Source organism: Phreatobacter sp. GW821-FHT04C01, from assembly GCF_059420385.1.
Window position 1 is genome coordinate 1 of record NZ_JBWKTP010000020.1, and the last position, 51,741, is coordinate 51,741.

A 51,741-nucleotide genomic window follows, 5' to 3' on the forward strand; every position below is an offset into this window, starting at 1 on the left:
ACCGACCCGCCCACATTCCGGCCTGAAGCCTTCGTCGCCAGCCGGACCACCAAAAAGAGACCTGTCATGAAGAAGTTTATCCTTGCCGCAGCCCTGCTCGCGCCGCTCGCCATTGCCGCTCCGGCTTTCGCCCAGGGCGCCGGCGATGCCGGCGGTTTCATCGAGACTCCCTCGGTCACCACCTACGCGCCGAACCAGCCGCGCGAGTTCAGCGCCCATCACGTCCGCGGCGGCCGGGCCGGCGGCATGACCGACCTCGAGCGCAGCCTGATCGAGCGCGAAGTGGTGACGTCATCGGGCATCGCCGCTCACTGAAGCATTGCGCATGCCGGCACGAGCCGGCTTCGTTCAAGACCAACGCCGGGGCGCCACCCCGGCGTTTTCTTTAGGATCGGTCCGCTTGATTTCGGTCTTGCATCGCCGCTCGGAGTAAGTTGCGCTGGTGCAAGGTGTGGGTCGCTATCGGTCAAATTGTCCCTTCACACGCACATAATTTTCCGATTTCCCGCGTTGGGGTCCTGGCCGCTTGTCGACATTTTGGCGTTCCTCTGTCGGCATATCGGTTGAAATGCCCGCACCGATGGCGTCTCTCCGTTTCAATGATCCATCTGGACAATACGGGCGCCGGTGAACGGTGTGAAATCCGATAAGATATTGTGATCATGATAAAAAACACGGAACGCATGATGTGGACGGGCTCTGCCGCGGCCACTCGGAGAGGCGGGCGTGGCACGCCTCGTTGCGATCGCGCCGTCGCTTTCAGGCCGTTCCAATGAGCGCTGGTTGCTATCGAGACGCTCGGGCGTCGCAATTGTAAGAATTGCGACAATGCACATTAAAAATAAGAAAACTGAACAAGTATGTGCGTTTTCTCAATTTCGTGATTGGCAATTTGCCGGGCGAGCACCTATGTTGAGGATGTCGGCGGCGGACACCTCCTGCCGACACCGAAGCAAACATCCCGGATCTGGCGTGTCCCTCCCACCACCGGGTTTTCCAATGGAGACTGTCATGAAGAAGCTGATCCTCGCCGCCGCCCTCCTGGCTCCGCTCGCCGTCGCCGCTCCGGCCCTTGCCGACGATGCCGCCGGTTTCATCGAGACCCCCTCGGTCACCACCTATGCACCGGCCCAGCCCCGTGAGTTCACGGCGCGTTATGGACGTGCATCGGCGGCCGACCAGAGCCTGATCAACCGCGAAGCCGTGCCGTCCTCGGCCTTCTCTTCCGCGAACTGAGCGCGGGCGCCTGTTTCACCCACACGCAAGCAAATGATCCGGCCTGAAGCGTTCATCGCCAGCCGGGCAACCCAATGGAGATCATCATGAAGAAGCTCATTCTCGCCGCGACCCTGCTCGCGCCCCTCGCCGTTGCCGCTCCCGCTTTCGCCCAGGGTGCCGGTGATGCTGCCGGTTTCATCGAAACCCCGTCGGTCACCACCTATGCCCCGGTGCAGCCCCGCGAATTCTCGGCCCGCCAGATGATGCGCGGCCAGTCGCTGTCCACGGCGCCAAGCCTGGTCGATCGCGAAGCGGTGCCGTCCTCGGCTTTCTCTTCGTCCAACTGAATGGGAATCGGCCGGCGTCAGCCGGTCCTGTCCAAGACCAACGCCGGGGTTCCCACCCCGGCGTTTTCTTTGTCTGGAAATACGCGGCTTTTGGCTTGCCCTGGGCGCCGCCGGGCGGAAGCCGGCCTGCTTGTCAGTCGGGCTTCCGGCCGAGTTTGCGCATCATCGTGGCGGTTTGCCGTGCCACGGGATCATTGCTGCCGTCGAGCTCGGCGATGACGCCCGCCCGGTCGGCCGGCGTCTTGTCCTGGTTCAGCTTGAGCTTGCCTTCCAGGCGGTCGATGTCGATCTCGACCGCGATGATCGCCTTCAGACGCGGCGCGATCGCAGCCTCCGGCATGTCCTCGAAACGCCATGGGCCACCGAGCGGCGTGTCGTAGCGGGAGATGACCCGTTTCAACAGGGCGCGCAGCACCTCCGGGTCGTCGTCGATCACCGGCCGGCCATAGGCCTGAACCGCCGTATAGTTCCAGGTGGGGAAGGTCTCGCGGTTTTCATACCAGCTCGGCGAGATGAACGCATGCGGGCCTTGAAACACCACCAGGGCCTCGCCGCCGCCGGCGAGCTGGTCGCATTGCGGATTGGCCCGGGCCAGATGCGTGATGAGCCGGCCCTTGGCGCCATTGCCGTCGATGAGAAAGGGCAATTGCGTCGCCAGGATTCCCGCGGGGCCCGACGTGATCAGGGTGGCGAAGCTCCATTGCCGCATCAGGTCGTGCAGCACGTCGAGCCGGTCCTCGCGATAGGCTGGTGGCGTATACATTGCGGCGCCTCAATGAGCCCGGGACGCGATCAGGCGCTTCAGCCACTCCGCGGCGTCGGTGATGGCTCTGACGCTGATATCGGCGATCGACATCGCCTCGAGGAAGGAGTGGACGGTGCCCTTGTAGATATGGGCCTCGACCGGCACGCCGGCGGCCTTCAGCGCCTGCTCCATGGCGAGGTTCTGGTCGTGCAGCACGTCCAGCTCGGTGATCGCCATGAAGGCCGGCGGCAAGCCGTCGAGCCGGGCGTGGAGCGGGCACATCAGCGGGTTCTTCGCATCCTCGGGCGTGCGCATATATTGGCGGAAGAACCACACCATCATGTGGGTGGTGAGGAGATAGTCGCCGCCGCCATAACGCACGACGGAGTCGGCGAGGAAGTCGACCTCGTAGCAGCCATAGTTCAGCACCATGCCCTTGATCAGAGGTTCACCCGCGTCGCGCAAGGCGAGGGCGGCCGCGACCGTCAGATTGCCGCCGGCGGAATCGCCGCCGACCATCAGGGTCGAAATATCGAGGCCGAGGGCGGCGCTTTCCCGGGCGAGCCAGCGGATGGTGTCGATGGTCTCCTCGAGCGGTTGCGGGAAACGGCCTTCGGGCGCGCGGGTATAGTCGATGCCGACCACCGCCACGCCGGCCCTTGCCGCATATTCACGCATCAGCCGGTCATGGGTGTCGATGCTGAACAGGGTCCAGCCGCCGCCGTGAATATAGAGGAACACCGGCAGCGGGCGTTTCGTCTCGGGATAATAGATCCGGATGCGCACCGGGCCATGGCGGGTCGGCACCTGATGCTCGACCGTTTCCGCCATGACCGGGCCACCCTCGGTCCAGGGCTTGCGGACGATTTCGGCCACTTCGCGGGCGCGTGAAACCGGCATGGATTCGCGCGGCGGATGCTTGGCCGAATCCGCCCGCATCCGGGTGACGAACTGGGCGATCTGCGGATCCAGCGGCGGCAACGGCACGACGATATCGGGCATCTTGGTTTCCTCGACCGGTTGTTTCTGGGGATCAGGCGGTGAGCGCCGCGACGGGCCTGGCGCTGCCGGGGCCGGCGAACAGGCGGCGGCCGGGGATCGCTTCGAGCAGCTCGCGCGTATAGGCGTGGCGCGGGTTGACGAAGACCGACTGCGTCTCGCCCTGTTCGACGATCTCGCCGCGGCGCATCACCACGATGCGGTCGGCGATCTCGGCCGCCACCCTGAGGTCATGGGTGATGAAGATCATCGCGAGGTCCATTTCTTCGCGAAGCTCGGCCAGCAGCGCCAGGATATGCGCCTGCACGGAGACATCGAGCGCCGAGACCGCTTCGTCGGCGACCAGCACGCGTGGCTTCAAGGCCAGCGCCCTGGCGATGCAGATGCGCTGCCGCTGGCCGCCGGAGAATTCGTGCGGATAGCGATCGGTGGCACTCTCGTGCAGGCCGACCCGGGCGAGCAGGCGCCGGGCGTCGGCCATGGCCTCCTGTGCCGGCGTGCCATAGGCCATCGGGCCGCGCGCCACCGCATCGCCGATCTTCTGGCGCGGATCGAGAGCGGCGAAGGGATCCTGGAAGACGATCTGGATCTTGCGCCTGACGGTGCGCAGGGCTGCGCCGCGCAGCTTCAGGAGATCGCCGCCGTCGAAGTCGATCGAGCCCCGGTCCGGTTCGATCAGGCGCATGATCATCCGTCCGAGCGTCGACTTGCCGGAGCCGGATTCGCCCACCACCGCCACCGTTTCCCGCGGCCTGAGCGCCAGCGTGACGTCGTTCACGGCCGCCACTCGCCGTGGCGGACGCAGCAGCCCCTGGCGCGTGACGAAGGTCTTGCCGAGCCCGGTCGCCGTCAGCAGCGGCTCAGCGCCGAGCTTGCGGTCGGAACGGGTCAGGGGCCGCGCGCCGGGCACGGCTGCGATCAGTGCCTTGGTGTAGCTGTCCTGGGGCCGGCTGAGCACGTCGTCGACGCGGCCTTCCTCCACGACGCGGCCGTGGCGCATGACCACGACGCGGTCGGCGATATCGGCGACCACGCCGAAATCATGGGTGATCAGCAACACGCCCATGCCGCGCTCGGTCTGCAATTGCCGGATCAGCGCCAGGATCTGCCGCTGCGTCGTCACGTCGAGCGCGGTCGTCGGCTCGTCGGCGAGCAGCAGCGCCGGGTTGTTGGCCATGGCCATGGCGATCATGACGCGCTGGCGCTGGCCGCCGGAGAGCTGGAACGGGAAGCTGCGCGCCAGCGTGACCGGTTCGGGCAGGCCGACGGCGGCGATCAGCGCGAGCACCCGGGCGTCCACCGCCGCGCGGGCCGGCAGCGGGCGGGTATGGGTGATGATCGCCTCGGCGATCTGGTCGCCCACCCGGGTCAGCGGATTGAGCGCGCTGAGCGGCTCCTGGAAGATCATCGAGATCTCGCCGCCGCGCAGCGTCCGCATCATCGCCTCGTCGGCGCGCGCGATGTCGGCGCCCTTGAAGCGGATGGCGCCCGAGGCGATGCCGACATTGTCGGGCAGCAGGCGCAGGGCGGCATGGGCCGTCATCGATTTGCCCGAGCCGGATTCGCCGACCAGGCAGACGATCTCGTTCCGCCGGACGGTCAGCGACACCTGTTCGATGGCGAAGGGCCGGTCGGCGCCGCGCGGCAGGGCGATCGACAGCTGGTCGAGGAAGAGCAGGGCATCATCGGCCATCAGTGCCGTCCTCCGCGGGAAATGCGCGGGTTCAAGGTGTCGTTCAGACCTTCGCCGAGGAGATTGATGGCGAGCACGGTCAGCAGGATCGCGACGCCGGGAAACACGCTCATCCACCAGGCCTGCCGGATGACGGTGCGCGAGGCGCCGACCATGAAACCCCAGGACATCAGGTTGGGGTCGCCGAGGCCCATGAAGCTCAGCGCGCTCTCGATCAGGATGGCGGTCGCGATGGTCAGCGATCCCGTGACGATGATCGGTGAAATCGCGTTGGGCAGGATGTGGCGCAGCACCACCGCCAGCGGCGATTGGCCCTGGCAGGCGGCGGCCTGGACGAATTCGCGATTGCGCAGCCTGAGGAATTCGGCGCGCGTCAGGCGCGCCAGCGGCGGCCAGCTGACGATGCCGATGGCGAAGATGACATGGCTGAGCGAGGGGCCGAGGGTCGCCACCAGCAGAATGGCCAGGATGAAACCCGGGATGGTCTGGAACAATTCGGTGACGCGCATCATCGCGTCGTCGATCAGCCCGCCGCAATAACCCGAGACCGCGCCGATCAGCACGCCGATGAAGACCGCCGCCAGCGTCGACGCCACGCCGATGGTCATCGACACGCGCGTGCCGTGGACGATGCCGGCGGCGACGTCGCGGCCGAGCGTGTCGGAACCGAGCAGGAAACCATCGGTGAGGGGCGGCGCGAAGGGCCGCCCGATCATGTCCCAGGGGTCGTCGGGATAGAGCAGGGGCGCCAACACGGCGAGGGTCACGATCACCAGCAGGATGACCAGGCCGACCATGCCGCTGGGATGGCGGAGGAAAGCTTTGAGCGTGTCCATGCCGCGGGATCTCCGTTCAGGACGCCGGGCGCGTGGTGACGCGCGGATCGATGAGGCGATAGATCGCATCGGTTGCGAGGTTCAGCACGATGACCAGCACCGACATGACCAGGAAGATGCCGAGCAGCACCGGATAGTCGCGCTGCAGCACCGCGTCATAGGTGAGCCGTCCGAGGCCGGGCCAGGCGAAGACGGTCTCGATCACCACCGCGCCGCCGACCAATGCGCCGGCCTGCATGCCGGCGACCGTGACCACCGGCAGGATGGCGTTGCGCAGGATGTGGCGGGCGATGATGCGGCCTTGGGCGAGGCCCTTGGCGCGCGCCGTCTTGATGAAGTCCTGATGCATGACCTCGATCACCGAGGACCGCATCAGCCGCGCATAGATGGCGAGATAGACCGCGGCGAGCGACAGAGCCGGCAAGGTGAGATGCGCGGCGATGTCGAGCATGCGCCTGAGCGGCGACATCTCGACGCCGATGGTGACGTAGCCGAACGCCGGCAGCCAATCGAGCTGCACCGAAAACAGCAGCACCAGCATCAGCCCGAGCCAGAACACCGGCATGGCGTAGAGCAGCAGCGAGACCACCGTCAGGAGCGTGTCGGACCATCGGCCGGCGCGGATGCCGGCAAGCGTGCCGAGCACGATGCCGGCGGCCAGCGCCACCAGAAAGGCCGTGCCGGTGAGCAGCAGCGTCGCCGGCATGCGTTCGGCAAGCAGGCTCAGCACCGGCCTTTGCTGGCGGTAGGAATAGCCGAGGTCGAGGGTCAGCACCCGTTTCAGGTGGCTGCCGAGCTGCACGACATAGGGCTTGTCCAGCCCATATTCCTGGCGAAGCTGGGCGAGCATCTGCTCGTCGGCCGCTCCTGTCTGGCCAGCCATGACCTGGGCTGGATCGCCCGGCGCCGACCGCACGATGATGAAGCTGAAGGTGGCGATGACCAGCACCACCGCCACGAATTTCACCGCCCAGGCCAGGACGGCTAGGGCGGTCGCGAAACCGCGCCCGCCACCCGCCTTGAGTGCCGCCATGCTCATCCGAGCGACACCGTGCCGAAGGTGTCGTGCACGCCGATGCCGGTCGTGATGACGTTTTTCAGGCGCTTGTCGATGAAGTTCGGGAAGTCCTGCTCGATCAGCCAAGCCAGCGGACAATCCTCGACGATGATCTTCTGGACCTGGGAATAGAGCTCCCGGCGCTTGGTCTCGTCGATCGCCACCGCCGCCTCCTCGAACAGCCGGTCGACCTCCGGATTGGCATAACCGGCCATGTTGGAGAACAGCACGCCCTTGCGGATATTGGTCGAGGTATAGCTGCGCGACACGCCGAGCGCCGGATCGCCCAGCTGGTAGAGCAGGTTGACGGTCATCTCATATTCCCAGTTCGACACCCGCTCGGCCCAGCCGGCGAGATCGAGGCCCTGGAGCACGATGTCGATGCCGACCCGGCCGAGCGACTGGCGGATGAATTCGCCGATGCGCTGCCAGATCTCGCCATAGGGCGGCACCAGGAAGGTGATGGTGACGCGTTTTCCGCCGGCGCCGGGTTTCAGGCCCATGTCGTCGAGCAGGGCCTTGGCCTTGTCGAGCGAGTAGTCGTATTGCTTGACGTTCTTCTCGTGGAACGGGGTCTTCGACGAGACCGGCCCGGTGGCTTCCTTGCCGAGGCCGAAGAACACCCGGTTCTTCATCGCGGTGCGGTCTATGGCGTGGGAACAGGCCTGGCGGAAACGCTTGTCGTTCATCGGCGCGACACGGTTGTTCATGTCGAGCCACAGATGCGGGGCGAAGAACTCGTAGCCCTTGGTGGTCATTTCCAGGTTGGGCAGCTTCTGCAGGCGCGCAACGTCGAAGAACTCGACATCGGTCCATTGGGTGAGCTGGACCACGCCTTTCTCGAGCGCGACCGAACGGGAGGCGCCGTCCGGGATGACGCGATAATAGATCTCGTCGAGATAAGGCTCGCCCGGGCGATAATAGCCTTCGTGCCGGACGAGATGGATATGCGAGCCGCGCACCCATTCCTTCAGCTTGAACGGGCCGGTGCCGATGGCCTGGGCATTGGCCGGGTTCTTGCGGATGTCGGTGCCTTCGTAGATGTGCTTCGGCACGATCGGCGCCGTGGTGCAGTCGAACGAGCTGAGGAACGGCGCGAAGGGCTGTTTCAGCGTGAACACCACGGTCAGCGGATCCGGCGCCTCGGCCTTTTCGATGCGCTGGAAGGTACCGCGGGCGCGCGGATGGGTCTCGATCAGCACGGTCATCACCGAGAACACCACGTCGGCCGAGGTCATCGGCTTGCCGTCGTGGAAGGTGATGTTGGGGAACAGCTTGAAAGTATATTTCAGGCCGTCCGGCGAGACCTCCCAGGACTGGGCGAGGCCCGGCATCGGCTTCAGGTCGAAGCTGTAGCGCAGCAGGCTCTCATAGATCTTGCCGCCGAGGGTGAGGGTCGGCTGCTGCTGGTTGATGGCCGTGACCAGGATCGGCGGTTCAGGCTGGATGATGGTGTTGAGCGTGCCGCCGCGGGTCTGGCCGACGGCGCGGCTGAGTCCCCAGGAGATTTCGGTGCCGCCGGCCACGCCGGCCGCGGCCATGAGCTTGGCGAATTCGCGTCTGTTCATCACGGGTTCCCCTGGTTCGTCCGCCGGGTCGGCCCCGGCCTTGTTGGTGTTGGATGTTCTCGCCCGCGCGCGGCTCATGCCGCCGCCAACGGGCCGAGTACTGTCGCGATCGGGCCGCATGACGTGGCCGGACGGCAAGGCCGGCCTAGTAGCCGCGCGCCGGATCGACCCGATTGAGCAGCGGCTCGCCCGCCTTCAGGCGTCGGATGTTTTCGGCGATCTGCTCGGCGATGACCCGCGGCTTGGCGAGGCCCGCCATATGCGGCGTCACCAGCACGCCCGGCTCGCGCCAAAGCGGATGCTCCGGGGCCAGCGGCTCATGATCGAAGACGTCGAGAATGGCGCCGCGCAGATGGCCCGAACGGATCAAGCCGACGAGATCGTCCACCACCAGGTGTTCGCCGCGGCTGACCAGGATCAGGCCCGCGCCCTTGGGCAGGCGGGCCAGCCGTTCGGCATTCAGGATCTGCGAGGTGGCCGGCGTCAGCGGCAGCAGGCAGACCAGGATATCCGCCTCGGCGAGGAACGCGTCGAGCGCCGCCTCGCCGGCATGCACCGTCACGCCGTCGACCTGCCTCGGCGCGCGTGACCAGCCTGACACGCGGTAGCCGACCTGGCTCAGCAGGCGCGCCGCCCGTTCGCCCATGGCGCCGAGGCCGAGAATGCCGACCCGCTTGTCGCCGGCGGCCGTCTGCTCCAGGCGATGCCAGCGCCCGATGCGCGCATTGGCCGTCACCTCGTCGAAGCGACGGTGGAAATAAAGCGTGCCCCACAGGATGAACTCGGCCATGGCGGCGGCGAGCTTGGGATCGACCACCCGACAGATCGGCAGGTCCGGCAGGGCAGGATCGGACAGGATGTTGTCGACGCCGGCGCCGATCGAATGCACCAGCCGGAGGTTCGGCATGCTCGCGAGCGCGCCCTTGGGCGGAGCCCAGCAGATGGCGATTTCGGCGTCGATCGCGCCCGGCTCGAGCCAGTTCCTGAAGGTCGCGCCGGGCAGGGCGCTTTCGAGCTGTGCCGCGAGGAAGGAGAGAACACCGAGTTCGCTCATCAAGGTAATGCTGGTCATGCGGTTGCGTGGGGCCCTGTGTGGTGTCTTGGCACGGCGCGTGCTTTGAAATTCTGCGGCGATTGGTCGATGATGCGGCCAAGGCTCTCGGGCACGAGGGTACGAGGTCAGCGGGCCAACGCTGTCTGTTCAGGGTCAGGAATTGTCGCAGATGGGCCATATGCTTCCCCTGCCGCCTGGGCGTTCCCGTCGTGAGGCGGGCGCGCAGACCGTCACCTGCTTCGCCGGTTTCGAGGCGAGCGGCCGGCGCGCCGACGCGCTGCAGAGTTCCGGCCGCCCGGTCGCCGCCATGGCGGCCGAATATGCGTCCGGCACCGTCGGCACGCGCCACAGCCATCGGCGGGCGCAATTGCTGCATGCGCTGAGCGGAGTAATGACGGTCATCACCGAGGCGGGCAGCTGGGCCGTGCCGCCGCAGCATGCCCTGTGGCTCCCCTCCGGCGTGGTCCACCAGAGCCGCTGCTGGGGCGACGTGCAGTTGCGCACGCTCTATGTCGAGCCGGAGGCTGCGGCCAACCTGCCCCAGGCCTGCCGGCTGCTCGAGGTCTCGCCGCTGCTGCGCGCGCTGATCAACGAGGCGGTGACCTTGCCGGTCGAATATGACGAACAAGGCCGCGACGGCCAGGTGGTGGCGCTGATGCTGGGGGAGATCGGCCGCATGCCCGCTTTGCCGCTGAGCGCGCCCATGCCGCGCGACCGGCGGCTCGCCCGTATCTGCGAGGCGATCCTGCGCGACCCGAGCAACGACCAGGACCTGGAACACTGGGCCCGCGTCGGCGGCCTCGGCCGGCGTACCCTGACCCGGCTGTTCCGGCAGGAGACCGAGATGAGCTTCGCCGAATGGCGCCAGCAGGTGCGGCTGATGGAGGCGTTGACCCGGCTGACCTCGGGCGAGCCGGTGACCAATGTGGCACTCGATCTTGGCTATGACAGCCCGAGCGCCTTCAGCGCCATGTTCCGGCGCATCATGGGCATCTCGCCGCGCGAATACCTGCGCTGGACCGAGCCGAGCGAGCCGGATTTCCGTGTGAGCGAACCGCCGGCCGGCGCCGTCGGCGCGTGAAAATCGGGCCGACGGGGCTCGGCTGGACAGCTGTCGCCGGTCTCGACTATAGATTTTGGCGATAATCGGACGACATGCGCCGATGACCATCGTGTCGATGTCGGCACGGTCACGAACACGTCAGCCTCTCCGTTTCCGGACCCTTCCGAAGGTCGGCATCGACTCTTCACAAGGTCCGCCTGGCGCGGCTTTTCCTGTTCTCGACCGGCCGGCGGGGGTCATTGCACTGTCGGTTTTGCGGGACATTCGCGGGGGCGAATGGGGTTGTCTGGTCCGCATCGGTCCGAGCGTCGTGTTGAGCTGCGCCGACGTCGGTCTCGCCTGGCCGGGGTCAAGACTGTCAAACCCAGGACGGAATGCCTCACATGAAATGGATCATCTTGTTGACGCTGGCCTTGGCGCCCCTCGCGGGCGCGCCGGCCCAGGCCCAGACCATCTCCGATTGTCCCGACGATTTTTCCGCCTTCGCGGGTTCGACGGAAGCGCTGGTCTGCAACTGCAATGCGCAGGCCGCCGACCGTGGCTCGGTTTGGGGCATGGACGTCTATACGGGCGATAGCTCGATCTGCAAGGCGGCGGTCCATGCCGGCGCGATCAGCCGGCGCGGCGGTCAGGTGACGGTGACGCCGGAAGCCGGGCGGCCGGCTTATCCCGGCCTGACCCGCAATGGCGTCAGTTCATCGAATTACGGCGCCTATGCCTCGAGCTTCCGCTTCGCGGGCGCGGCCGCCGCGCCCAATGCCGCCGGCGGCAAGTCTGGCGACGGCAAGTCGGGGCCGGGTGGCGCTACGACCGAAACGGCGGCAATTTCGGAATGCCCTGACGATTTCTCCGCCTTCGCGGGCTCGACCCAGGCTCTCACCTGCACCTGCAGCGCGCAGGCTGCCGAGCGCGGTTCGGTCTGGGGCATGGACATCTACACGGGCGACAGCTCGGTCTGTAAGGCAGCGGTGCATGCCGGCGCCATCAGCCGGCGCGGCGGCCAGGTGACGGTGACGCCCGAAGAGGGGCGGTCGGCCTATCCCGGCTTGACTCGAAACGGCGTCAGTTCGTCGAATTACGGCGCCTATGCCTCGAGCTTTCGCGTCGCCGGCCAGGGGCGCGCCGCCGGCGCGCCGTCAGGCCAGACCACCCAGGTGCTGATCTCGGAATGCCCGAACGATTTTTCGACCTTCGCCGACACCTCCGACCCGTTGATCTGCACCTGCAACGCGCAGGCGGCGGATCGTGGTTCGGTCTGGGGCATGGACGTCTATACGGGCGACAGTTCGGTCTGCAAGGCAGCGGTTCATGCCGGCGTGATCAACCGGCGCGGCGGCCAGGTGACGGTGACGCCGGAGGCCGGCCAGGCGACCTATGCGGGGGTGACCCGCAACGGCATCTCGTCCTCCAATTACGGCGCCTATGCCGCAAGCTTCCGCTTCGGCCCGGCGCCTGCCGGCCCGACGGTCTGCCCGGATAATTTCGTCGCATTCCAGGAGATCGCCGAACCGCTCGCCTGCACCTGCGACGCGGCTGCCACCGCGCGTGGCTCGGTCTGGGGCATGGACATCTACACGGCCGATTCCTCGATCTGTAAGGCGGCGGTCCATGCTGGCGCGTTGCCGCGCCAGGGCGGCCTGGTGAGCGTCATTCCCGAGCCCGGCCGCAACGCCTATCCGGGCCTCACCCGCAACGGCATCACGTCTTCGAATTACGGGCCCTATGACGGCAGCTTCCGGTTTCCGCCGCGCCAGGGTGCGGCTCAACCGGCGCCGGCCAAACTGGCGGCGGCGCCGGTCCAGCAGGACATCGCCCAGAGCCTGCGTGAGCGCGGCGAGGTCGATCTCTATGTCCAGTTCCGCTTCAATTCGGCGGAGCTGGATCTCTCCGCCGCTGACGCCTTGCGTCAATTGCGCAGCGTCCTGGCGGCGGATACGAGCCTCAGGCTGGGGCTGATCGGTCATACGGATTCGGTGGGTACGGCCGATTACAATCGCTCCTTGTCCTACCGCCGCGCCGAATCCGTGGGACGCTGGCTCGTCCAGCAAGGCATCGACGCCGGCCGCCTGACCATCGACGGACGCGGCCGTGCCGAGCCGATCGCCGACAACGCCACCGAGGCCGGCCGCGCGGCCAATCGACGGGTTCAAGCCCTGAAGCTCTGACGCCGGGCCGCCTCCGGCCGATATTTCCGTGCGTCGCGCAACCAAAGTACCCCGTCGTGGTTATCCGCGGCGGGGTTTGGCATTCCAGGCCCGACCGGCGAACAGGACGCGGCCGTCATGAACTCCCACCTCTCCCGTCGTGCGGTTCTGTCGCTTGTCGGATCGTCGATCGGACTTGTCGGCTGTTCCGGCGCCGGCCTGCTCAATGCCGTGTCGCCGGCCGAGCCGGGCGCAGGCCAGGTGGCACGTGACCTCGCCTTCGGCCCGCATCCGCGCCAGCGCCTCGATATCTATGCCCCGGCATCGTCAGGCTCCGGGCGGCGGGTCGTCCTGTTCATTTACGGCGGCGCCTGGAACACCGGCAGCAAGGCCGACTACGCCTTCATTGGCCACGCCTTTGCCGCGCGCGGTTTTGTCACCGTCATCGCCGACTATCGCCTGGTGCCGGAGGTCCGCTTTCCCGATTTCGTCGATGACGGCGCGAGGGCCCTGGCGTGGATCCACGACCGGATCGGCCGCTATGGCGGCGACCGCAACCGCATCGACGTGGCCGGTCATTCGGCCGGTGCCTATAACGCCGCCATGCTGGCGCTCGATCCGCGCTTCCTGGCGCGTGCCGGGCTCGGCCCCGGCACGATCAAGGCCGTTGCCGGCCTGTCCGGACCTTATGATTTCCTGCCGCTCGACCAGCCGGCCTCGGTGGCGGCTTTCGGCATGGCGCGTGATCTCGCGGCGACGCAGCCGGTCAGCTTCGCCCGCCGCGGCGCGCCGCCCATGCTGCTTGTCACGGGATCGGCCGATACCACGGTTTATCCGCGCAATACCGAAGCCCTGGCCGTGCGGCTCAGGCGGGCAGGGGCCGTGGTCTCGGTCAGGATCTATCCCGGTGTCGATCACGCCGGCACCGTGGTGGCGCTGGCGGCGCCCTTTCGCGGACGGGCGCCGGTTCTCGCGGATGTCACCGGCTTCTTCGAGCGCTTCGGCTGAGTGGAGCCGGCGTCAATCACTGATCGGCGCGCCGATGCGGGCGGTGCCGCTTTCGCCATTGTCACGCAGCCATTTCAGCGAGCTGCCGCCGGTGCGGGTCAGCGCGAAGCACATGGGCGTGCCGTCATACCAGGTGCGGAACTGCTGGCAGAGCCGGTTATTGGCGATCCACCAGCGGCCGCTGTCGCGCGGCTGCATGACACGGCCGAGCCCCAGGGCCTGGCCGTTGCCGTCGACCCGCCCGCTGCGGCGGTAGTTCAGCGGAAATTCCCCGCCGAGCGGCGCCGCCAGAAAGATGTTGTGCCCGATAATGTCCTGGCGGATCTCGTCCGATGTCATCGGATCAGCATGCGCCGCTGAAGCGATGCCCGATGCCGCGACCACGACCCATGCGGCGACCATGCGGAGTTCTGGCATCCGGCTGCTCCATTTCGGCTGCCGCATCTACCCGCGACCGGCGGCCACGGTTGCAATCTCACGAAAGCGTGAACCGGGCGACGGCCCGTCAGCCCGGCGCGAACAGCCGCAGGGCCAGGCATCCCGCCGTGGCCGACAAGGCCGAGACCACCATTCCCCAGGCGATGTCGGCGACGGCGACCATGACGGTCCAGCCCTTCAGCGTCGCCAGATTGGTGATGTCATAGGTGCCATAGGCGACCAGGCCGAGCAGGGCGCCGAGCCCGAGCGCCAAGGGTAGCGAGTGCGCCTCGGCGCCCGGCAGGACGGCGAAGACCACGATGCCGACGACATAGACGAGGTAGAACAGCGCGGCGATCATCAGCTTGGGCTCGTCCAGGAGCAACGCCCCGAGCTGAGGCCGATAGAGAAGGCGGGTCGCAAAGCCGAGCCAGACGGCATCGAGTGCCAGCAGCACCACGGCCGAGGCGCCATAGGCGATCGCGAAACGATGCATGTCATTCCCCTGTTTCCGGGCGCGGAACAGGCTGAATACACCGGCGCCGGGCCGATGGATGCAAAGCGGCGGCGCCCGTGGAGACGCCGGCCGGCCGATCACCGGGCGCGATCACGCATCCGTGCGCGGCCGGCGAAAAAGAATCCGCTGCGGGACTCATCCAAAGCCCGGGGCTGCGGTGTTGCCGCTGGTGATGCGAAAACCAGGGCACGGCTTGTTCATGAACAGAAATGCGTTTGATGCCCGCACCGGCGGCCCGACGGCGCCTGTGCGGCGGATCGCCGTTGTCGGCAGCGGCATTGCCGGTCTGTCGGCGGCCTGGCTGTTGAGCCGGTCCCACCAGGTGACGCTCTACGAGAAGGCCGACTGGCTCGGCGGCCATGCCAATACGGTCGATGTCGAGGGGCCGGCCGGCCCGGTGGCGGTCGATACCGGCTTCATCTGCTACAACCCGCGCAATTACCCGAACCTGGTCGCGCTGTTCGATCATCTCGGCGTCGCCCACAAGCCGACCGTCATGTCGTTCGCGGCATCCGCCGGTCGCGGCCGGTTCGAATATTCATCCGCCGATCTCAACAGCCTTCTCGGCCAGCGCGGCAATATCATCCGACCGCGCTTCTGGTTCATGCTGCGCGACATCGTGCGCTTCTATGCCAAGGCCAGGACGCTGGTCGACTGCCCCTCGGCCGACGGCGTCAGCCTCGGCGAGTTCCTGGCGCGCGAAGGCTATTCGGCGGGCCTGGTCGAAGATCACGTCCTGCCCATGTGCGCGGCCATCTGGTCGACCACCGCCGCCCGCATCCGCGACTATCCGCTGCGTTCGTTCCTGAGGTTCTTCTCGAGCCACGGCCTGCTGGACCTCGCCCAGGCGCCGGACTGGCGCACGGTGGCGGGCGGCAGCCGCGAATATGTCCGGCGGCTTCGGGCTTCGTTCGAAAACCCGGTCCGTATCGCGACCGGGGTCAGACGGATCATCCGGACCGACGGACAGGTCACGGTCGAGGATTATACCGGCCGGCGCGAGAGCTTCGACGATGTGGTGATCGGTGCCCATGCCGACGAGGCCCTGGCGCTCCTGGCCGACCCGGACAGCGAGGAGCGGCGCCTGCTGGGCGCCTTCCGCTACACCGACAATCTCGCGGTGCTGCACGACGACCCGGGCCTCATGCCGAAGCGCCGGCGCGTCTGGGCCAGCTGGAACTATATCGGTGGCGAGCCGCGGGCCGAAGACCAGCCGCTCTGCGTCAGCTACTGGATGAACCGGCTGCAGGGGCTGCCGACGGAGCAGCAACTCTTCATCACGCTCAATCCGGTCCGCGAGCCGAGGGTCGGCTCGATCCGGCGCATGTTCAACTACAGCCATCCGCTGTTCGACCAGGCCGCGCTCAGGGCCCAGCGCGATCTCTGGTCGCTGCAGGGGCGCCGCAACACCTGGTTCTGTGGCAGCTATTTCGGCTACGGTTTTCACGAGGATGCGCTGCAGGCCGGGCTCGCCGTGGCCGAGGCGCTGGGCGAAGTCCGCCGGCCCTGGCAGGTGGAAGCCGAATCCGCCCGGGTGCTGTCGATGCCGCCGCTTCACGGCCCGGCCAACCTGGTGGCGGCCGAATGAGCACGACATCGGGCCTCTATGCCGGCGAGGTGATGCACGAGCGGTTCAGGCCAAGGCGGCATCGTCTGCGCTATCGCGTCTTCTCGCTGCTGATCGATCTCGACGAATTGCCCGCGCTCGACCGGCGGCTGCGCCTGTTCGGGCACAATCGCCGCGCGCTGTTCAGTTTCCAGGACCGCGACCATGGTGGCGGCGAGCCAGGCGCCTTGCGCGCCTGGATCGACCAGCGCCTGTGGCGCGCGGGCCTCGCGCCGGACGGCGGCCAGGTGCTGGTGCTGTGCTATCCGCGCATTCTCGGCCACGTCTTCAATCCGCTCAGCATCTACTATTGTCACGGCAGGGACGGCCTGCTGCGGGCGATGCTCTACGAGGTGCACAACACCTTCGGCGAGCGCCATACCTATGTGATCCCGGCCGAACCCGGTGACGGCGGCCGGATCAGGCAGCATTGCGACAAGGCATTCTTCGTCTCGCCCTTCGTGGCGATGAACTGCAGCTACCATTTCCGCACCGCCGTGCCGGACCGGCGGGCGGTGATCTCGATCGTCGAGAACGACGGCGAAGGGCCGCTGCTGACCGCCGTCTTTTCGGGCCTGCGCCGCGAGCTGACCGACGCCATGTTGGCACGCATGTTCCTCACCTATCCGCTGATGACGCTGAAAGTGGTCGCCGGCATCCATTGGGAGGCGTTGAAACTCTGGTGGAAAGGCGTGCCGCTGATCGCCCATGCCAGGGCGGCGAAAACGATCGGCGAGACCATCGTCCGTCCCGGCCGGCGCTGAGCAACGACATTGGCGGCCTCCCGGGACGACATCCCTCGGCTCGCCCCCGGCAGGCTCGCCGCCTATGCCGCCCCGGCCTTCGCCTTCGCCATCCCGGCCATTCCGGTCTATGTCCTGTTGCCCTCGGTCTATGCCGATACGCTTGGCCTCGGGCTTGCCGCCACCGGCACGGCCCTGCTGGTCAGCCGTTGTCTCGACACGTTGAGCGATCCGCTGATCGGTCTGCTCAGCGACCGCACGCGATCGCGGTTCGGCCGGCGCAAGCCCTGGATCATGGCGGGGGCACTGGCAGCCGCCCTCGGCTTTGCCCGCATCGCGTTTCCGCCCGACGGCGTGGGAGCCGTTTATCTCACCCTCTGGCTGGTCGTGCTCTATATCGGCTGGACCGCGGTCGTGGTGCCCTACACGGCCTGGGGCGCCGAACTGACGCCGGGCTATGCCGAACGCGTGCGGGTGACCACGGCACGTGAGGGCGCGGGTCTTGCCGGCATCGTTTTCGCGAGCCTGGTGCCGGCGCTCGCCGGAGGTGGCGCCGTCGCGCAATTGGGCATGCTGGCGCTGGCGGCCATCGGGCTCGGCGCGGCCGGCCTGGCAAGCCTGGGACTGCTGGTGCCGGACAGGCCCGCCGACATGAGCCGGCCCCACCGCGCACCGGTTTCGGGCAGCCTCGCGGCCGCTCTCGGCGATGCCGCCCGCAATGGTCCCTTCGTCAGGCTGATCACCGCCTGGTTCGTCAACGGCCTTGCCAATGGCCTGCCGGCGGCGCTGTTCCTGCTCTACCTGACCCACGGCCTCGGGGCCGCCCCGGACCGGCAGCCGCTGTTCATCCTGGCCTATTTCGTCAGCGCCATGATCGGCTTGCCGCTCTGGTATCGTCTCAGCCTGAAGCTCGGCAAGCATCGCGCCTGGTGCTGCGCCATGGGTGCGGCCTGCCTCGCTTTCGGCCTGGTGCCTTTTCTGGCGCCTGGCCAGTTCGCGAGGTTTTTTGCCGTCTGCATCGTCACCGGCCTGGCGCTCGGCGCCGATCTCGTCCTGCCGCCGGCCTTGCAGGCCGATGTCGTCGACTTCGACCGGCTTCGCCACGGCGAGGAGCGCACCGGCCTCTATTTCGCCTTGTGGCACGCAGCCACCAAGCTCGCCATGGCGCTGTCGGCGGGGCTCGGCCTGATCGGGGCGAGCCTCGCCGGATTTGATCCGGCGCGGCCGACCCCGCAGGGCATGATGGCGCTGACGGCTTTCTACGCGGTTCTGCCTGTCGGCCTGAAGCTCGCCGCGGTCGCGCTGCTCTGGGGCTTTCCGATCACCGCGCGCCGGCACGAGGCCATCCGCCGTCGGCTCGCTCGCCGGATGGTTCAACCCTCGGATTGACGGGGTAGGGCAGGTGAAACCATGCGCCGGCTGATCGCGAAGAACAGCCGGTTCGGCAGCAGGCGCAGCAGCCGCATCGCCAGCGCCATGCGCCAGGGAAAGGCGATTTCGAAGCGGCCGGCCCCCAGGCCGGCGAGGATATGATCGGCCGACTGTTCGGCGGTGATCAGGAACGGCATGGGAAAACGGTTGCGAGCGGTGAGGGGCGTCGCGACGAAGCCCGGAGAGATGAGCTTCAGATCGACGCCCGCCGCCTCCAGCTCGGGCTTCAGCGCCTCGCACATATTGATCAAGGCGGCCTTGGTCGCGCCATAGCCGGCCGCGGTCGGCAGGCCGCGATAGCCGGCGACCGAGGCGACCACGGCGATCTGGCCGGTCCGGCGTGCCATAAAGCGTGGCATCAGGGCGGCGAGGCCATGGGCCGTTCCCATCAGGTTGACCTCGACCAGTTCGCGCAAGGCGGCGAGATCGAAACTGCCGGCGCTGATCGGCCGGTGGGTTCCGGCATTGAGCAGAGCCAGATCGATCGGGCCGAGTTCTGCCTCGATCCTGGCGACCGTGCCGGCGACCGCCGCCGCATCCGTCATGTCGAGCGGATAGCAGGCCACCTGGCCGGCATTGGCCGGCACCGCGGCGGCGAGCGCAGTGAGATCGGCCTCGGTCCGTGCGCTGGCCGCGACGATCCAGCCTTGGCCCGCAAGCCTGAGCGCGACCGCGCGCCCGATGCCCTTGCCGGCGCCCGTCACCCAGGCCCGGCGTTGTTTCTGCTGCTGCATCATGGGGTTTACCGCTGGTCCGACCAGCCGGATTACACCCGGCATCGTCATTTGGATGCGGATGATCGGCTCGGGCCGGCGCGACCGGGCGACGGATGCGCAGCGCTCGTGCCGCTGCCGGAGCCCGGCGAAAGCCCTGCCGCTGCGCCCTGTGTGGTCGCCCGGCACCCTTGCCATCCACAGGCCTCGTTCGCATCTGGACAGATCCGATTTATTATTAGATTGTATGCAACATGCGAAAAAATAATTCGCAGCAAAGCAGGCCGGAGCGCGCTCGTCGCGTCGCTGCCGGCCAGGACGAAACGCACAGACGGAAACGATACGGGGAGGACCGGATGAGTTCGGTAGAGACCATCGACACGGCGGCGCGCGTCGGCGCCCGATCCGCGGCGGACGACAGCGCGAAGCTCGACGCCATCTACAGGAAAGTCACCCTCAGGCTCATCCCGTTCCTGTTCATCGTCTGGCTGATGGCCTGGCTCGACCGGGTCAATGTCGGTTTCACCAAGCTGCAGATGAATGCTCATCTCGGCTTCAGCGAGACGGTCTATGGCCTCGGCGCCGGCCTGTTCTTCATCGGCTATTTCTTCTTCGAGGTGCCAAGCAACCTGGCTTTGCAGCGCTACGGCGCGCGCAAGACCATTTCGCGCATCGCGATCGGCTGGGGGCTCGCCTGCATCGCCATGATGTTCGTCACGACGCCTGCGGGTTTCTACATCATCCGCTTCGTGCTGGGTGCCTGCGAGGCCGGCTTCTGGCCGGGCGTCATCCTCTATCTGACCTATTGGTTCCCGACGACCCGCTGCTCGAAGGTCTTCGCGCTGCTCGGCTGCGCGACCTCGACCTCGGGCGTGGTCAGCGGCCCGATCGCCGGCTTCATCATGGAGAACATGAACGGCCTGAATGCCTGGGCCGGCTGGCAATGGGTGTTCCTGGTCGAGGGCATTCCGTCGGTGTTGCTCGGCATCGCCGCCTTCTGGGTCTTGAGCGACAAGCCGAATGAGGCACGCTGGCTGACCGAGGAAGAGCGCCGCCTGCTGACCGAGGATCTCGCGCGCGACCGCGCCATGATCGGCGCACGCGAGCATTCGCTCGGCCGCGCGTTGAAGGACAGCCGTGTCTGGACCTTCATCTTCATCTATTTCTGCATCATCATGGGCCAGTCGGCGCTGATCTTCTGGGCGCCGACCATCGTCAAGGATCTCGGTTTCACCAACACCTCGACCATCGGTGCCATCGTTTCGGTCGCCTTCTTCATCGGGGTCGTCGCCACCGTGCTCAACGGCATCCATTCCGACCGGATGAAGGAGGTGCGCTTTCACTGCGGCCTGGGCATCCTGACTGGCGGCATTGGTTGCGCGCTGCTCGGCCTCTTCGTGCTGCAGGGCTCGCAATGGGCGATCCTGGCGCTGTGGATCGCTCTTCCCGGCATCCTCTGCTCGATCCCGGTGTTCTGGCAGTTGCCCAACAAGATCCTGGTCGGCACGGCAGCGGCGGCCGGCATCGCGCTGATCAATTCGATCGGCAATCTCGGCGGCTTCGGCGCGCCCTTCCTGATGGGCGTGGTCAAGGACGCCACCGGCCAGGTGACGATCGCGCTCTGGCTGGTCGCGGCCCTGCTGATCGTCGGCGCCATCGTCACCATGCGCCAACCGAAGGCCGACGCCGCGTGAGCGATGCGACGTGACAGGCAAGATCCCGGACCGACAGGGCCCGGGATCATCTTTCCGACCATTGCCAGGGACAGACTGACATGAGTGATAGCGATCTCGACGAGCACGAACGGTTCATGGGCCAGGTGCTCGCGCTTTGCGGCGAGGCCGACGCGCGCGGCGATTGCCCGGTCGCCTCGATCATCGTTCGTGACGGCCAGGTGATCGGCCAGGGTTCCAACCGGGTGGCGACCGGCGGCGATCCGACCGCCCATGCCGAAGTGGAGGCGATCCGCGATGCCGCGCGCAATCTCGGCAAAAGCGATCTGTCCGGCGCCACGCTCTATTCGGCCATGGAGCCTTGCCCGATGTGCTGCTGGGCGATCAAGGAGGCGAAGATCGGCCGCATCGTTCTCGGCGCCCGCCATGCCGGCATGCGCCGCATCGACTACGGCCGCTACTCGGTCGAGACACTGATCGACATGACGTGCAGCGCGCTCGAGGTGGTCGACGGCGTGCGTGTCGCCGAATGCGAGGCGGTCAGGCGCGGCTGGAAACATTGGGTGGAGCCGCCGGCGCGCGTCACCGGTTAAGCTCGCGCGACAAAAGATCGGATCAACGTTTCAGGGGACAGTCTTGGCCAGATCGATCATTCGCAGCCGCTCCATGATCACACGCGCCCTCGACCGCCATTCGGTCGAGGAGATCGCCGATGGCGCGCTGCTGCAGGAGGATGGCGTGATCACCGCTATCGGCCGTTTCGAGGTGCTGAAGCAGCAGCATCCGGATGTGCCGGTCATCGGCAGCGGCAACGAGATCATGCTGCCGGGCTTCGTCAACGCCCACCACCATGTCGGCCTGACCCCGGTTCAGCTCGGCTCGCCCGACATGCCGCTGGAGCTCTGGTGGATCACCCGCATGGTGATCCGCGACCTCGATCTCTACCTCGACACGCTCTATTCGGCCTTCGAAATGATCGCCTCGGGCGTCACCACGGTGCAGCACCTGCATGGCTGGGTGCCGGGCACGCTGGAAGAGGTTCAGGCGAAATCGAACCAGGTGATCAGCGCCTATCAGGATGTCGGCATGCGGGCGTCCTATTGTTACGCCGTGCGCGACCAGAACCGGCTGATGTATCAGACCGACGACGACCTGATCGCTAGCCTGCCGGGCGAGCTGCAGGGCCGCATGCGCAACTGGTTCGGCCGTTTCAAGATCGGTCTCGACGAAAGCATGGACCTGTTCGTCAGGCTGCACGCGAGCCACAATGCCAAGCGGCGGGTGAAGGTCCAGCTGGCGCCGGCCAACCTGCACTGGTGCTCGGACGCGGCACTCACCGCCTTTTCCGATCTGTCGCGCAAATATGACGCGCCGATCCACATGCACCTGGTCGAAACCGCCTATCAGAAGGCCTACGCTGCCAAGCGCGGCGGCGGCACGGCGCTGGATTATCTCGACCGCTTCGACCTCCTGAATTCACGCCTGACGCTCGGCCACGGCGTCTGGCTGTCCGAGCGCGATATCGACAAGGTCGCCGAGACCGGCGTCTGCATCTGCCACAACTGTTCGTCGAATTTCCGCCTGCGCTCCGGCATCGCGCCGCTCAACTGTTTCGAGGCCAAGGGCATCAATACCGCCATCGGCATGGACGAGGCCGGCATCAACGATGACCGCGACATGCTACAGGAAATGCGGCTGGTGCTGCGCGCCCATCGCGTGCCGGGCATGACCGAGGCCGATGTGCCGACCATGGCGCAGGTCCTGCGCATGGCGACGGTTGGCGGTGCCCGGACGACACCCTTTGGCGACACCATCGGGACATTGGAGGTCGGCAAGGCGGCCGATCTCGTGCTCATCGACTGGCACCAGATCGCCTTTCCTTATCTCGACGAAGATACGCCGCTCATCGATGCGGTGATCCAGCGCGCCAAGACCGAAGGGGTCAGGCTGACCATGTGCGACGGCGAGGTGCTCTACCGCGACGGCGAGTTCACCCGCGTCGACCGGAAGGATACTCTCAGGCGTTTGCACGAGGGACTGCAGAGGCCTCTTGGCGAGGCCGAACTGGAGCGTCGCGGCTTGTCCAAGGCCATCCTGCCGTTCATCCGCGCCTTCTATGCCGATTATGTCGACACATCCACGCATGAGCCGTTCTACCGCATGAATTCGCGGGTTTGAGCGCGATGCCGGGCCCCTTCGACGAACCAGGCGGCGTGCGGCAAGATGCTGCGCAACGGTCGCGGGAATTTTTTGGAATTTTGCATACAATGATGATGGCTCGCGGATGCCGCGGGCCATCGGCCGATCGAGGATCAGGGCATGACCGTTGAACCGGTGCCGCGCAAGCGCGGCCGACCGCGCAAGGAGGTCTCGGCAAAGGCGCCCGGGCAATTCCGGCTGAGCCGGGCCGCACTGCACGAGCGCGCCTTCGATCGGCTGCGCACCATGATCGTGCGCGGCAAGCTCGCCCCCGAGACGGTGCTGGTCGAGACCGACCTTTGCGACATGCTCGGCGTCTCGCGCACGCCGCTGCGTGAGGCCCTGAAGCTTCTGGCCGCGCAGGGGCTGGTGGAACTGCGGCAGAACCGCAGCGCCCGCATCGCGCCGATGCGCATCGACACCATCGAGGACCTGTTCGAGGCGATGGGCGGGCTCGAACGGCTGACCGCCGAACTGGCCGCCAGTCGCATGACCGAAGCCGATCTTTCCGAATTGCGCCGCCTGCAGGACGACATGGAACGTCATGGGGCAGCCGGCGACATGGACGGCTATTTCACCATCAACCAGCAGATCCATTCAGCCATCGTCGCCGGAGCGGGCAATGTCACGCTGCGCGAGACCCATGAATGGCTGCTGGCGCGCGCCGAGCGCGCCCGCTTCTTCGCGCTGAGTTCGCTCAGGCGCTGGGAAGAGTCGATTGGCGAGCACCGCGCCATTCTCACCGCGCTGGAAACCAGGCAGGCCGAAACCGCCGGCCGGCTGCTCGCCGAGCATGTCCAGCATACCGGCCGGGAGGTCGTGCAGATCCTGGCCGATCATCCGACGCTCGCCGGCGTCGCGGCCTGACCTGGAGGCTATCTTGCGTATTCTGATCCTCAACCCCAATACCACGGCCGGCGTCACCGACCTCCTGGTCGCCGCGGCCCGCCCGGTGGCCGGCCCCCAGACCCGGATCGTCGCGACCACGGCACCGCGCGGCCTGCCCTATATCTCGACCCGGGGCGAAGCCCTGATTGGCGGCGCCATCGCCCTGGAGACCCTGGCCGAGCAACATGCCGGGGTCGACGCGGCCATCATCGCCGCATTCGGCGATCCCGGGTTGTTCGCCGCCCGCGAATTGTTCGACATCCCGGTGATCGGCATGTCGGAGGCCGCCATGCTGACCGCCTGCATGCTCGGGCAGCGTTTCAGCATCGTCACTTTCGCCACGGCGCTGGGCAGCTGGTACCGCGATTGTGTCGACATGCACGGGCTGTGGAGCCGCTGCGCCGGCATCCGTTCGCTCGGCGAAAGCTTCGCTTCGGTCTCCGACGTGCAGGTCGAAAAGGAGGCGATGCTGGTCGCGCTCGCCAATCAGGCCGTGAAGGAGGACGACGCCGATGTCGTCATCCTGGCGGGCGCGCCGCTCGCCGGCCTTGCCGCGAAGGTGCGCGATCAGGTTCCGGTGCCGCTGGTCGATCCGATCGCAGCCGCCGTAAAACAGGCCGAGGCGCTGGTCGCGCTCAATCCCCGCAAGGCGACGGTCGGCACCTTCCGCCGTCCCGCGGCCAAGCCGACGACCGGGCTCGGCGACGCGCTCGCCGCCCGTATCGAGGTGCGCGACCTGCCGGAGGCGGCAGAATAACCGGCAGCCTCGCTCCGAGAAAGTGGTCTTTCGCACAGGCCGTGACCGGTCGTGGCGAGCGGTCGCTTCCTCGATTAACCTTCGCCTCCGGCGATCCGGGCCGCTGCGCGTGGCGGCACCGCTTCCCCCGAGATCAAACCTTGCGGGCGGCGCGGGATGCAACGACAGGGAGGGCGACGTGATGCAGGCCGTGGCGACAAAGAGCGACACCCGTCAGATGTCCGACCTGGACGCTCTCACCCAGCTCAACCTCGACTATATCAATTCGGTGCAGAACGGCGACGTCGCGCGCTTCGACGAGATCCTGGCCGACGACTTCTTCTGCAGCAATCCGGATGGCAGGTTGATCGACCGGGCACAGTTCCTCGAGCAAACGGCCCAGCCGGTCACCATCGCAGCGTTGGCGGCCCATGACGTCAAGATCCGGATCATGGGCGACGTCGCCATCATCCATGCCGAAACGCGTTATGTAGCGCCGGACGGGCGCTTGGCGCGTGGCCGATATACCGATGTCTGGGCGCGCCGGCAGGGTAGTTGGCTCGCCGTCTCGGCCCATGTCACGCGCGGTTGAGCCGCCAGCGGGAACAACAATGCCCGCCTCGGCGATCGAGGCGGGCACGAGCTTATGGGGGGCCTTGTCGGCCGGTTCCGGCGCCGCTCAACGGAGCGCCAGCCGGCGCGTCAGGCTCAGCGGCACTGACGCGAGCGGCGGATGACGACATCGCCATTCGGCCGCACGCTGCGCACCGAAACGACACGGCAGCGGTCGCCGTGCATGACGGTAACCCGCCGGTCGCGCCTGATCACGCGCTCTTCGACATGGCGGCGGCCGTCGCGGCGGTCCCAGTTGCCGGAGCGATGGTCGCGGTCCGTGCGCACGACCACGCCGCCGTCGCCGGCGCGAATGCGGACATCCTGGGCGGAGGCAGCGACAGTCGCGCCGCAAAGGGCTGCGGCAGCAAGCGTCGCGAGAATGAGTTTTTTCATGCCGAATCTCCTCGGGGTAATCCCGAGGTTTGCCTCGGGGTTAATCCGGGTAACGGCCAAGGGTGAACATTGTTCCTCATGTCGCCGAACAAACAGCGGCCCGCTCCGTTGCCGAAGCGGGCCAGTTGAGGTCACGGGAGATCCACGGCAGTGGATGTCCAGATCACCGGTCTACGAATGCCGCGGCGCGTTGGATCTGTCGAAGCTGGCACGTCAGGCAATTCGCAGCCGTTCGACATCATCGGCCAGCCAGCGCATCAGTTGCCGGGCCGGCGGGCTGACCGAGCGGCCGGTGGCGGCCAACAGCCCGATACGCAGGGTATTGATCGGCGCCGAGACGAACGGCCGCCAGACGAGCTCGCCTTGCTCGATCTCCTCGAGAAAGCCGAGCCTGGTGAAATAAGCGAGGCCCATGCCGAGGCGGATCGCGCGCTTGACCATCTGGATCGAGTTGGACACCAGCCGGGGTTTCAGCGCCTCGCGGAACCGGGCGAAATCGGGGTCGATATCGGCGGAGCGCGGCAAGGGCCCGGCCTGGGCGAGGAAGGGATAGGCGGCGACTTCGTCGAAGGTGACCGCGCGGCGATGGGCGAGCGGATGGTCGGCCGGCATGACCACGCCGATCGGGGCGGAAACCTCGGCCAGGAAGCGCACGGTCTTCGGCATCTGGCTGACGAAGGTGAAACCGATATCGGCGTCGCCGTCGGCGACCAGCTGCTGTACGTCGGCGGGTGCGACCGCCATCACCGAGAAGGTCACGGCCGGGAAGCTGGCGCGGAAGCGCTCCAGCGAGCGCGGCAGGAAGTCGACCAGCAGGGAATCGACCGCGACCAGCGCGACATGGCCGGAGCGTGCCGCCCGGAGGTCGTCGATCTCGGCGCGCAGCCGGTCGTAGTCGTGCAACGTCGTGGTGATATGGGCGAGCAGGAGGTCGCCGGCCGCGGTCAGCCGCACGCCGTTCGACAGCCGGTCGAACAACTGCGTGCCGAATTCGTCCTCGAGCTTCAGGATATGCCGGTTGATCGCGCTCGCCGCCACGTTCAGCCTTTGCGCGGCCTTGCGGATCGAGCCGAGCCGGGCGGTCTCGCGGAAATAGGCGAGCGCTGCGGCATGCATGGCGATCAATGCTCCCGGGGCGTCCAGGCGACGACGGTCGGATGATCCTTGGCCGTGGCGGTCTTGGCGTCGGCGCCGCCGGGCGAGCCGAGCCCGCTCACGTCAGGCCCGAAATAGTCCCGGTTCACCGCCACCCAGCTCATCATGTCCTCCGGCAAACGGTCGTCGGCGAAGATCGCGGCAACCGGGCAGATGGTCTCGCACAGGCCGCAATCGATGCATTCGTCCGGATGGATATAGAGCGTTCGGCCGCCTTCATAGATGCAATCGACCGGGCAGGCGTCGAGACAGGCCCGGTCCTTCACGTCGATACAGGCGTCGGTGATGACATAGGGCATGGTGCGCCTATCGTCCTTGCCAGACCGGCTTGCGCTTCTCGACAAAGGCACGCACGCCCTCGTCGGAGTCTTCCGAGTTCAGCGCCTCGACCAGGGCCGGCAGGCGCAATGCCTGGGCCTCGATCGCGGTGAGATGGGCAGTGCGGCGCACCACCTGCTTGGTCGCGCGGATCGACAGGGGCGCGCAGGCCAGCACTTCGCCGACCCAGCGGTCGACCGCCTGGTCGAGTTCGGCCAGCGGCACCACCTCGTTGATCAGCCCGAAGGCGAGCGCTTCCGCCGCCTTGATCCGCCGTCCGGTGAGCAGCATGCCCATGGCGGCGCGGTGCGGGATCTGTCGTTGCAGCAAGGTCATGCCGCCGTCGAGCGGTATGCGGCCGACGCGTGCTTCCGGCAGGCCGAAGGTTGCGTGATCGGCCGCGACCACCAGGTCGCAGCCGAGCATCATCTCGAAGCCGCCGCCGACCGCGTGGCCGTTGACCCGGGCGATGATGGGCACGTCGAGCGTCTGGCGCAGCGCAATGCCGCCGAAACCGCCCGGCCGCGGCATGGCCCAATAGTCGAGCCCGGAGCCGCCGCTGCTGCCCTTCATGTCGGCGCCGGTCGAAAAGGCCCGCTCGCCGGCACCGGTCAGCACCACCACGCGCACCGAGCGATCCGCTTCGATGCGCGTCCAGATCGCTTGCAAGTCCTGCTCGGTTGCCTGGTCGACGGCGTTCATCACCTCGGGGCGGTCGATGGTGACGCGGGCGACGTGATCGGCGATGGTGAAACGGACGGCCATCACTCGGCCGCCCGGATCGTCAGGCCGGCCAGTTCGGCCCTGACCTGTTCAGTGTCGCGGCCGAGCGAGGGCGGCGCGGTGCGGATGGTCACCGGCGCGTCGGTCATGGCGATCGGCGAGCCGACCACCCTGATCCGTTCGACCTCACCGTCGGCCTCGATGATCATGGCGTTGACCAAGGTCTGCTCGTCGGCGAGCGCCTCGGCGAGCGACTTGACCGGGGCGCAGAGCAGGTCCTGGGCCTCCAGGCGCGCCAGCCAGTGGGCCGTGCCGGCGGACTTGAAATGCGTGCGGAAGATCGCCTGCAGGGCCTGCTTGTTGGCAACCTGTTCGGCGAAGGTGGCGAAGCGCGGATCCTTGCCGAGGTGATCGATGCCGAGCGCGGTGGAGATGTCGCCGAGCGGGTCGGCCTTGAAGGCGCCGACCATGACGAGCGCGCCATCTGATGTCTCGAACACGCCGGAGAGCGGCATGGCGCCCCAGTTCACCTCGCGCCCGCGCATCAGCTGTGCCGCGGCCTCCTGGGTCTGGGCGGCCAGCATGGAATTGTAGAGCGACACGGCGATGCGCTGGCCGCGCCCGGTCTTCTGACGCTGCAACAAGGCCAGCAGCACGCCCTGCACCATATGCATGCCCGCCGAATAATCGGCGAAGGTCGTGGCATGCACCGCCAGCGGCTGGTCCTCGTTGGAGCGGCGATACATGACGCCGCTCAGCGCCTGCGCCAGCACGTCCTGGCCGCCCTTGTGGGCATAGGGGCCTTCGAGGCCGAAGCCGGTGCCGACCGCATAGATCAGGCGTGGATTGACCTTGGCCAGGTCCTCGTAGCCGAAGCCCAGGCGCTCCATCACGCCGGCGCGGAAATTGTTGACCACCACGTCGGCGGTGCGGGCGAGCGCGATGACGAAGTCGCGGTCCTCCTGCTTGCGCAGGTCGAGCACGACCGAGCGCTTGTTGCGGTTGAGCGAGCAGAACACCGGTCCGGTGAGGCCGGCGGGGTCGTTGGGAAAGGCCGTGCGCGAGAGGTCGCCGGTGCCCGGCTTTTCGATCTTGATGACGTCCGCGCCATAGTCGGCCAGCATCTGGGTGGCGACGGGCCCCATCATCACCTGGGTAAAATCGATCACCTTGACGCCGGACAGCGGCAGGTCCTGCGGAACGGTTTGCGGCTGGGTGCTGAGAGCGGTCACGCGGCCTTCTCCAGAAGTTTTGCGTTGGCGGAGGGGCGATCGCCGGGATCGCCGCCCTGGGCGCGCACACGGGCGCAGATAGCTTGCGGGGCCACTGCCCGCGGCTGGATGCCGGCGGAGACGGCAAGGGCGGCCGCGACGCCGGCGGACTGGCCCATGGACATGCAGGGCGGGATTTCGCGCGACATTTTCTGGGCGGATTCGGTTGCCGAATAATGCCGGCCGGCGACGATCATGCCGTCGACGCCTCTGGGCAGCATGGCGCCGTAAGGGGTGTAGTAGTCGCGGCCACGCGCCACCGTGTCGGGAAAGTGGACGCGGTCCATCACGTCTTCCTTGGTGACGACATAGTCGCCCTCGAGCAGGCGGGTCTGGCGCACGCCGAGCTGCGGCGCGACGTCGACCACGAAGCAATTCTCGAAGCCCGGCATGCTGGCGCGAACGAAATCGACCAACGCATAGATCCGCTTGCGGCCCTCGAAATCGGCCTTGGTGATGTCCTCGACCGTCAGGCCGTCGAGACCCGTCATATGCGGGCAATTGCACCAGACCACGCCCGGCAGCGGTGTCTTCAGCCACCACAGGTCCCAGGAGCCGCCCATGGTCCGCTTGGCCTGGCGGTCGACCAGGGCATATTTCTCCGGCTCCTCGAAACGGAAGCGTTCGGCCGCTTCGGTGTCGACGCCGCCGAGGCGGAACACGGTGGTGAGGATGTAGGAGCCATGGACGAAATTCGCGCCCGCGGCGGCGGCCACGTCGAGATCGCCGGTCGCGTCGATCACCACGTCGCCCATGATGGCCTGACGGCCGGCCTTGGTCTCGCAGACGACGCCCTTGATCCGGTTGCCGTCCATGACCGCGCGCGAGAACCAGGAATGCAGCCGGACGTCGACGCCGGCCTCGGCGATCATCTCGTTGGCGACGCGCTTCCAGCCGTCCGGGTCGAACGAGGCGGCCATGACGATCGGTGCGGGCTTGGTCTGGGCGCGGAAGTCGAAAGCGCCCCAGCGCGCCCATTTGCGGTAGAGCTCATGGCTCTGGCCGCGCTCTTCGGGCGGTGGAAACACGCAGGCGCCGACCTTGGCCATCCGGTCGATCATCTCGGTGCAGATGCCGGTCGTGGTCACCTCGTCGCCGTTATGCATGTCGTCGAGCACCAGCACCATGCCGCCGGCGGCAAGCCCGCCGAGATAGGGATATCGCTCGATCATGGTCACCGAGGCGCCTTCGCGCCTGGCGGCGACCGCCGCCGAAAAACCGGCCGGGCCACCGCCGACAACCACCACGTCGGAACGCGCGACCACGGTCGCTTCGCCCGGCGCTTCGACAATACGATCCCGGGGATCGTGATCCTGGCCCTTATGCTTCTTGGTCACGACGACCTCCCGATGGTTCAGTGGGTGTTTGCCGGCTGCCAGCGCACCACCAGTTGCTCGACGGCGACGATGGTGACGAAGAACAGCACGGAGAAAGCGGAGCCGACGAGGACGGTTGCGTAGAGCATCGCCGAGTCGAAATTGTAGGTGGACTGGATGATCAGGGCGCCGATGCCGGTGGTCGATCCGATCCACTCGCCGACGATGGCGCCGATCACCGAGGTGGAGGCGGCGATCTTCAGGGCCGAGAACAGGAAGGGCAGCGAGTTGCGCAGGCGCAGCTTGAAGAAGACCTCGCGGTTGGAGGCCGACAGCACGCGCATCAGCTCCATGGCCTGCGGGTTCACCGATTCAAGCCCGCGCACCATGTTGACCAGGGTCGGGAAGAAGCAGATCAGCGCCGCGATGGCGATTTTCGGCTCCATGCCGTTGCCGAGCAGCAGAACCAGGATCGGCGCCTTGGCCACGACCGGAATCGTGTTGACCACCACCACCACGGGGAAGAAGGCCTCTTCCAGAGCCTTCTTGTGAACGAAGACCGTGGCGATCAGGATCGCTGCGAGATTGCCGAGCGTGAAGCCGGCCAGCGCCTCGATCGCGGTCGGCAGGAGGTTGGCCAGCAGCACGTCGATCTTGGTCCACAGCGTATAGGCGACGAGCTGCGGCGAGGGCGCGACGAAGACCGGCACGTTGAACAGCCAGACGATGCCGGCCCAGAGCAGCAGGGCCGAGAGAATACCGGCGGTGGGCAGCAGCCGCCGGCGCCATTGCAGCCTGCGGCGGGCGACGCGATGCGCTTCCTCGGCGGCGGCGAGGCCCGGATCGACGGCGAGATCGACTGAGGTCATATGCCCCTCCCCAAGGCGTCGCGGAGCGTGCCGGCCATGGTCACGAAAGCCTGCGTTTCACGAATGCCGAGGTCGCGGTCGACGGGCAGGTCGACCGGCACCGTGGCGGCGACCCGGCCGGGATTGGCGGCGAGCACCAGCACCTGCTCGCCGAGGAACATGGCCTCGTAGACCGAGTGGGTGACGAACAGGATGGTCGTCTTCGTCTCGTGCCAGATGCGCCTGAGCTCCTCGTTGAGCCGGTCGCGGGTGATCTCGTCGAGCGCACCGAACGGCTCGTCCATCAGCAGCAGGCGCGGACCACCGAGCAGCGCGCGGGCGATCGACACGCGCTGGCGCATGCCGCCGGAGAGTTCGTGCGGAAAGCTGCCCTCCCAGCCTTCGAGCCCGACCAGCTTCAACAGCTCGCGCGGGGTCGGCGCATTGGCCGGCAGCGGTCGCCGGCCGCCGACTTCCAGCGGCAGCTCGACATTCTGCAGGGCGGTGCGCCAGGGCAGCAGGGCCGCGTCCTGGAACACGAAACCGAAGGAGCGAGCCTGGCGCGCCTCCTCCGGCGACATGCCGAAGACGGAGACGTCGCCGGAGGATGGCGAGACCAGGTCGGCCACCACCCTGAGAAGCGTCGACTTGCCGCAACCGGACGGCCCGAGCAGGCTGAGAAAGCCGCCCGGGTTGAGCGAGAAGGAGACGTCGTGCAGGGCTGTGACGGTGCGCCGGTCCGTGACGAAACGGACCGAGATATTCCTGCAATCGACGGCATTCGAAGGCGCGCGCATGGTGGGCTCGTCCCGGCTCGTTCGAATAAGGCAGCGATGTCCGGCGGATGCTGCGCATCGCCGGACGGATGTCGCTCGGATCTCGCGGCGGTCAGCCGATCCGGGCGCGCGTCTCGGCAGTCGCCTTGAGGATGTCGAGGGTCATGACCTCCTCGAGCTTCGGCGTCCTGCGGCTGAACTGGCCGAGCTGGGCATAGAGGTCGATCTGTTCCTGCCAGACAGCCGGATCCATGGTGCCCCAGCCCTCGGCCGCGGTGCGCGACGAGAAGGCATATTCGAGCATGACGTCGAGCGCGATGCGTTCGTCGGCGCGGTTGAGATTGGGGAATTCCTTGACCAGCATGTCGGTCGCCGCGTCCCGGTTGGCATGGGCATAGGCCCAGCCCTTGGCGCTGGCGCGCAGGAATTTCGCCAGCACGTCGCCCTTCTTCTGGATGGTATCGGCGGTGGCGTAATAGGGCAGGGCATAGAGCCGGACGCCGGCATCCCACAGTCTCAGGTCGACACGGTCGGGGCCGAGCACCTTGAGGGCCGTGGTGTTGGTCAGCCATCCCGTGACGACATCGACCTGGCCGGTCAGCAGCGGCACCATGTCCGAGCCGATCGTGACGATCTGCACGTCGCGCTCGGCGATCTTGTTCTTGGCCAGCAGGGCACGCAGCAGGATCACGCCGGTCGCCTGGACGCCGACCTTCTTGCCGACCATGTCCTTGGGCTCGCGGACCGGGTTCTTCTTGAGCGAGAAATAGGTGTAGGGGTGCACCTGCGCGCCGGTGGCGAAGCAGCGGATCGGCAGGTCCTGGGAGGCCGCCAGCATCAGGGACGGGCTGGACGAGACCTGGCCGATTTCGTGCCGGCCGGACGCGACCACCGCGACGCCGTCGACATTGGGACCGCCGGCCTGGAAGCGCAGCTCGACGCCCTCCTGGGCGTAGTAGCCGAGCTGCTTGGCGCAGACCTCGCCGATCTGGTTGCCCGACAGAAGCCAGCCGAGCTGGAAGTTGATCACCGGGTGCGCCTGCGCCTGGGCGTCCCAACCCGCGTCGATGCTGACGAGGGCTCCGGTCGCAGCCGTCGTCTTCAGGAATGTCCTTCGATCCATCATCTCTCGCGCTCCCCTGGTTGCGCTGGATTTCCGCCGGTTCCGGCTGTTGATGGACCGTCATCAGACCATAACAATAGCGTTCTCAGAAGATCAATTATTCGGCAGTTCCGTCCTAAAAATTAGCACGCCTGGAGAATGATTGACCCTTTGTTCGGCCGGTGCTTGCCTCGCCATTCGAGGAGATCGCCATGGCCCTGGTCCTGACTCGCGCGACCGTTCTGACCGTGGACGGCGCCGACCGCGTGCTCGATGACCGCGACATCCGGATCGAGGGGACGAGGATCGCGGCGATCGGGCCCGGCGGTTCGCTGGCGGGCCCCGGCGATACCAGCCTCGACTGCGCCCGCGGCGTCGTCATGCCGGGCTTCGTCAACACCCATACCCATGCCGCCACCGCGCTGTTCCGCGGCCTCGCCGACGACAAGCCGCGCGAGTTCTGGCCGGAAGGCGGCTACAGCGTGCCGGGCCAGGAGCGCTTCACGGCGGCCGACTATCGCGCCTCGCTGGCGGGGGCCTGCGCCGAATTCCTCGGCAATGGCGTCACCACCATTGCCGACCGTGTCGCCAAGATGGATCTGCTGGCACCGGTCATCGCCGCAAGCGGCATGCGCGCGGTGGTCGGCAGCACCCTTGCCGATGTTGCCGGGCCAGCCGACTGGGGCTCGACCGAGCGGGTCCTCGAGCGCTATGGCGTCGATCCCGCGGCATCGCGGGTTTTCGCCGGCATCGCGCCCCATGCGCTGGACACCTGCTCGGATGCTCTGCTCGCCGAATGCGCCCGCCGGGCGCTCCGGATCGGCGCGAAAGTGTTCCTGCATGTCGCGCAGAGCGAGGCCGAGGTCGCGAGCATCCGCCGGCGCGGTCATGCCGGCGCGCTCGCCTGTCTGCGCTGCGCGGGCCTCACCGGGCCCAGCGTGGTCGCCGCCCACTGCATCTATCTCGATGAGACCGAGATCGACGAAGTCTGCGCCGACGGCACGGCGATCTGCCATTGCCCGGCGAGCAATCTCAAGATCGAGGCGCGCACCTTGCCGCTCGCCCGCTATGTCGGCCGCACGCCCGTTGGACTCGGCACCGACTGGACCGCCTCCAACAACAGCATGGACATGTTCTGGGAAATGCGGCTGGCGGCCCTCGTCGGCAAGATGAAGGCCGACGATCCGGAAGTTCTCGACACCAGGCAGATGTTGCGGCTGGCGACCATTGACGGGGCGAAGGTGCTCGGCATCGACCATCTCGTCGGCAGTGTCGAAACCGGCAAGCGCGCCGACCTCGTCGTGCTCGACCGCGATGCGCTCGAGATGACGCCGCTGCACGACGCCATTTCCAACGTCGTCTATTCGGCCTCGCCGCGCAGCGTCCGCGACGTGCTGGTCGACGGCGAAATCCGGGTCAGGGATCACCGTCTCGTCCAGGATCCGCGCAACTGGGCCGAGGCGGCCAATCGATAGATGTCTGGGAGACTTATTGGCTTGCCGATTTCATGATGGCCAGCTTGCCCGCGTGCTCGGTTGGGTACAGGCAAGGAGCTGACCTGACGGTCATCCTGCCGTGCACGGCGTCAGACGTGCCGGCCCCCCTGTTCCGGACGATGACTTTGCAACGCGTCGCATGTTCATGCTCTATGGAATATGTTTGATGCATGACTTCGCGCGCGGTTGGCGGCGGCACGTCGAGTGGGCATAGCGATGACCGCATCCTCGTCACCGATTGCAGACCATCTGTTTGACGCACAACATCTGCTGCTTGCCAGTGGCGATTTTGACGAGGTCGTCCACGGATGCAGTCGAGCCCTCCGCCCGCACGATCTCTTCATGCGGGGCAGGAGCGCGACGCTTGCCGCGCGGCTGCACCATCTGCCGATCGGCCCGCTTTCGCTCAGTCGGCTGCGCTATGGCGGCGACGTTACCGTCGTCCCGGCCATGCCCGAGGCGGACAATTTCCTCATCACCTTGCCATTGGGAGGCAATGCGCGATTTTGCTGCGGCTCTTCGACCGCGGATGTCGCGTCGGGGCAGGGGACAATCGTCGGGCCCTATCAGGACTTTCGTCTGGATATCGATGCTGCCTTCGACCAGATTCTGCTGCGGCTCGACCGTCGGCGCGTTGAAGCCGTTTGCGCGAACCTGCTGGGTACGGAGAAGGCGGCACCGGTTCACTTCGCCCTTTCGCTGAGCGACATGCCGGCTTTCTGGCGCAAGCTCCTCGACGCGGCGGCGAGCCTGTCGACCTTCAGCGCGGCGTCCGCGCACGCGAAGATCTATGCGCAGCTTGAAGAACTGATCATCCAGTCGCTGCTCGTCGCACAGCCAAACAATTTCAGCGCCGCGATTTCCGCGCCCGCTCGGCTTGCACCTTCCGCGCAAGTGCGGAAGGCCATGGAATATATGCGCCAGCACATCTCGGAGCCGATCCGTCCGAGCCAAGTAGCGCGCCATTGCGGTGTCAGCCTGCGCAGCCTGCAGGCCGGATTTCAGCGCGACCTGGGAACCTCTCCCGGGCAATGGCTGCGGGCGGAACGGCTGGAGCGTGTCCACGCCGTTCTTTCGGCGGCCGCACCCGGCAGTCTCGCGATAACGGACGTGGCCCTGCAATGGGGCTTCTTCCACCTGGGCGAATTCGCAGCGCAATTCAAGGCGCGGTTCGGCGAAAAACCTTCCGCCGTTCTGGCCAAACGGCGCCCATGAACCCGGCGCGCGCCTAGGAAAAATGCGCGATCCCGATAGTGCTCCTCGCGATCCCGATAGCGCCTGCTCCCACCCCGTTCATGATCCGGCCATTGAACTCTGCCGTCGCCGTTTCGCGAACAGAGCAGAGACCTTGGACCGGGGGGAGAGATGCTTTCCAAAGGGATTTTTGCGACCGCTTTGACAGTTTGTCTGGCGGCCACCCCGAAACCTCTTGCCGCCTACGAGGCCGGCTATATCGGTTCGGCGCAGAAGCCGGGTCTCGTGCTGGGGCTTTCGGCGGCGGCGCCGCCGCCCGGCCTCTACGCGTTCAACCAAGTGCTGGCCTATTCGGGACATCTCCTCGGTCCGGGGGCGCCTGGTGCAGGCGGCGACAGAACGGCCGTTCATGTCGCAGGCGCCGCTGTCGGGCTCCTGTGGGTTCCCGGATGGACCCTGTTCGGTGCGACCTACAGCGCGGTTGTCGTCCAGCCTTTCATGATGGTCGATGTCGGCGCGCCGGTGAACGTCAATCCGGCGGGCATGCACAACACCTTTCTGGCTCCGATCGAATTGAGTTGGAAGCTCGGCGATAGCGGCCTTTACGCCAAGGCTGGTCTCGGCGTGTGGTTGCCGACCGGCACGGTCAATGGTGCGAATGGGCTGGGAAATATCGGCGCTCCCTGGTGGACGTTCCAGCCAAATCTCGTGATTTCCTACGTCAAGGACGGTTGGAACCTCACAGCCAACGTCTTTCACGAGATCAATACTGCCAATAGCGTGACCGGGTATCGAAGCGGCGACGTGCTTCACGCCGAATTCACCGCGATCAGGACGATGGGCAATTGGACGATCGGGCCGGTCGCCTATTACGCCGGGCAGGTGACGAACGACCGGTCCAGCGCGTTCTATGGCGGGGCGATCAACGCCAATCGCTACAATATCTGGGCTGCCGGCGCGATGGTCGGATATAATTTCGGTCCAGCCTCGCTGAACGTCTGGGCGACGCAGGAAATTTCGGCCAATGCCTTCGGCGGCACACCACGCTCTGGCGCCGACAGCGCGACAATCTCCCGGGGCTTCAGCGTTTTCGCCAGCCTGAGCTATCGGCTGTGGGCACCTGATGCGCTCGTCGCCGCGCCGTCGCGGCCGACGCTTCGCAGGTAGCGTGAAGGCGTTTTCTTGGTCGCTCGAGGCGATATCCCACACCCATTGCACGGTCCGCAGCCGCCCGATCCGGCGGCCGGCGAATTCATCGTGGAGCGTCGATTTCGAGCGCTTCCGGAAGGGCATCTTACAAGGATGAATTGGAGAAACGCATGTCCTATGCAGTCGAAAACTGGGGTGCTGGAGAAGATCGGGTCGTCTTCGTTCACGGTAGTCTTGGCGTTGGCGCAACCGCCTTTTCCGAGCAGCGTGCGCTCGGCGATTTTTTCGCGCTCTCGGTGATGACGCGCCGAGGATATGGCGACACCGAGCGGATCGATGCCGTCGACGTGCGGCGGGATGCCGACGACGTGGTCGAGCTGCTGGGGCAGGGCGCTCATCTCGTCGGAACATCCATGGGCGGTGTCGTCGCCATGAATGCGGCGGGCCTCCGTCCCGATCTCGTGCGATCGCTGACGGTGATCGAGCCACCGGCTTTCGCACTCGCGCGTGATCTGCCGGCGGTGCGCCGCGTCTCGGATGCGTTGAAAGCCCATTGGGCAAGCGCCGGCCCGATCGCGGGTCATGCTTTCGTGGCCGGATTCGTTGCAGCGCTCGAAATGGAAATGCCGCTGCCCGATCCGCTTCCTGCGCCGGTCGCCGCCGCGGCGGTCAATCTCGTCACCGAACGGCCATGGCGCGTCGACGTAACGGTTGGCGCGCTGGCCGACACCTCTTTCCCGAAGCTCGTCGTCACCGGCGGCTGGAGCGAGGCTTTCGATGGCATCAGCGGGCGGCTCGCCGGCCTGCTCGGTGTCGCATGCCATCGCCTGCCGGGAGCCGGGCACGCCGTTCAGAAGCTCGGCACACCCTTCAACGACCTTTTGCGCAGGCATGTCGCCTCCGCCTGAACCCCATCATTGCCAGGAGACCATCGATGACCATGACGACGGACGACAAGATCGAAATCCAGGACCTCGCCGCACGGACCTATATCGGGCTGGACAGCGAGGATGCTGCCGGGTTTGCCGCGGGCTTTGCCGCTGACGGGGTCTTCGTCGCTCCTTATGGCGAATTCGTCGGGCCCGCCGCGGTGAAGGATTTCATCACCGGTCACATCGCCGCCGGCAAGGAAGATGGCGTGCGCCATTTCCTCACCAATCATGTCGTCGATGCGCATGAGGACGGCGCGCGATACCGCTTCTACATCATCAAGATGAACATCGCGATCGGTCCGGTCGCGATCGCGACCGCGGGCGGCGATTGCATCGTCACGCGGACGGCGGAAGGCTGGCGCTTCAAGCGCTTCCAGTTGATCATCGATCCGGCGATGTTCGGCGATGCCAAGCCGGTGGTCGCGCCTCCGACCTCCGCGGCAGCCTGACATATCGAGCGTGACATCTCATCGATCCCGGCGGCGGGCTCGCGCCCGCCCGCCATTTCGTGTCCGATCTTCCTTGCGCGCCGGACGAGATGGAGAAGCGGGATCCGATCTTTCGGCGCGGACATCGATCAGGCTCCGGGCCTCCCCTGCCTTGCGCAACAACAGGCGTGGCCGGTCGCCGGGACGACAAGGCCCATCGGATGATCAACTCGCCGGCTTTCTTGTCGCGTCCGGCGGCCGGTTCTCCTCTTGCGCGGCGAAGACATTGTGCGCGTAGGCGTCGAGCACCGCTTCCGACCGGGCGAGGCGCGCCATCGCCTCCTCGGCGCGCGGCGCCTTGTAGAAGTCGAGCTTCTGGATCTTCTCGATCCAGCTCCTGAATTTCTTGTATTCCTGCTCGTTCTCCTCGAGTTCGGCATAGGTGAAATGGGAGACCCGGGTCTCCTCCGCCACCTCGTCCTCGAAGGCGATGCATTTCTCGACGAACTCCTTGTATTCGTCATCCCGATCGGCATTGAAGCGGGCGATGATCTTCGCCTCCTGCTTCTGATCGAGGCCGACGGTGGTGAGCAGCAGCGCCTCCCCATCGGCCTCCGCGATCTCGTTCTCCAGCACTTTCAAACGGCGCAGATGGTCGTCGGTCTTGGGCAGCAGGCAGACGCCGCCCTGCAGGTAGACGGCTCCCATGCCCTTGAGCTTGCGCCAGACCGACACCCGCTTGCGGGCGGGTTCGGGCGGGATCTTGTAGGTCAGCAAGAGCCATTCATGGGCGTTCATCGTACATCTCGACAGTTACGGCGGTTACATATAGAATGCGCAGATCGTCGCATTCAATCTGCGGCCAGCGTGACAGCTCTCGCGCGATATTGCCAGCATGGCGACACCGCGGGGGCATGCCTCATGATCGCAAGCATCGCGTGAGCGGAGATCTCTCATGATTGCCTGGGCCACCGCCGCACCCGCCGTTTCCGCGGCCTTTCTCGGTTCCATGGTGGAGGTCGTCGAGGCTTTCACCATCGTGCTCGCCGTCGGCACCGTCAGCGGCTGGCGGCCGGCGCTGATCGGCACCGGCGTGGGGCTCGCCTTTCTGGCCGTGCTGGTGGTGGTGCTCGGACCGCTGCTCGATCAGGTTCCCCTGCACGCGTTGCAACTGGTCATCGGCGTCCTGCTTCTGCTGTTCGGCCTGCGCTGGCTGCGCAAGGCGATCCTGCGTTCGGCCGGCATCATCGCGCTGCACGATGAAACGGCGGCTTTCGCCAAGGAGACGGCCACGCTCCGCGGCTCGGCCGGCAGCGGTCGCGAGCACCTCGATTGGATCGCCGGCATCACGGCCTTCAAGGCGGTGGTGCTGGAGGGGATCGAAGTGGTGTTCATCGTCGTGGCGGTCGGTGCCGGCCGCGGCTTGCTCTGGCCGGCGAGCCTAGGGGCGCTGGCCGCCTGCGCCCTGGTGCTGGCGATCGGCGTCATCGTGCACAGGCCGCTTGCCCGCGTGCCGGAAAACACCCTCAAATTCGGTGTCGGCATCATGCTCGCCGCTTTCGGCGTCTATTGGACCGGCGAAGGGCTGGGGGTCTCCTGGCCTGGGCACGATCTCGCCATTCTCGGCTTCGCCCTCGTGTTCCTTGCCGTCGGCCTCGGCACCGTGCGGCTCGCCCGCCGGCCCAGCCTGGAGCTTGCCCGATGAACCTGCTGTCCCTCATCGTCAGAGAATTCGTCGGCATGTTCATCGATGACGAATTCCTGGCCATCGCCGTCCTGATGGTCGTGGCGCTCGCCGCGGCGCTCGCCTTCTGGCTGACGGCGCCGCCGCTCGTCGTCGGCGGCGTGCTGCTTGCCGGCTCGATTGCCGTGTTGATGTCGAGCGCGCTCAATGCGCGCGGCAAGTCTTGAAATGGCGAGGCAGACCAAGGTCCCAGGGCGGGGGCTCGGCGGTTGCGCCTTCCAGCGCGCCGAGGGGCGCATCATGAGTGGCTTTCGAACCTGGCCGCTCTGGCGATCTGTGCTGATGCTTGCTGTTTCGGTCGTCGGGCTTGCGGCCGCGGGCGCCGGTGGCTGGGCCGGCTATCTCCGCCTCACCGGCAATGTCCACGAGATCGAGGCTGGGCGAGCCTACCGCTCCGGCCAGTTGTCGCCGTCTCAACTGGAAGCTCTCCTGCACGACAAGCAGATTCGGACCGTCATCAATCTGCGCGGCGAGAATGCCGGGCGTCCGTGGTACGATGGCGAAGTGGCGGTGACCCGGGCGGCCGGCGCCCGGCATGTCAGCCTGCCCATGTCGGCCAATGTCGAGCCGAACGAGACGCTGCTCGCTGCGCTGATCGAGGTCCTGGGCTCGGCGGAACGACCTCTGCTCATCCATTGCGAGGCTGGCGCAGACCGGTCTGGGCTGGCCTCGGCGCTCTACAGCTTGCTGAACATGCGCCGACCGGCGGCGGAGGCGGATGGGCAGCTGTCGTTCCGTTATGGCCATTTCCCCTGGCTCACCAGCCGCACCGGCGCCATGGACCGGACCTTCTGGCGGGTGGCAAGCCAAGTTGCGCATCGGCCGGCCTCACCAGGCGCGGCGCGAGAGCCGAAATGAGGCCATTCGCTCGACGGCCTTGCGGAACCGGCCGAACGCGGCAGACTGGCATTTCGAGAAGCGTGGTTCCGCTGGCTGACACTTCTCCCGCCGAGCGGCGCTTCCCTATTGTGTTTGCGCGCGGAGGTTCTCATGCAGATCCCTGAAATGGCCGCGCTATTGCGGATCTTCATCGGCGAGGACGACCGGGACGATGGCCGGCCGCTCTATGAATCGATCGTTCTGCGGGCTCGCGAAGCGCATCTGGCCGGTGCCACCGTGCTGCGTGGCCCCCTCGGCTTCGGTCGGTCGAGCGTGCTCCACACCGCCAAGATCCTGCGCCTGTCGCAGGACTTGCCGATCGTGATCGAGATCGTCGATACCGAAGCGAAGATCCAGGCCTTCCTGCCGATTCTGCGAAAGCTCACGCAGAGCTGCCTGATCACGCTCGAAAAGGTCACCGTGATCCGTTATGGCGAAGACGATTCAGGCCTTTCTCCCGCTCCGCCCATCGAGGGCGAGGCGGGGCGCTGACGGCCCCTTCGCAAGCTATCCGGGATCCCTGCCACCATGAGCGTCGCCGCCTGTTTCCTGGTTCTGGTCGGCGGCTTCCTCGGCGGCGTATCGCGTTTTGCCTTGTCCGGCATTGTCGGACGCCGTGTCGGTGAGACCTTTCCCTGGGGCACGCTGGCCGTCAACGTTTCCGGCGCCTTCCTGATCGGCGTGACGGCGGGTCTCGCGCGCTTCCATGGCGGGGTCTTTGCCGGCGACCTGTTCCGCGATTTCGTGGTTGTCGGTGTGCTCGGCGGCTATACCACCGTCTCGTCCTTCTGCCTGCAGACGCTCAACCTGGCGCTTGCCGGCGAGCGCCGGCATGCGGTCTTCAACATCGCCCTGTCGGCGGGCCTCTGCGTCTTGGCGGTCGCCATGGGATTCTGGACGGTCAGGCAATGGCTCGCTTGAACCTGCCCCTGGCCAAGAGGAGATGCCGGCCGTGACGGTCTATTGGGCAGTTGGCTTTGGTGCGGCCATCGGATCGCTCCTGCGGTTCCTGTCGGGCGTGCTGATCGTCTCGGCGCTGGGTCTCAGCGCGCTGCTGACGACGGCCTTCGTCAATGTCGTCGGCTCCTTCGTGATCATGTTCTTTGCCACCCTGACCGGGCCGGACGGCCGGTTGCTTGTCGGCGCGGCGGGACGCCAATTCGTCATGGCGGGCCTCTGCGGCGGCTTCACCACCTTCTCGGCGATGAGCCTCGATGCCTTCATCCTGCTGCTCGAAGGCGACCTGGCGTTCGCCGCGATCTATCTGGTGACGGTCGTCGGCCTGTCGCTTGCCGCCGCGTGGGTTGGCTACGCATTGGCGGCGCGGATCAACCGGTAGCGCCGGCGAATGGGCCGCCCGGAGCCCGCCCAATATGCCGGGGCGTGGAGCCCGATACGCACGGTCACGTGCGGCCGAAGCGGGCTCGAAGGACGGCCGACCTGGGTTCACGGCGCAGGAGTTCGGGGCATCTGGTCTCGCGGGTCGAGCATGTCGAGCACGGGGCAAGGTGGCGAGGGCTCGCCGCTGCACTGCGCGATCGTCCCGGCCAGGATGCCTTCCAGTCTGGCGAGGTCGGCAAGCTTGGCGCGGACCTTGGCGAGATGGGCGCCGGCTATCGTCCTGACCTCGGCGCATGACCGGTGGCTGGGGTCGCGCAGCGCCAGCAGCGCGCGGACGTCGTCGATACCGAAGCCGAGGTCCCGCGCGTGCCGGATGAAGGCGAGCAGCCGGACATGCTCGCCATCATAGGCGCGGTGCCCGCCCCCGGTGCGAGCAGGCGCGGGCATCAGGCCGATGCGCTCGTAATAGCGCACGGTTTCAAGATTGACCCCGGCCGCCCTGGCGAGTTGTCCGATGGTGATGCCGCGCATCCCTGTGATCATTGTCCTCTTGAACCCGTAGCGACTACGGGATGCAGGATGCCACGGTAGGACAGGGAGAACCAGGCATGACCCTTGGCGACATCGCCGAGACGACCGGGCAGGGGAGCCTCGCATTCGCAACGGCGTGCGCCACGCTCGCGCTGCTGTGGGGACCATGTTCCGAGACAATCGCCGTCCGGACAGTCAGGTGATGCCGATGCAACTGGAATCCACCATCACCTGTCCGGACTGCGGCCATCAGGCGACGGAAACGATGCCGACCGATGCCTGCCAGTTTTTCTATGCGTGCGGGGGCTGCGGCGTGCTGCTGAAGCCGAAGCCTGGTGACTGCTGCGTGTTCTGTTCCTATGGGGATGTTCCCTGTCCACCGATTCAGGCAGCACGGTCGGCGGGAGCGAGCGGTCCGGCTTGCTGCGGGCCAAGCCCGCCGCACGAGACCTAGGAACGGCCCTCGCCGAGCCGGAGGCCGGGGGGCCACGCGGTCGTGATGGCGGCCATCTTTCATCGAAGCCGGGCTTGTGAGAGATTTCGGCCGTGGTCGAATTTCGCATCTTTCGCCAATTGTTGGCTGTTCTTGTCGTCGCGGGACTTGCTCTCGCGCCGATGGGTGCGTCTGCGGCTGTGGCCACGACGCCAGCTGATGCCGGGGCCGGCATGGCGGCCGACATGCCGTGCTGTCCGCCGTCGCCTCTTTCCGGCGACTGCCAGAAGTGCCCGCTGATCGGCCTCTGTCTCGCCAAGACTTTCCAGGGCATGCCGACCGAGGCGACCATCTCGCATCCGGGATGGAGCCTTTCGCGGAACGGTGCGCCGATCAATGACGGCCGCCCGGACGACCGCGGCGATCCGCCGCCGCCACGCCCTCCTCGAAGCCTCAGCCTGCCGGCGTAACGCGCCGGTCCCTGCCGCGCGGCTCGCGTCGCGCGGTGATGGTTCGTGCCGTCTGCGACGGCCGCTCAGGCTTTGAGGATATGTCACCGTGAACACGTTCAAACCCACGCGCGCCCTCGCGGCGGCGCTCATCGGTCTCGCCATGATCGGCTCGGCCAGACCGGCCTTCGCCGATGTCGAGGACTACGAATTCCAGCTTGTCGAAACGACGATGCGAACCGGGCCGAACACGGTCATCGCGGTCCGGCTGATCAACAAGACGACCGGCCGTCCCGTCCCGGATGCGGTGATCTTCGCGACCCGCCTCGATATGACGCCCGATGGCATGCAGGAAATGGCGACCCCGGTGACGCCGGTGCCCGGCGGGGAGCCGGGAACCTATCGGTTCAGGGCCAATGTCGGCATGGCCGGCGGATGGCTGCTGTCGCTCGGCGCCAAGGTCCAGGGCGAGACCGGCACCGTCGAGAGCCGGCTGATCATTCGAGCCCGGCGATGAGCCGCCGCCTTTGGGCCGTTGCCGCCTTCGCTGCCTTCGGGGTGGCGGGGTTAGGCGGGTTTGTGGCTGGCCTGCCGGAGCCGTTGCGGACGCGAAGCGTCGCCAGCGTGATCAGGCCCGCGCTGGCTCAGTCGGAAAGGACCGTGATCTATTACCAGGATCCCGATGGTCGGCCGTTCTATTCGCTGACACCGAGGAAGGCGGCGGACGGTCGAGATTTCCGAGCTGTGTTCGCGGGACAGGATCTCAGCTTCGAACCGGCGGAGGAGGCGCCGGCAGCCGCGCCGATGCCGCCATCCGGAGGGGCGAGCCGACGCGCCCTCTACTACCGCAATCCCATGGGCCTGCCGGACACTTCGCCAGTGCCCAAGAAGGACCCGATGGGGATGGACTATGTCCCTGTCTACGAGGGTGATGACGGCGATGGCGGGGCGATCAGGCTCACGCCGGGTCGAATCCAGCGTAGCGGCGTCAGGACGGAACCGGCGGGGCCGCGGGTCGTCCGGATGACCATCCGGGCGCCGGGCGTGATCCAGCTCGATGAGCGCCGGATCGCCGTGATCTCGTTGCGTGCGGAGGGCTGGATCCAGAGGGTCGCGGATGTGACGACCGGTGTCCGGGTGCGCCAGGGCCAGGCGTTGATCGAGGTCTACAGCCCCGCGATCTCTGCCGCGGCGGCCGACTATGCCGCCCAGCTGCGGGGCCCGGCCGAGGTCGGGCCGCCGCCAAGTGCGGGACGCGGCTCGCGCCAGCGGTTGATGAATCTCGACGTTCCCGAGGCCGTCATCGCGACCATCGAGCGGACGCGCGCAGCGCCCCTCGCCATCGATTGGTCGGCACCACGCGACGGCATCGTGCTCGAACGCAATGCCGTCGAGGGAACGCGGGTCCAGCCTGGCGACGTCCTGTTCCGGCTGGCCGACGTCTCGGTGGTCTGGACGCTGATCGATGTCGCCGAGCGCGATTTCGCCAGTCTTGCCGTCGGCCAGCCGGTCGCTGTCCGAGCCCGCGCTCATCCTGGGCGGGTTTTCGACGGGGTGATCGGCGTCATCTACCCGCAGATCAACCGGGAGACCCGCACTGTCCGCGTGCGGGTCGAGCTGCCCAATGCCGATACCGCCTTGCTGCCCGGAATGTATGTCGACGCCGAGGTCGATATCGGCAGCCAGCAACCGGTTCTGGCTGTGCCGGACAGCGCGGTGATCGACAGCGGCAGCCGTCAGGTCGTCTTCGTCGACAAGGGGGAGGGGCGGTTCGAGCCACGTGACGTGAAGCTCGGCGCGCGTGGCGGCGGCTATGTCGAGATCCGCGAGGGCGTCAGGGTCGACGAGCGCGTGGTCGTCACAGGCAATTTTCTCATCGACGCGGAGAGCAATCTCCGGGCAGCGCTCCGAGGCTTCACCGGGGCGGGGGCCCAGCCATGATCGCCCGCATCATCGCCTGGTCGGCACGCAATCTGATGCTGGTCATGATCGGCACCGCCTTCGCGGTCGCCGGTGGCCTCTATGCCTTGCGTCACCTGCCGCTCGACGCCATTCCCGATCTCTCCGACACCCAGGTGATCGTCTACACCGAATATTCGGGCCAGGGCGCCCAAGTGGTCGAGGATCAGGTCACCTATCCCCTGACCACGGCCATGCTGACCGTGCCGCGCTCCAAGGTGGTGCGTGGCTTCTCGTTCTTCGGGGTCTCCTTCGTCTATGTCATCTTCGAGGATGGCACCGATATCTATTGGGCGCGCGCGCGTGTGCTCGAGTTTCTCAACGGGGCGGCGGCGCGGTTGCCGGCCGGTGTCGCGCCGACGCTCGGACCGGACGCGACCGGAGTCGGCTGGGTCTACCAATATGCCCTGACGTCCGGAGAGCTTGATCTCGCCGAGACACGCGCGGTTCAGGACTGGTCCCTGCGGTTCGGGCTTGCCAGGGCCGAAGGGGTCGCCGAGGTCGCCAGCGTCGGCGGTTTCGTCCGGCAATATAACGTGGTGCTCGACCCGCAGCGCCTGCGCGACCTCGGCATCCCCATGCAAAGGGTGCGCGAGGCCATTCGCGCCAGCAATGCGGACGTCGGTGGGCGCACCGTCGAACTCTCCGAGTTCGAATATGTGGTCAGGGGCCGAGGTTACCTGAAAGGCGTCGAGGATCTCGGCGCGGTCGTGCTCAAGACGGCGAGTGGCACACCGGTGCGCCTCGGCGATGTGGCGCGGGTGGAGCTCGGCCCGGACGAGCGTCGGGGCCTCACCGAATTGAACGGCGAGGGCGAGGTCGCCGGCGGCATCGTGCTGCAGCGTTTCGGCGTCAACGCGCTCGATGTCATCGACAATGTGAAGCGGCGCCTCGCCGAGCTTGCGGGCAGCCTGCCGGCATCGCTTGCGATCGTGCCGGTCTATGATCGTTCGACACTGATCGATGCGGCCATCCAGACGCTCAGGACCACGCTGTTCGAGGAAAGCGTGGTGGTGGCGCTGGTCTGCATCCTCTTTCTCATGCATGTCCGCAGCGCGCTGGTGGCCATCCTCATGCTGCCGGTCGGCGTTCTCATGGCCTTCGGCGCGATGAAGCTGCTCGGCCTCGGCTCCAACATCATGAGTCTCGGCGGCATCGCCATCGCCATCGGCGCCATGGTCGATGCGGCGATCGTCATGATCGAGAACGCCCACAAGCATCTGGAGCGCGCCGACCCGGCAAGCGCGCGCGTCGAGATCCTGATCAAGGCGGCGTCCGAGGTCGGGCCGGCGCTGTTCTTCTCGCTGCTGGTGATCACGGTGTCCTTCGCGCCGATCTTCACGCTGGAGGCACAGGAGGGGCGGCTGTTCAGCCCGCTCGCCTTCACCAAGACCTTCGCCATGGCCGCCGCGGCGGTTCTGTCGATCACCCTGGTGCCGGCGCTGATGATCATCTTCGTGCGCGGCAGGATCATGCCGGAACGCCGGAACCCGGTGAACCGCGTGCTGATCTGGCTGTACCGCCCGCTGATCAAGGGCGTGCTCAGGGCCAAGACGCTGGTGATCGTGCTGTCGCTCGCGGTGCTGGCGGTGACCTCCTGGCCGGCCCGCCAACTCGGCTCGGAGTTCATGCCCAATCTCAACGAGGGGACATTGCTCTACATGCCGACGACCCTGCCAGGCCTGTCGATCACCAAGGCGGCCGAACTGCTGCAGACCCAGGACCGGATCATCCGGTCGTTTCCAGAAGTGGCGTCGGTCTACGGCAAGGCGGGGCGGGCGTCGACCGCCACCGATCCCGCCCCCACCGAGATGTTCGAGACCATCATCAACCTGAAGCCGAAGCTGGAATGGCGGCCGGGCATGACCCTGGACGGCCTGATCGCGGAAATGGACCGGTCGCTGCAATTCCCCGGTGTCTCCAATGTCTGGACGATGCCGATCAAGGCGCGCATCGACATGCTCTCGACCGGCATCCGCACGCCGGTCGGCGTCAAGGTCATCGGCAATGATCTCCAGGAGATCGAAGCGCTGGCGCGCCAGATCGAGCGGGTCCTGAAGAGCGTGCCCGGCACGTCCTCGGCCTATGCCGAGCGCGTCATCGGTGGCTACTACCTGGACATCGTGCCCGATCGTGCCTCGCTTGCCCGCTACGGCCTGATGATCCAGGACGTCCAGGACGTGGTGGCGACCGCGCTTGGCGGGCAGACCGTGACCACCACCGTCGAAGGCCGTCAACGCTACGCGGTGAATGTCCGCTACCCCCGGGATTTGCGGAGTGATCCCCAGGCGATCGCGCGCGACGTGCTGGTGCCCATGCCAGCGGGCGGGGCGGTGCCGCTGGGCGAGGTCGCCGGCATATCGCTGTCGCGCGGCCCGACCACGATCCGCACCGAGAACGGCCAATTGGCTGTTTATGTCTATGTCGACATTCGTGATCGTGATCTCGGCGGCTATGTCGCCGATGCGCAGGCCGCGGTGCAGGCCGGCATCCGGTTTCCGCCTGGCGCCTATGTGATCTGGAGCGGCCAATACGAATATCTGGAGCGTGCGGCGGCCCGTCTCCAGGTGGTCGTGCCGGTCACGCTGATGATCATCTTCCTGCTGCTCTACCTGAACTTCCGCTCGCTCACGGAAACGCTGATCGTCATGCTGTCCTTGCCCTTCGCGGTGGTCGGCGGCGTCTGGCTGATGTGGGCGCTGGGGTTCAACCTGTCGGTCGCCGTCATCGTCGGCTTCATCGCGCTCGCCGGCGTCGCGGCCGAGACCGGCGTCGTGATGCTGATCTACCTCGATCATGCGCTGGAAGAGGTCAGGGCGAAGCGGCTGGCCGAAGGACGCAGCTTCACGAAGGCGGACCTGCATGAGGCCATCATGCTGGGGGCCGTGGAGCGCCTGCGCCCCAAGATGATGACGGTCGTTGCCATCATCGCCGGTCTGCTGCCGATCATGTGGAGCACCGGGGCCGGTTCCGAGGTCATCCAACGGATCGCCGTGCCGATGATCGGTGGCATGATCTCGTCGACCGTGCTGACGCTGCTGGTGATCCCAGCCATCTACGGCCTGATCAAGGGGTGGCGGTTGCACAAGCCTTGAGGGCGACGGATCGAAGGCGGCGAAGCCTGGGCCCGGCCGCCCTAGGCCTGGTGAATTGCCGGCGCCGATGGCGGCGACGGCAACGTGACGATCACGGACAAGCCCCCGGCGGACCGATCCGACAGGACGACGTCGCCACCGTGGGCGCGAAGGATGGACCGGGCGACGGTGAGGCCGAGACCGACGCCGCCGGTCTCCTTGTTGCGCGAATATTCGAGGCGGTGGAAGGGCGCGAAGACGATCTCCCTGTCCTTGTCTTCGATGCCTGGGCCTTGGTCGGTCACCACGACTTTCGCGGTTGTCCCGTCACTCGACAGGTCGATATCCGCCCGGTCACCGTATTTGATGGCGTTCTCGATGATATTGGTCAGGGCCCGCTTGAGAGCGAGCTTGCGCCCGAGAATGACGACGGCAGGCGGCGCCGAGACGCTTGTCGGCTTGCCCATCTCGTCGAAATCGGTCGCGATCGCCTCGACCAGCGAGACCAGGTCGACGGGGCGCATCGGTTCATCCGAGCGGTCGCCCCTGAGGAAGGCCAGGGCGCCTTCGATCATTGTTTCCATCTCGCCGATATCGGCTTCGATATCGGATCGGGTTTCCGGGTCCGCGACGTCCTCGGCGCGAAAGCGCAGGCGTGTCAGCGGCGATTTCAGGTCGTGCGAAATCGCCGCCAGCGTCTGGCTGCGGTCGTCGATGAGCTTCTTGATGCGGACCTGCATGATATTGAACGCCGCCGCCAGCTGCCTGACCTCGGTCGGTCCCGCCTCGGCGACCCTGACCACTTCGGCACCCGCCGAAAACTGCAGCGCGGCATCGGCGAAGCGTTTCAGCGGCCGGGTCAGCCAGCCCAGCAGGAGAATGGCGACCAGCACGAGACCGCCGGCCATGAGCGAGGTCGAATAGATCGTGCCGTGGCTCGATATCGGCAGGTCGCGCACGGAGACGACGCTGACATTGACCCAGCTCTGATCCGGCAGTTGCATGGAGATCATCGCGATATGCTCGTCATCGCGCAGCTTGGCGCTGGTCCCGATCACGAGATTGCCGCCATTGAGTTCCGGCGCGACGGTCATCAGCCGTCCGCGCAGCCCGTCCAGGCGTGCGACCTCACTGCCACCGGGAACGGCGTGCTCGGCGAGGCTCCAGTGAACGTCGAACGGGCCGCCAGCCAGCGCATGCGCGGTCTGCTCGCGTTCGGCGGGGCGGGCCTGCTTGACCGTGCGCATGATCGATACCAGGCGCTCGGCCAGGCGCGCGTCGTTGTTGGAGGTCAGTTCCGCCTGAAGCGCGGCCTGATAGGTCCACAGGCTTGCGACGTGCAGGGCACCGATCGCGACCAGTAGGACGAGGATCGTCCGCCCGGGGATCGAATTGAGCAGATTTTTCACTCGCGTCTCACCGAGCGGCTGAACATGTAGCCGACGCCGCGGACCGTCTTGATGATCGAATGGGCGCCGCCCGCCTCGTCGATCTTTTTCCGCAGGCGGCTGATCTGGACATCGATGCTGCGGTCGAACCCGCTCGTTGTCCTGTTCCGCGCGGCGTCCAGCAGATGCTCGCGGGTCAGCACGCGCTGCGGCGCCTCGAGCAGGGTCAGCAGGAGATCATAGTCGCCGCTGGTCAGTTCGATGATGACGCCTTCCGGATTGATGAGATCGCGCCGGAGCGTGTCCAGCGTCCAGCCCTCGAAAGCATATTTTCGCGACCGCGCGCCGGGCTCGCTTTCGCGCGGGCCGAAGCTCCGGCGTAGTACCGCATTGATGCGGGCCAGCAATTCCCGCGGATTGAACGGTTTGGCGAGATAGTCGTCGGCGCCGATTTCCAGCCCGACGATCCGGTCGGTCTCGTCGCCCTTGGCGGTCAGCATGACCACGGGGGTCTGCGATTGGGCGCGGATTTCGCGGCACAGGTCGAAGCCGCTGATGCCCGGCAGCATGACATCCAGGATGACGAGGTCGACGGTGGTATGCGCGACGACCTCCCGCATCTCGTAGCCGTCGCGCGCGGCGCTGACCTTGAAGCCGTTCGCCCGCAGAAATTTCGCGACCAATTGGCGGATCTGGCCGTCGTCGTCGACGAGCAGGATGTGGGCGCCGCTGCCGGGTTCCGAGGCGGTGCCGGCGGCAATGCCGTTATTCGTTTGCGAGGAGATCATCGGCGACGAACTCAGTGATCCGAGGTTTCATCGCAAAATTCATAAGTAGCGTAGATCTCAGCGGCGTTTCTGGCTCATTACAAATTGTTTCGGCAGGGCCCTGTCGTTTCGGGCCACGCGGTGCCGCCGCCGGCGAGAAGCCGCATCGGTCGCGCATCGACGCCCGGCGGGGGGCGTCCATTCAGCCGCGGATCGGAGCCGATCCGTGAAAGCGCATGAAGACGGAGGGGGCGTCGGCGCCGAAAGCCATGACGTCATAGGTGTCGGCCACCACGCCCGGAACCTCCATGCCCGGCGATCCCACGGGCATTCCGGGAACCGCCAGGCCGCGGATCGCCGGCCGTTCGGCGAGGAGGCGGATGAGTGAGGCGGCTGGGACATGGCCTTCGAGGATGTAGCCATCCACTTCGGCGGTGTGGCACGACCACAGCGCGGCGGGCACGCCGAGCCGGGCCTTCACGGCATTGATCCGGGTTTCCTCGATGATTCTCGTCGGAAACCCGGCCGTCGCGATGTGATCGGCCCAGGCGCCGCAGCAGCCGCAGGACGGATCCTTGTGCATGACGACGACGGGCCTTTCGGCGGCCGAAACCGCGCGGATGCCAGCACCGGCGACCAGCGGAAGGGCCGCAAGAAAAGATCGGCGGGTGATCGTCATCGGGCCGTTTCCGTCCTTCGGCGTCATTTTGCTATTCTCCAATGCCGGCCGGGGGGGGGGGGGGGGGGGGGGGGGGGGGGGGGGGGGGGGGGGGGGGGGGGGGGGGGGGGGGGGGGGGGGGGGGGG

Annotated in this window: 55 protein-coding genes; 31 read left to right on the plus strand and 24 right to left on the minus strand. The window is 66.7% G+C overall.

All coding sequences use genetic code 11. The features are described 5' to 3' along the window. Positions 1–66: 66 nt before the first annotated feature. The 3 genes from AC07WJ_RS36380 (at position 67) to AC07WJ_RS36390 (ending at position 1,565) form a co-directional block, all read left to right on the plus strand. Positions 67–315, plus strand: a complete 249-nt coding sequence (locus AC07WJ_RS36380) for a hypothetical protein (protein ID WP_494939632.1) — start codon at positions 67–69, stop codon at positions 313–315. A 696-nt stretch (positions 316–1,011) separates the two neighbouring features. Then, positions 1,012–1,236: a hypothetical protein gene (locus AC07WJ_RS36385; RefSeq protein WP_494939633.1), complete on the plus strand. Its 225-nt coding sequence runs from the start codon at positions 1,012–1,014 to the stop codon at positions 1,234–1,236. Positions 1,237–1,322: 86 nt separating this feature from the next. Then, a complete protein-coding gene (locus tag AC07WJ_RS36390; RefSeq protein ID WP_494939634.1) occupies positions 1,323–1,565 on the plus strand; it encodes a hypothetical protein in 243 nt (80 codons plus the stop codon). 133 nt (positions 1,566–1,698) lie between these two features. Here AC07WJ_RS36390 and AC07WJ_RS36395 read toward each other — a convergent pair whose 3' ends face one another. The 7 genes from AC07WJ_RS36395 to AC07WJ_RS36425 form a co-directional block, all read right to left on the minus strand. After that, positions 1,699–2,328 carry an FMN-binding negative transcriptional regulator gene (locus AC07WJ_RS36395; RefSeq protein ID WP_494939635.1) on the minus strand — a complete coding sequence of 210 codons (630 nt, stop codon included), beginning with the start codon at positions 2,326–2,328 and terminating at the stop codon, positions 1,699–1,701. Between the two features lie 9 nt (positions 2,329–2,337). Beyond that, positions 2,338–3,312, minus strand: a complete 975-nt coding sequence (locus AC07WJ_RS36400; protein WP_494939636.1) for an alpha/beta hydrolase fold domain-containing protein — start codon at positions 3,310–3,312, stop codon at positions 2,338–2,340. A gap of 31 nt (positions 3,313–3,343) precedes the next feature. Next, positions 3,344–5,002 carry an ABC transporter ATP-binding protein gene (locus tag AC07WJ_RS36405; RefSeq protein ID WP_494939637.1) on the minus strand — a complete coding sequence of 553 codons (1,659 nt, stop codon included), beginning with the start codon at positions 5,000–5,002 and terminating at the stop codon, positions 3,344–3,346. Beyond that, positions 5,002–5,838: an ABC transporter permease gene (locus AC07WJ_RS36410; RefSeq protein ID WP_494939638.1), complete on the minus strand. Its 837-nt coding sequence runs from the start codon at positions 5,836–5,838 to the stop codon at positions 5,002–5,004. Before AC07WJ_RS36410 ends, AC07WJ_RS36405 begins: the two co-directional genes overlap by 1 nt. A 16-nt stretch (positions 5,839–5,854) precedes the next feature. Then, positions 5,855–6,877: an ABC transporter permease gene (locus tag AC07WJ_RS36415; protein WP_494939639.1), complete on the minus strand. Its 1,023-nt coding sequence runs from the start codon at positions 6,875–6,877 to the stop codon at positions 5,855–5,857. Next, positions 6,874–8,463, minus strand: coding sequence for an ABC transporter substrate-binding protein (locus AC07WJ_RS36420; RefSeq protein WP_494939640.1), 1,590 nt, complete (start codon positions 8,461–8,463; stop codon positions 6,874–6,876). The genes AC07WJ_RS36415 and AC07WJ_RS36420 overlap by 4 nt, the downstream gene beginning before the upstream one ends. Before the next feature lie 145 nt (positions 8,464–8,608). Continuing rightward, complete coding sequence (locus AC07WJ_RS36425; RefSeq protein ID WP_494939641.1) at positions 8,609–9,535, minus strand: 2-hydroxyacid dehydrogenase; 927 nt, start codon at positions 9,533–9,535, stop codon at positions 8,609–8,611. A gap of 151 nt (positions 9,536–9,686) precedes the next feature. On the opposite strand from AC07WJ_RS36425, the gene AC07WJ_RS36430 reads away from it, so the two are divergent. The 3 genes from AC07WJ_RS36430 (at position 9,687) to AC07WJ_RS36440 (ending at position 13,732) form a co-directional block, all read left to right on the plus strand. Then, positions 9,687–10,598, plus strand: a complete 912-nt coding sequence (locus AC07WJ_RS36430; protein ID WP_494939642.1) for an AraC family transcriptional regulator — start codon at positions 9,687–9,689, stop codon at positions 10,596–10,598. A 365-nt stretch (positions 10,599–10,963) separates the two neighbouring features. Then, positions 10,964–12,745: an LCCL domain-containing protein gene (locus AC07WJ_RS36435; protein WP_494939643.1), complete on the plus strand. Its 1,782-nt coding sequence runs from the start codon at positions 10,964–10,966 to the stop codon at positions 12,743–12,745. A gap of 117 nt (positions 12,746–12,862) precedes the next feature. After that, positions 12,863–13,732, plus strand: coding sequence for an alpha/beta hydrolase (locus tag AC07WJ_RS36440; protein WP_494939644.1), 870 nt, complete (start codon positions 12,863–12,865; stop codon positions 13,730–13,732). A 12-nt stretch (positions 13,733–13,744) separates the two neighbouring features. On the opposite strand, the gene AC07WJ_RS36445 is transcribed toward AC07WJ_RS36440, so the two are convergent. Together AC07WJ_RS36445 and AC07WJ_RS36450 are read right to left on the minus strand one after the other, a co-directional pair. Continuing rightward, complete coding sequence (locus AC07WJ_RS36445; RefSeq protein ID WP_494939645.1) at positions 13,745–14,149, minus strand: hypothetical protein; 405 nt, start codon at positions 14,147–14,149, stop codon at positions 13,745–13,747. Between the two features lie 88 nt (positions 14,150–14,237). Next, a complete protein-coding gene (locus tag AC07WJ_RS36450) occupies positions 14,238–14,645 on the minus strand; it encodes a DUF2177 family protein (RefSeq protein WP_494939646.1) in 408 nt (135 codons plus the stop codon). Positions 14,646–14,865: 220 nt separating this feature from the next. Between AC07WJ_RS36450 and AC07WJ_RS36455 the strand changes: the two genes are divergently transcribed. The 3 genes from AC07WJ_RS36455 to AC07WJ_RS36465 are packed head-to-tail and all read left to right on the plus strand — an operon-like array spanning position 14,866 to position 18,404. After that, on the plus strand, positions 14,866–16,254 hold the full coding sequence (locus tag AC07WJ_RS36455; RefSeq protein WP_494939647.1) for an NAD(P)/FAD-dependent oxidoreductase: 1,389 nt from the start codon (positions 14,866–14,868) through the stop codon (positions 16,252–16,254). After that, a complete protein-coding gene (locus tag AC07WJ_RS36460; RefSeq protein WP_494939648.1) occupies positions 16,251–17,036 on the plus strand; it encodes a DUF1365 domain-containing protein in 786 nt (261 codons plus the stop codon). The genes AC07WJ_RS36455 and AC07WJ_RS36460 overlap by 4 nt, the downstream gene beginning before the upstream one ends. Before the next feature lie 9 nt (positions 17,037–17,045). Continuing rightward, positions 17,046–18,404, plus strand: coding sequence for an MFS transporter (locus AC07WJ_RS36465; RefSeq protein ID WP_494939649.1), 1,359 nt, complete (start codon positions 17,046–17,048; stop codon positions 18,402–18,404). On the opposite strand, the gene AC07WJ_RS36470 is transcribed toward AC07WJ_RS36465, so the two are convergent. Beyond that, positions 18,389–19,183, minus strand: a complete 795-nt coding sequence (locus AC07WJ_RS36470; RefSeq protein ID WP_494939650.1) for an SDR family NAD(P)-dependent oxidoreductase — start codon at positions 19,181–19,183, stop codon at positions 18,389–18,391. The two genes, AC07WJ_RS36465 and AC07WJ_RS36470, sit on opposite strands and share 16 nt — an antisense overlap. A 332-nt stretch (positions 19,184–19,515) precedes the next feature. On the opposite strand from AC07WJ_RS36470, the gene AC07WJ_RS36475 reads away from it, so the two are divergent. From AC07WJ_RS36475 to AC07WJ_RS36500, 6 genes are all read left to right on the plus strand, one after another. After that, complete coding sequence (locus AC07WJ_RS36475) at positions 19,516–20,853, plus strand: MFS transporter (protein ID WP_494939651.1); 1,338 nt, start codon at positions 19,516–19,518, stop codon at positions 20,851–20,853. Between the two features lie 80 nt (positions 20,854–20,933). Continuing rightward, positions 20,934–21,425 carry a nucleoside deaminase gene (locus AC07WJ_RS36480; protein ID WP_494939652.1) on the plus strand — a complete coding sequence of 164 codons (492 nt, stop codon included), beginning with the start codon at positions 20,934–20,936 and terminating at the stop codon, positions 21,423–21,425. A 43-nt stretch (positions 21,426–21,468) separates the two neighbouring features. Then, positions 21,469–23,010: an amidohydrolase family protein gene (locus tag AC07WJ_RS36485; RefSeq protein ID WP_494939653.1), complete on the plus strand. Its 1,542-nt coding sequence runs from the start codon at positions 21,469–21,471 to the stop codon at positions 23,008–23,010. Positions 23,011–23,151: 141 nt separating this feature from the next. Beyond that, complete coding sequence (locus tag AC07WJ_RS36490) at positions 23,152–23,898, plus strand: GntR family transcriptional regulator (protein WP_494939654.1); 747 nt, start codon at positions 23,152–23,154, stop codon at positions 23,896–23,898. 13 nt (positions 23,899–23,911) lie between these two features. Beyond that, positions 23,912–24,676 (plus strand): aspartate/glutamate racemase family protein, encoded by a 765-nt coding sequence (locus tag AC07WJ_RS36495; protein ID WP_494939655.1) that lies wholly within the window; start codon positions 23,912–23,914, stop codon positions 24,674–24,676. Between the two features lie 217 nt (positions 24,677–24,893). After that, positions 24,894–25,247, plus strand: coding sequence for a nuclear transport factor 2 family protein (locus AC07WJ_RS36500; RefSeq protein ID WP_494939656.1), 354 nt, complete (start codon positions 24,894–24,896; stop codon positions 25,245–25,247). 116 nt (positions 25,248–25,363) lie between these two features. On the opposite strand, the gene AC07WJ_RS36505 is transcribed toward AC07WJ_RS36500, so the two are convergent. From AC07WJ_RS36505 to AC07WJ_RS36545, 9 genes are all read right to left on the minus strand, one after another. Then, positions 25,364–25,663: a hypothetical protein gene (locus AC07WJ_RS36505; RefSeq protein WP_494939657.1), complete on the minus strand. Its 300-nt coding sequence runs from the start codon at positions 25,661–25,663 to the stop codon at positions 25,364–25,366. 213 nt (positions 25,664–25,876) lie between these two features. Next, positions 25,877–26,779: a LysR family transcriptional regulator gene (locus tag AC07WJ_RS36510; RefSeq protein ID WP_494939658.1), complete on the minus strand. Its 903-nt coding sequence runs from the start codon at positions 26,777–26,779 to the stop codon at positions 25,877–25,879. Between the two features lie 5 nt (positions 26,780–26,784). Further along, positions 26,785–27,117 carry a ferredoxin gene (fdxA, locus tag AC07WJ_RS36515; RefSeq protein WP_494939659.1) on the minus strand — a complete coding sequence of 111 codons (333 nt, stop codon included), beginning with the start codon at positions 27,115–27,117 and terminating at the stop codon, positions 26,785–26,787. A gap of 7 nt (positions 27,118–27,124) precedes the next feature. Further along, positions 27,125–27,901, minus strand: coding sequence for an enoyl-CoA hydratase-related protein (locus AC07WJ_RS36520; protein WP_494939660.1), 777 nt, complete (start codon positions 27,899–27,901; stop codon positions 27,125–27,127). Next, positions 27,901–29,091, minus strand: coding sequence for a CaiB/BaiF CoA transferase family protein (locus AC07WJ_RS36525; RefSeq protein ID WP_494939661.1), 1,191 nt, complete (start codon positions 29,089–29,091; stop codon positions 27,901–27,903). Before AC07WJ_RS36525 ends, AC07WJ_RS36520 begins: the two co-directional genes overlap by 1 nt. Continuing rightward, positions 29,088–30,422, minus strand: coding sequence for an FAD-dependent oxidoreductase (locus AC07WJ_RS36530; RefSeq protein WP_494939685.1), 1,335 nt, complete (start codon positions 30,420–30,422; stop codon positions 29,088–29,090). Before AC07WJ_RS36530 ends, AC07WJ_RS36525 begins: the two co-directional genes overlap by 4 nt. Before the next feature lie 62 nt (positions 30,423–30,484). Continuing rightward, complete coding sequence (locus tag AC07WJ_RS36535) at positions 30,485–31,315, minus strand: ABC transporter permease (RefSeq protein WP_494939662.1); 831 nt, start codon at positions 31,313–31,315, stop codon at positions 30,485–30,487. Then, entirely contained in the window at positions 31,312–32,091 is a 780-nt protein-coding gene (locus AC07WJ_RS36540; protein WP_494939663.1) for an ABC transporter ATP-binding protein, read from the minus strand. Before AC07WJ_RS36540 ends, AC07WJ_RS36535 begins: the two co-directional genes overlap by 4 nt. Before the next feature lie 91 nt (positions 32,092–32,182). Then, a complete protein-coding gene (locus tag AC07WJ_RS36545) occupies positions 32,183–33,196 on the minus strand; it encodes an ABC transporter substrate-binding protein (RefSeq protein WP_494939664.1) in 1,014 nt (337 codons plus the stop codon). 188 nt (positions 33,197–33,384) lie between these two features. Between AC07WJ_RS36545 and AC07WJ_RS36550 the strand changes: the two genes are divergently transcribed. The 5 genes from AC07WJ_RS36550 to AC07WJ_RS36570 all read left to right on the plus strand — a co-directional run bounded on the left by AC07WJ_RS36550 (position 33,385) and on the right by AC07WJ_RS36570 (position 38,392). Next, complete coding sequence (locus AC07WJ_RS36550) at positions 33,385–34,647, plus strand: amidohydrolase family protein (protein ID WP_494939665.1); 1,263 nt, start codon at positions 33,385–33,387, stop codon at positions 34,645–34,647. Positions 34,648–34,884: 237 nt separating this feature from the next. Further along, entirely contained in the window at positions 34,885–35,883 is a 999-nt protein-coding gene (locus tag AC07WJ_RS36555) for an AraC family transcriptional regulator (protein WP_494939666.1), read from the plus strand. A gap of 150 nt (positions 35,884–36,033) precedes the next feature. Next, the gene (locus AC07WJ_RS36560) at positions 36,034–37,029 is read left to right on the plus strand and encodes a SphA family protein (protein ID WP_494939667.1); all 996 of its coding nucleotides are present in this window, start codon (positions 36,034–36,036) and stop codon (positions 37,027–37,029) included. 152 nt (positions 37,030–37,181) lie between these two features. Next, positions 37,182–37,919: an alpha/beta hydrolase gene (locus AC07WJ_RS36565; RefSeq protein ID WP_494939668.1), complete on the plus strand. Its 738-nt coding sequence runs from the start codon at positions 37,182–37,184 to the stop codon at positions 37,917–37,919. Positions 37,920–37,945: 26 nt separating this feature from the next. Next, positions 37,946–38,392: a nuclear transport factor 2 family protein gene (locus AC07WJ_RS36570; protein ID WP_494939669.1), complete on the plus strand. Its 447-nt coding sequence runs from the start codon at positions 37,946–37,948 to the stop codon at positions 38,390–38,392. Positions 38,393–38,596: 204 nt separating this feature from the next. On the opposite strand, the gene AC07WJ_RS36575 is transcribed toward AC07WJ_RS36570, so the two are convergent. Further along, complete coding sequence (locus AC07WJ_RS36575) at positions 38,597–39,169, minus strand: Chromate resistance protein ChrB (RefSeq protein ID WP_494939670.1); 573 nt, start codon at positions 39,167–39,169, stop codon at positions 38,597–38,599. A 157-nt stretch (positions 39,170–39,326) separates the two neighbouring features. Between AC07WJ_RS36575 and AC07WJ_RS36580 the strand changes: the two genes are divergently transcribed. The 6 genes from AC07WJ_RS36580 (at position 39,327) to crcB (AC07WJ_RS36605) (ending at position 42,333) form a co-directional block, all read left to right on the plus strand. Then, positions 39,327–40,076 (plus strand): COG4280 domain-containing protein, encoded by a 750-nt coding sequence (locus AC07WJ_RS36580; RefSeq protein ID WP_494939671.1) that lies wholly within the window; start codon positions 39,327–39,329, stop codon positions 40,074–40,076. Further along, on the plus strand, positions 40,073–40,282 hold the full coding sequence (locus AC07WJ_RS36585; RefSeq protein ID WP_494939672.1) for a hypothetical protein: 210 nt from the start codon (positions 40,073–40,075) through the stop codon (positions 40,280–40,282). Before AC07WJ_RS36580 ends, AC07WJ_RS36585 begins: the two co-directional genes overlap by 4 nt. 115 nt (positions 40,283–40,397) lie before the next feature. Beyond that, positions 40,398–40,973, plus strand: coding sequence for a tyrosine-protein phosphatase (locus tag AC07WJ_RS36590; RefSeq protein ID WP_494939673.1), 576 nt, complete (start codon positions 40,398–40,400; stop codon positions 40,971–40,973). Between the two features lie 132 nt (positions 40,974–41,105). Further along, a complete protein-coding gene (locus AC07WJ_RS36595; protein ID WP_494939674.1) occupies positions 41,106–41,486 on the plus strand; it encodes a DUF190 domain-containing protein in 381 nt (126 codons plus the stop codon). Between the two features lie 36 nt (positions 41,487–41,522). Next, positions 41,523–41,915, plus strand: coding sequence for a fluoride efflux transporter CrcB (crcB, locus tag AC07WJ_RS36600; protein WP_494939675.1), 393 nt, complete (start codon positions 41,523–41,525; stop codon positions 41,913–41,915). Between the two features lie 22 nt (positions 41,916–41,937). Then, the gene (gene crcB, locus AC07WJ_RS36605) at positions 41,938–42,333 is read left to right on the plus strand and encodes a fluoride efflux transporter CrcB (RefSeq protein ID WP_494939676.1); all 396 of its coding nucleotides are present in this window, start codon (positions 41,938–41,940) and stop codon (positions 42,331–42,333) included. A 107-nt stretch (positions 42,334–42,440) separates the two neighbouring features. Here the strand turns inward: crcB (AC07WJ_RS36605) and AC07WJ_RS36610 are convergent, their stop codons facing one another. After that, positions 42,441–42,878 (minus strand): MerR family transcriptional regulator, encoded by a 438-nt coding sequence (locus AC07WJ_RS36610; protein ID WP_494939677.1) that lies wholly within the window; start codon positions 42,876–42,878, stop codon positions 42,441–42,443. Between the two features lie 196 nt (positions 42,879–43,074). Here AC07WJ_RS36610 and AC07WJ_RS36615 point away from each other — a divergent pair, with 196 nt between their 5' ends. The 5 genes from AC07WJ_RS36615 (at position 43,075) to AC07WJ_RS36635 (ending at position 48,802) form a co-directional block, all read left to right on the plus strand. Next, positions 43,075–43,320: a GDCCVxC domain-containing (seleno)protein gene (locus AC07WJ_RS36615; protein ID WP_494939686.1), complete on the plus strand. Its 246-nt coding sequence runs from the start codon at positions 43,075–43,077 to the stop codon at positions 43,318–43,320. 92 nt (positions 43,321–43,412) lie between these two features. Beyond that, complete coding sequence (locus tag AC07WJ_RS36620) at positions 43,413–43,769, plus strand: hypothetical protein (protein ID WP_494939678.1); 357 nt, start codon at positions 43,413–43,415, stop codon at positions 43,767–43,769. An 88-nt stretch (positions 43,770–43,857) separates the two neighbouring features. Next, entirely contained in the window at positions 43,858–44,265 is a 408-nt protein-coding gene (locus AC07WJ_RS36625) for a FixH family protein (protein WP_494939679.1), read from the plus strand. Further along, positions 44,262–45,689 carry an efflux RND transporter periplasmic adaptor subunit gene (locus tag AC07WJ_RS36630; RefSeq protein ID WP_494939680.1) on the plus strand — a complete coding sequence of 476 codons (1,428 nt, stop codon included), beginning with the start codon at positions 44,262–44,264 and terminating at the stop codon, positions 45,687–45,689. The genes AC07WJ_RS36625 and AC07WJ_RS36630 overlap by 4 nt, the downstream gene beginning before the upstream one ends. Next, a complete protein-coding gene (locus AC07WJ_RS36635; RefSeq protein WP_494939681.1) occupies positions 45,686–48,802 on the plus strand; it encodes an efflux RND transporter permease subunit in 3,117 nt (1,038 codons plus the stop codon). The genes AC07WJ_RS36630 and AC07WJ_RS36635 overlap by 4 nt, the downstream gene beginning before the upstream one ends. A 41-nt stretch (positions 48,803–48,843) precedes the next feature. On the opposite strand, the gene AC07WJ_RS36640 is transcribed toward AC07WJ_RS36635, so the two are convergent. The 3 genes from AC07WJ_RS36640 to AC07WJ_RS36650 form a co-directional block, all read right to left on the minus strand. Further along, positions 48,844–50,190 (minus strand): ATP-binding protein, encoded by a 1,347-nt coding sequence (locus AC07WJ_RS36640; RefSeq protein WP_494939682.1) that lies wholly within the window; start codon positions 50,188–50,190, stop codon positions 48,844–48,846. Next, the gene (locus AC07WJ_RS36645; RefSeq protein ID WP_494939683.1) at positions 50,187–50,957 is read right to left on the minus strand and encodes a response regulator; all 771 of its coding nucleotides are present in this window, start codon (positions 50,955–50,957) and stop codon (positions 50,187–50,189) included. The genes AC07WJ_RS36640 and AC07WJ_RS36645 overlap by 4 nt, the downstream gene beginning before the upstream one ends. Positions 50,958–51,138: 181 nt before the next feature. Next, complete coding sequence (locus AC07WJ_RS36650; RefSeq protein WP_494939684.1) at positions 51,139–51,642, minus strand: DUF411 domain-containing protein; 504 nt, start codon at positions 51,640–51,642, stop codon at positions 51,139–51,141. Between the last annotated feature and the right edge of the window lie 99 nt (positions 51,643–51,741).

What these genes read in the sequence shown, in the direction of transcription:
- AC07WJ_RS36575 (WP_494939670.1), bottom strand. Translation starts at nt 39,169, where the DNA reads ATGAACGCCCATGAATGGCTCTTGCTGACCTACAAGATCCCGCCCGAA.
- AC07WJ_RS36500 (WP_494939656.1), top strand. Translation starts at nt 24,894, where the DNA reads ATGTCCGACCTGGACGCTCTCACCCAGCTCAACCTCGACTATATCAAT.
- AC07WJ_RS36400 (WP_494939636.1), bottom strand. Translation starts at nt 3,312, where the DNA reads ATGCCCGATATCGTCGTGCCGTTGCCGCCGCTGGATCCGCAGATCGCC.
- crcB (WP_494939675.1), top strand. Translation starts at nt 41,523, where the DNA reads ATGAGCGTCGCCGCCTGTTTCCTGGTTCTGGTCGGCGGCTTCCTCGGC.
- AC07WJ_RS36585 (WP_494939672.1), top strand. Translation starts at nt 40,073, where the DNA reads ATGAACCTGCTGTCCCTCATCGTCAGAGAATTCGTCGGCATGTTCATC.
- AC07WJ_RS36540 (WP_494939663.1), bottom strand. Translation starts at nt 32,091, where the DNA reads ATGCGCGCGCCTTCGAATGCCGTCGATTGCAGGAATATCTCGGTCCGT.
- AC07WJ_RS36450 (WP_494939646.1), bottom strand. Translation starts at nt 14,645, where the DNA reads ATGCATCGTTTCGCGATCGCCTATGGCGCCTCGGCCGTGGTGCTGCTG.
- AC07WJ_RS36395 (WP_494939635.1), bottom strand. Translation starts at nt 2,328, where the DNA reads ATGTATACGCCACCAGCCTATCGCGAGGACCGGCTCGACGTGCTGCAC.
- AC07WJ_RS36595 (WP_494939674.1), top strand. Translation starts at nt 41,106, where the DNA reads ATGCAGATCCCTGAAATGGCCGCGCTATTGCGGATCTTCATCGGCGAG.
- AC07WJ_RS36430 (WP_494939642.1), top strand. Translation starts at nt 9,687, where the DNA reads ATGGGCCATATGCTTCCCCTGCCGCCTGGGCGTTCCCGTCGTGAGGCG.
- AC07WJ_RS36630 (WP_494939680.1), top strand. Translation starts at nt 44,262, where the DNA reads ATGAGCCGCCGCCTTTGGGCCGTTGCCGCCTTCGCTGCCTTCGGGGTG.
- AC07WJ_RS36415 (WP_494939639.1), bottom strand. Translation starts at nt 6,877, where the DNA reads ATGAGCATGGCGGCACTCAAGGCGGGTGGCGGGCGCGGTTTCGCGACC.
- fdxA (WP_494939659.1), bottom strand. Translation starts at nt 27,117, where the DNA reads ATGCCCTATGTCATCACCGACGCCTGTATCGACGTGAAGGACCGGGCC.
- AC07WJ_RS36645 (WP_494939683.1), bottom strand. Translation starts at nt 50,957, where the DNA reads ATGATCTCCTCGCAAACGAATAACGGCATTGCCGCCGGCACCGCCTCG.
- AC07WJ_RS36475 (WP_494939651.1), top strand. Translation starts at nt 19,516, where the DNA reads ATGAGTTCGGTAGAGACCATCGACACGGCGGCGCGCGTCGGCGCCCGA.
- AC07WJ_RS36610 (WP_494939677.1), bottom strand. Translation starts at nt 42,878, where the DNA reads ATGATCACAGGGATGCGCGGCATCACCATCGGACAACTCGCCAGGGCG.
- AC07WJ_RS36455 (WP_494939647.1), top strand. Translation starts at nt 14,866, where the DNA reads ATGAACAGAAATGCGTTTGATGCCCGCACCGGCGGCCCGACGGCGCCT.
- AC07WJ_RS36470 (WP_494939650.1), bottom strand. Translation starts at nt 19,183, where the DNA reads ATGATGCAGCAGCAGAAACAACGCCGGGCCTGGGTGACGGGCGCCGGC.
- AC07WJ_RS36445 (WP_494939645.1), bottom strand. Translation starts at nt 14,149, where the DNA reads ATGCCAGAACTCCGCATGGTCGCCGCATGGGTCGTGGTCGCGGCATCG.
- AC07WJ_RS36425 (WP_494939641.1), bottom strand. Translation starts at nt 9,535, where the DNA reads ATGACCAGCATTACCTTGATGAGCGAACTCGGTGTTCTCTCCTTCCTC.
- AC07WJ_RS36390 (WP_494939634.1), top strand. Translation starts at nt 1,323, where the DNA reads ATGAAGAAGCTCATTCTCGCCGCGACCCTGCTCGCGCCCCTCGCCGTT.
- AC07WJ_RS36420 (WP_494939640.1), bottom strand. Translation starts at nt 8,463, where the DNA reads ATGAACAGACGCGAATTCGCCAAGCTCATGGCCGCGGCCGGCGTGGCC.
- AC07WJ_RS36380 (WP_494939632.1), top strand. Translation starts at nt 67, where the DNA reads ATGAAGAAGTTTATCCTTGCCGCAGCCCTGCTCGCGCCGCTCGCCATT.
- AC07WJ_RS36385 (WP_494939633.1), top strand. Translation starts at nt 1,012, where the DNA reads ATGAAGAAGCTGATCCTCGCCGCCGCCCTCCTGGCTCCGCTCGCCGTC.
- AC07WJ_RS36555 (WP_494939666.1), top strand. Translation starts at nt 34,885, where the DNA reads ATGACCGCATCCTCGTCACCGATTGCAGACCATCTGTTTGACGCACAA.
- AC07WJ_RS36570 (WP_494939669.1), top strand. Translation starts at nt 37,946, where the DNA reads ATGACCATGACGACGGACGACAAGATCGAAATCCAGGACCTCGCCGCA.
- AC07WJ_RS36490 (WP_494939654.1), top strand. Translation starts at nt 23,152, where the DNA reads ATGACCGTTGAACCGGTGCCGCGCAAGCGCGGCCGACCGCGCAAGGAG.
- AC07WJ_RS36590 (WP_494939673.1), top strand. Translation starts at nt 40,398, where the DNA reads ATGCTTGCTGTTTCGGTCGTCGGGCTTGCGGCCGCGGGCGCCGGTGGC.
- AC07WJ_RS36580 (WP_494939671.1), top strand. Translation starts at nt 39,327, where the DNA reads ATGATTGCCTGGGCCACCGCCGCACCCGCCGTTTCCGCGGCCTTTCTC.
- crcB (WP_494939676.1), top strand. Translation starts at nt 41,938, where the DNA reads ATGCCGGCCGTGACGGTCTATTGGGCAGTTGGCTTTGGTGCGGCCATC.
- AC07WJ_RS36565 (WP_494939668.1), top strand. Translation starts at nt 37,182, where the DNA reads ATGTCCTATGCAGTCGAAAACTGGGGTGCTGGAGAAGATCGGGTCGTC.
- AC07WJ_RS36410 (WP_494939638.1), bottom strand. Translation starts at nt 5,838, where the DNA reads ATGGACACGCTCAAAGCTTTCCTCCGCCATCCCAGCGGCATGGTCGGC.
- AC07WJ_RS36510 (WP_494939658.1), bottom strand. Translation starts at nt 26,779, where the DNA reads ATGCATGCCGCAGCGCTCGCCTATTTCCGCGAGACCGCCCGGCTCGGC.
- AC07WJ_RS36505 (WP_494939657.1), bottom strand. Translation starts at nt 25,663, where the DNA reads ATGAAAAAACTCATTCTCGCGACGCTTGCTGCCGCAGCCCTTTGCGGC.
- AC07WJ_RS36650 (WP_494939684.1), bottom strand. Translation starts at nt 51,642, where the DNA reads ATGACGCCGAAGGACGGAAACGGCCCGATGACGATCACCCGCCGATCT.
- AC07WJ_RS36480 (WP_494939652.1), top strand. Translation starts at nt 20,934, where the DNA reads ATGAGTGATAGCGATCTCGACGAGCACGAACGGTTCATGGGCCAGGTG.
- AC07WJ_RS36545 (WP_494939664.1), bottom strand. Translation starts at nt 33,196, where the DNA reads ATGATGGATCGAAGGACATTCCTGAAGACGACGGCTGCGACCGGAGCC.
- AC07WJ_RS36615 (WP_494939686.1), top strand. Translation starts at nt 43,075, where the DNA reads ATGCAACTGGAATCCACCATCACCTGTCCGGACTGCGGCCATCAGGCG.
- AC07WJ_RS36435 (WP_494939643.1), top strand. Translation starts at nt 10,964, where the DNA reads ATGAAATGGATCATCTTGTTGACGCTGGCCTTGGCGCCCCTCGCGGGC.
- AC07WJ_RS36460 (WP_494939648.1), top strand. Translation starts at nt 16,251, where the DNA reads ATGAGCACGACATCGGGCCTCTATGCCGGCGAGGTGATGCACGAGCGG.
- AC07WJ_RS36560 (WP_494939667.1), top strand. Translation starts at nt 36,034, where the DNA reads ATGCTTTCCAAAGGGATTTTTGCGACCGCTTTGACAGTTTGTCTGGCG.
- AC07WJ_RS36520 (WP_494939660.1), bottom strand. Translation starts at nt 27,901, where the DNA reads ATGGCCGTCCGTTTCACCATCGCCGATCACGTCGCCCGCGTCACCATC.
- AC07WJ_RS36535 (WP_494939662.1), bottom strand. Translation starts at nt 31,315, where the DNA reads ATGACCTCAGTCGATCTCGCCGTCGATCCGGGCCTCGCCGCCGCCGAG.
- AC07WJ_RS36440 (WP_494939644.1), top strand. Translation starts at nt 12,863, where the DNA reads ATGAACTCCCACCTCTCCCGTCGTGCGGTTCTGTCGCTTGTCGGATCG.
- AC07WJ_RS36635 (WP_494939681.1), top strand. Translation starts at nt 45,686, where the DNA reads ATGATCGCCCGCATCATCGCCTGGTCGGCACGCAATCTGATGCTGGTC.
- AC07WJ_RS36405 (WP_494939637.1), bottom strand. Translation starts at nt 5,002, where the DNA reads ATGGCCGATGATGCCCTGCTCTTCCTCGACCAGCTGTCGATCGCCCTG.
- AC07WJ_RS36550 (WP_494939665.1), top strand. Translation starts at nt 33,385, where the DNA reads ATGGCCCTGGTCCTGACTCGCGCGACCGTTCTGACCGTGGACGGCGCC.